Source organism: uncultured Tessaracoccus sp. (assembly GCF_947255005.1).
Taxonomy (GTDB): Bacteria; Actinomycetota; Actinomycetes; order Propionibacteriales; family Propionibacteriaceae; genus Arachnia.
Window position 1 is genome coordinate 1 of record NZ_CAMYFI010000013.1, and the last position, 56448, is coordinate 56448.

The window sequence follows — 56448 nt, forward strand, 5'->3', positions numbered from 1 at the left end:
TACGACACCACCCCGAGCAGTGCCAGATGCCCGGGGTGGTGGTGCGGTTGTGGGTCGGTCAGTAGACAGCAGCCATGGCAGACAGCATGGTGTACGGGGTCACCTCGGCGCGCATGGTCCAGTGCAGGAGGATGCGATGCTCAGCGGTGTAGGGTTCGATGTTCGCGTCCACGTCCACGACATCGCACCACCAACTAGCCGCTAACGCCGCCAGCTCATGTAGTGCGCTCTCCTCGACCTGCTCCCGTACTTGGTAGTGGCGGCAGGAGATGAGGCCGACGTAATCCGCAACATTGGCGGCAGCCTCGCGTGCCGGAGACCACACCAGCAGCTCGACCTCATCTGGGCCATGGGAGGCGGCGGCGATTACTCCGGTCAGCTCGGTGGCATTGGCGGCGGCCTGACGGATGGCGTACGGGTTGTTGAGTCGCTGGCCTTGGTCGTCCATAGGTATGACGCTTACTCTGTATAACTTGTTCATGACTACTGAGGTGTCGGACGGGGTGCGATTTGTCCGGGCAGACTCAGGCAGTGACAGCGACGCGGTAGTTGCGGTGCTTAAGTGGGGCGTCCTCGGGGCCACGGACATGGGCAGGCACGGTGATGGTGCGGCGCAGCGAGCGACCGGGGCCGTATGCCTGCTGCCGGGTATGCTCACGCACGACATAGCGGCAGGTGATGTGGCGACCGGTGGGTTCGGAGCGTTCGGGGGTGGGCTTGGGTACCGGGCGGCTGAGCGACACAAACCAGCCGCGCCCCTTGACCTTGTTGCCCTTGCCCTTCTTTGCGGACTTCTTGCCCCGACTGCCGGGCATCCGCTTGCGCTCGGCCTCCTCGCGCAAGACCTTGTGCATGGCGGCGATGAACCGAGCCGCGTCAGCCACACCGGGCTCACCGTTAAAGGACACGATGGAGTCGTCCTCCACACGGAAAGCATCGGCCTGCGTGGTGAACGTGCCCTCGCGTCGGTTGATGAGCAGATGAGCCTTCTGTCCCCGCTCAGGGTTGTACCACGACGTTCCCCACGCCTCGTAGCCGTTGATGTGGACAGGGCGCGCGAAGCGGGCGATGCCGCTCTCGGTAACGGTCTTCCGCATCTCCATCTCATTCACGGTGGGCATGAGTTCTTGGATGCGGTCCAGCGTCTCGGACGTGAGCCAGAAGCCATCAAGTCCCGGGTGGGCGTCGAAGCCGTTGCGCTCCACGAAGTTGTTGAAGGTCTGACGGAAGTTGTTGAGGATGTTGACGGACATGATTTTCCCTTTCGGTACTTGACCCAGCCCTGTGCCGGGTCATACCTCTACAGGTTCGGTCTCACCCAGCTGCCGGGATTTTGTTGCTGCACAACAACCTCTGACCAGCAGCCGCAACCTCAAACGCTCCGGTGCTTGTTGCTGGACAACAGCTCATCCAGCAGGTCGAGGGATTCCCGGGCCGCGTCCCGCACTCGCTCGGACCCGTCACCCAGCAGCCAATCGAGGATGTCGCGTTCGGTGCTCTGCTCGGCCACCGTTAACCGCGTCACCTCGTCGTTGGATTGCGCCAGCGTACGTATAGCCTCGGTAGGTAGCTCCGGGGTACGCAGGGCAGCCGCGCGGGTTACTCGGGGCGCACGGTCAGCGGCCATGGCAGCGACCACCACGGGGCTACACCGCTTGACTACTGCGACCCGCTCCTCGACAGTGCCGGATGTGGCGATGTCTTCGGTCGACGCCAGCCCGAGATGCCACAGTTGGTTCAGGGCAGCCGCGCGAGTCCCCGGTAGCCCGGACTGCTCACAGGCGCGGAGGGTATCGGCATTGGCGCGCGGGTTACTGGCAACGCTCAACATCAGCCATGAATCACCCCGACGCTCGGCTTCCTCGTAGATGTCCGCGAGCACGTCCGCGTTATCACTGGTGCGGGCAAGGGCGACGAGTTTGTCGTGGCTCATGTCGTGATACGCAGGCCCCGCAGTGGTCAGCAGCTCAGCCTCAAATCGGACAGCAGGGTCTGGGTCAGCTAGCCCCGTACGCACATCAACATCGCCTCGACGCAAGGCCGCGATTCGCTCGTCCACGTCCGCCCTCATATAGGCATTGGGCGCACTCACACCGGCTGCACGCATTCGAGCGGCACGTCGGCGTTGACTCCGGGCTGCACTACTACAGCAGGTGCAGGTACACGGACGGTTCGGTCCACACATGGCATCTCCTATGCGGCGGCTTGTTGGCGATTGAGTACACGGGTCACGGTGCTGGGCGAGCAGGCCATGCCCTCGTCGGCAAGCAGACGGGCGACCTCGCGGCTGCTATGTCCTGCCTCGGTCAACTCGACAATGCGCGCGTCCCGGTCGGCACTGGTGGCCACACTGCGTAGCTTCGGCGGCTGCTTCGGGGCCGCGTGCTCCTGCTGCTCGGGGCGGACTCTCTTGCGCTCATCATCAGGGCGGACATCTTCGGGCGACTTGGCAACCCGGCGACGCTGTTTGGGCATCGGTGCACTGACGGCCACGCTAATGACTGCCTCGACACCCACGAGCACCGCGAGCGGCAACGATGCAGCAAGCGCGACACTCACCCACAGCGCCGGTGTAGTTGGTGCAGAACCGGCGGCGAGTGCGTGCACGACCTGCGCGGCCACACTCAGCCCCGTAAACCCGAGCAGTGCGCACCACATGAGCCGTGCGGGTTGCTGGCGGCTGCGCATGACTGCGGCGGCGACCGAGTACGCAACCAGTGCGCCATCAACGACTACCGGGGTGAGCCATGCAACGCCTCGAGGGACACCAGCCCAGCGCGCCAACTCGACCAGCTGGGGTGCACCAGCGGCAAACGCAAACAGGGCAAGCAGCGCCAAACCGATGAGTGCGGAGCGGCCAACAACGGGCAGGTCAATGGGTGTACGTGCGGTGCGGTTCATGCTGCGTCCTCCTTGGCGGTGGGTCGGCGTTTGCGGTTCACCCAGTCGCGGCCAGATTCTGCGGCCTCGATTGCTGCACTGGGTACGGAGCCATCGGGTGACCGGGGCATCAATGGTGAGTCGCATAGCTCTACAGCGTCGGTAGTGGTCAGTGCCTGCACGACGGCGGGGGCGACGGCTTCACGGCGACGGCGTACCTTGGCGGGGTCATCGTCGGGGGCAACGGGTGCGTGCTCGACCCACATACTCACCAGCCACGACAACCAACGAGCCTGTGCGTTGTTGTGTCGTTTGTCCACGCGGCGCAGTAGGGTGCGCTCCACTTCTGCGGCGTGCTCGGGGTACTGATGCATCAGCCGTAGCATCGCCTCGAACCATCCGGGCAACGCAGCCGCTGCATCGGGGGCAGGAGGTACTGCTGCACGGATTGCGCGCACCTGTTCCAGTGACTCGGTGCGACGACGCGCGGCCTCGGCTTGCTCGTGGGCCAGTTCGCGGCGTGCCTCTGCTGCTCCTGACTCAGTGGCTACCCGGTCGAGCCACTCCGCCAGCTGCGCAACATCGGGGTGCGGGTAACCCCATTCGGTCAGCAGTGCGCGTGCGGCTTTGCGTGCGTTGGTGCTCAGGATTGTGGGGTGCGGCACCAGTGCCTGCTCGATTGCAGCGAGCCACGCCGTCGCCCCGAGTGCGTCCCATGCCGGGTGTGATGCGCTGCGTACGAGGTCACCCGCCAAGTTGCTGCGGCCCTCGACCAGTGCGTCCACGGTGTCCCACAGGTCAGGTGTCCATTCGAGGCGCGCATAAATACGGGACAGTTTCCATACTGGTGCGTTGCCACGGCCCCGCGACTGGCGCACCAACCACCGCCGCTCGACTGCTTGACGCGACGCAGGTTGTGCAGCAAAGGCCGACCCCATCAGTGCGGACAGCTTCGGTATGCCCATCTGCAACGACCGCCATGTGCCGCCTTCGTGGTCGAGCATCAAGGTGCCGATGATTGCCACGAGTCGCCGGGCAGCAGGTGTGCCTCGGTTGCCGCGTGCTACCGGGCTGATGACGTGGGCGACAGTGCGGCGAGCAGTGGCCAGACGGGTACGTGCGCCTGCCGAATCAGGGCGGACACTTGGGGCCGAATCACCACCCCCGGGCGCGGCGGCGGGACCGAGAGAGACCGAAGCCTCACATCGACGCCAGATGCTAGGCCACGCAGCACTGAGGGCAGCCCGGTGCTCGGGTAGCTCACGACTCAGGATTCGGTAGGCATGTGTCCGGTCGATGCCTTGTGCGATAGCGGCGGTGGCTACGCTCATGGCACACGCAAACCACGGGCGGTCGTCTACCAAGTCTCGTAGTTGTTGCATAGGTCGCTCTCCATACACTGACGAAGGCGTAGTCCTTCGTCATGGTGTAGAGGGGACGAACCGCAGCAAATGGCGGCGAGCATGGGGGCAGGTCACCGCAGTGGGGGTGCGGTACGCCAGGGCGCTATGTCGTACGTACGCGAGCACACAGGACACCAGACACGAACCACACAGCCGTACGTAGGCCATGATTCGGGGCGCGTCCGGGGCGACCGACGCCTGCGCTCGCTGTTGCTCGCTCGGCCTCGGCATTCGTTGCGTCCGAGGTGGCGCGGCGTGTCTCGATTCGGGGGTCTGTGTGTTCCCTATGAGGCCCCGCAAAGCTAGCAGGGGGTGCTAAGGATGTGTGCTAAGAGTGTGCTACACTATCTATAGCACAGGAGGGCAGATACATGCAGCAGTCAACATCGACCGGACGCCATCGAGTCTGGGGCAAGCGTCAGGCAACCATCCAAAACGCAGTGCTGGAGGTTCAGCGCCAACGCCTGCTTTCCATGAACGCCGACGAACTGTTCGATGAGGTCGCGTACACCGAGGTGGTGACCGAGGAAGAGCAGGCCGCATGGATGCAGCGCTGGGAGTCCATGAGCGACCCCGAACGCGAGCGCTGGCACCATGATTTCGTCCGTGCACGCGCCGAGCAGTGGGAGCGTCAAGAAGAAGACCTGGGGCTGATTAGCAAGGAGCTGCGCAAGGAGCTGCGCAAGGACGACGATGCCCGCGTCGAAAAATGGCGCAAGCTCCTGAAATCCGTACCCAAAGAAGAACGCGAGAGCTACCGCCCCAGTGTGCCGTTTGTGCTCGCACCCGATGACCTGCCCCCGTCTGGCGAGAAGTACGAGCGAGTACTCGTTGCCTTCGACCCCGAGACCCAGCGCGTGGCCGACGAGTACTGGCGCCAGTACCGGGAGAACACCGACCCGGAGCAGCTCGCCGCAGAGGACGCCTACTTCGACCGCTGGATGCAGTTGAGCGATGAGGAACGCGCGTCTGAGCTTGCCGTACAGTGGCAAGAGTGGAACGAGCACACCAAGCACGAACTCGCCGCCAACCCGAACTATTTTGAGGACCAGCGCAAACTGCCCGTCGTAGAGGACGTGCCCGAGGAGGTCAGGAAGCGCTGGGAAGAACAGGCCCGGCTCACCCTGACGCTTGAGGCAATCGATGACCTCATCGACTTCGAGTTTGCGCTGGAGGAGGTGAACTACACCCGAGCACAGGGACGACGCACGCGCCTGCAAATCGAGGAGGCACTGGTGCAGAAGCTCCTCGGTATTGAGTTCGGTACCGGACTCGGCAAAGAACGCGCCAACCGTCGCATTGAGGATGAAGCGCTGGCCCGTATCCACTGGCGCGGCCTCGACACGGACGCACGCGACCTTGCCGACGAACAACACACGCAGCGGTTTGCGCAAATCATGGCACTGGAGGCCGAGCGCGGGGACACTTTGTACGAGGCCATCGTGAACATGTGCCGAAGCAAGAACAAGGACAAGCGCAACAGAGAACTGGAAGCGGAAGCGGACGAGTCCTATGTCATGATTTCCCTGTCCGAGGAAATCTGGAAGAAGGGCACCAAGGCGCTCGACGAAGGCGTGGCCCACTGGATGAAAGCCGCCAAGCATGCACTCTATAACAAGTCGCTGCTCCCCGAAAAAGACCGCGTCGGGTTCGGCGGCATTACTACGGATGAGCGCGAGAAGGCACACAAGCCCGATGCCGAGAACGTGGTGCTACGGACTGCGCTTACCGAGTCCGCAAGCGTTGAGGAATGGGACACCGATGGCATAACCGCCGAGGAGGTCGCGCTCGGGGAGAATGGCGCGCAAAAATATCGAGAGGCATACGCGCACATTGAGGATTGGGTAGCCGAGGTTCATGGCGAGTACGAGGCCATGGTGTGGAGCAGGCGCGTACTGGAAGGCAAATCCGTGATGGACGTCGTGCGCGAGCTGGAGGCCACGGAAGGCGCACCAAAGTGGAAGAAGGATAAGGTCGGCAAGGTCGTCGCCACCGTAACCGCGCAAGTCAAGGAGAACATCGAAGAGATTCTCAAACCCCTGGGCTTCACCAAGGAAACCCTGTTCGCCTAATCAGTACCTCGGCTATCTCGGACAACGCGCCCGGATACAAGACGCGGCTAGTGTCGATGTATTCGTCCATGAGTGCGTCCCAGCGTGCCAACCCGGACACAATCAGTGCACGCTGGGCCGCCTCGACATCGAACGCATCGGCTGCGCAAGCTCGCGCCAAATCGTCGCCCGCCGCTTTGTGTTCTTGGCCAACCAGTGCCGCACGCAGCGCCCAGATGCACCAGTAACTCGTCAGGTCGGGGTCGTGCACAAACGCCGCCGCAACCTCACCAACTCGGGGCTGCTCGTGTGCGTACAACATCTGCTCGTAGGTGCTAATCATCACTCGTCCTCCATGGGTACAGCGCGTAGTTCGAGTTCCAGCTCCAGTAGCCCCGTGACCTCCTCGGGTTCGCACTCTTCGGTGTCGGTCGCCACCCGCGCGATGGTCGGCAGAATCGAGGGGTCAGCAAGTCGTCCACGTTCGCGCGCAATCCAGCACACAATCCGAAGCGCCGCGTGCCATTGACCGATGACTGACCGCTCGCGTTCGGGGTCTTGGGTGGCCGCAGCAATCCGCAGCGCACAAAAACAGTCGAGCAGTGTTGCGTTGGTTGCGAGTGTGGCAAGTACGGTCGTAACCCCATCGACGGCGGGCGGCAAGCTACTGAGCATCGGCGTGGTGTCCGGGTCAAGGTCGTCGTTGATTTCCGCGCCCCAGTCGCTGCGTTCGAGGCCGAGGCGTTGTGTGCCAGCCCAGACACCCCAGCCGCCGTCGCCGTCGTCGGGTGGGTTGCCGTGTACATAGCCCGGGAAACTCACGCTCACACCCGGGCGCTCGACATGTGCAGCAAGCCCGACACCGTGCAACATAATGCCCGCCAGTCGTGCCCAGCGTGCGGGTTCACGGCGCATCAGGTCTTGCATGATGCAGGCCGCGCGATGAACGGCAAGCGGAGACATCAACGGGTCGTTTAGTCCGTGCATGAGTGTGTGTACTGCATCCTCGGCGGTGCGCGGAGAAGCCACGCAAACAGTGGTCATCGGTGTGGTCGTCATGCCTCTACAGTGTCGGTCGAAACCCGTGTGATGCCGCAACAAATCCCGGTTCTGAATCACACGGGATAGCCCAAGGATGGCGGCGGCCCCGTTCGCCCGCCCAAACCCAGTACGAGTGCCCAGCGGAAAACGCGGAAGATGGACGGCAGCGTAGATGTTTGGCGCAGCGGCGGGCATTGACGCGGCGGCCTCGGTTGTTGCTGATGCTCGGACACTGACGCGGCCCCGGTGATTGCTCGGGCGTACGGATAATGGCGCGGCGGGCAGCGGTGGTGGTGACATACGGACGACTACGCGACGGGCGGTTGTTGTTGACCGTGTACAGACAGTGACGTGGCGGTTGTCGTTGTGTGTGCACGCTATGGGGAGCGGGGATGCGGCAGCGGCCCCGCGACCTTTATTTATGCGTGCGCGCGGGTCTCGCTATCGCTCGTGTTTGCTATCGCCGCACACCCGGGGCAAGCTTGACACCGGGGAACGGACACCGAATACGCACAGTATTGAGGTCCGGTATGTACACAACTCTTAAGCGCGCGGTCGTGGCCATCGTTGCCGCCATCGTCGCCCTCGCCATCAGTTTGCCGCTCGCACTCGCCAACGTTCTGGGTGGAGATACGGGCGCGCCCCAGTTCGCAGGTGTGAGCCACGACACCGCAGGCCATGACCTTGGCAGTTTTGTGGTTGACGGTAAGCGCGTCTACTGCATTGACTCATCGGGGCGCGGGGGTGTGCCGTTCATCGCTTTGCCCGAACATCTGACGGCCCCAAACGCACGGGTAGCACGCACCGACGCCGAACACATCGCCGCGTATCTGTTAGCTCGGTATGGCAACTCGACCGACGCCGCCACTGCCGCATCCGTGCACAAAATCGTGTCTGTCGATGCTGGCCTCAACTCGCGCGCGGACGAGGTGGCGTGGGCATGGGGCCGCGCCGTCGCTGCACACCCGGAGTTGGCGAAGCGACACGATGCACTCGTGGCCGAAGCGAAGGCGAACATCAAACCAACCCTCACTGTAGACATCAGCAGCGACGGGCACGCCAGCACTACGTTGCGTTCGGCAGCAGGCACGAACCTGAAGCATCCGGTCGTGCTCACCTTGACCGGCCCGGCGCGGTTCGCAAACGGCACCAAGACCGTGACTGTCACCGGCAGCAGTCGTGCCTCGGTCACCTTTACTGGCCCGGGTTCGGTAGGCATCAAGGCGCGCGTCACTGGCCTACCGAGCGACCGAATCATGGTGTACCCATCTCCGCGCGAGGGTGTGCAGCGGACAGTCGCAGCAGGTGCAGCCATGAACCTGAGCGCCTCCGACCCCGGCATCGAGCGCCCATGGACTCCGAGGATTACCACGAAGGCCAACATTTCGGGCAAGGCGGGGGCGACCGTCTCCGATACCGTGCGCATCACTGGCGGCAAACCGGGGGCAACCATCGCCGTACGCTCGCGGCTATACGGGCCACTGGATGCACAACCCAAGCGCAGCAACAACGCCCCAGCGAACACTCCACTGTTGGCCGACGAGCAGCTACGGGTCAAGCTCGATAATTCCGGGGCCGCGACCGTGCGCACCAAGGCTGTGGCTGCCGAGCGTGCGGGCTGGTACACCTACGACCTCGACTTCGCAGGCGACGGCAAACACACGGCGTTCGATGCTGGCTATGGCGTGCCTGCCGAGACTGGCCGCATCACACTCTGGACTCCCGAGGCAGCCACACAAGTATCGGACCAGCTCGTCACCGGACCCGATGCACTGACCGACACTGTGGCTGTCTCGGGCGGTAAACCCGGCGCACGATTCACGGGCACGGCGACCCTGTACGGCCCGTTCGACACTGACCCCAGCGAAGACTCCGACCTCGACCTAACCAAGGCGGCGTCGGTGGGCAGTGTGCGGTTTGGGGGCACCTATGACAAGACCGGCAAGGCAACCGTCACTACGCCCCCGGTCAACGTGCGCGAGGCTGGGTTCTACGTGTGGGCGGAGACTATCAACGGCGTGTCCGGGGTCAGTGCGGAGTGGGTACAGCCGCGCGCCATGCCCAGCGAAACCAGTGTCTTGACGCGGCCCAGCATCAGCACGCAGGTGTCCGACCAGCACGCACTGCCGGGGCACACCATCACCGACACTGTGCACCTCGACGGCCTGGTTGCCTCGGTCGGTGGTAAGCCCGTGACCCACACCATGACTGGGCGACTGTATGGGCCGGTTGCGCCAGTCGAGGGGGCGTGTGAAGCCGTCGATTGGTCGGATGCTCCAGCGGTCGAGTTCGCGCCGGTCGAGGTTGAGCCCGGCACTGGGACCATCGAAGGCTACGGCGAGCACACCATCACCGAGCCGGGTTGCTACACCTACGCCGAAACCTTGACTAGCGAGGTAGAAGGCGACGATACCCCCGTCGTGGTTGAGCACGAACCGGGGCAGCCCTCGCAAACCGCCATCGTCACTGAGCCCACGGTGTCTACGACCATTAGCGCCCCCGTTGTGCAGCCGGGCGAACCCGTGACCGACACCGTGACCGTGGCCAACTCCGGAGATACGCCATGGACTATCGAGGCGGAGTTGTGGCAGTACACCGGTGCCGAGTCGTGCGAAGCGCTGACGCACACCGACTGGACGACGGCCATTGACGCGGGCGCAGCATCGGCCATCGAGCGCCAGACCTTGCGCGGTACCGGGGACGCAACGGTCACCACGGCCCCCGTCACCCCGACTGCCCCCGGATGCATCACGTGGCACACCAGCGCGGCATTCGAGGGCAGCAGTAGCGCAGTGGTGAGCGAGTACGGCGAGCCGTCCGAATCCGGTGTCGTCATGCAGCCGGAAATCGTCACCGAGGCCCAGCGCAGCAATGCGTTCGCCGGGGCAGTCGTACATGACAACATCAGGGTAACCGGCACCTACGGGCACCCGGGCACCATCAAGGGCAAGCTGTTGGGGCCGGTTGCGCCAGTCGATGGGGCGTGCGAGGCCGTCGACTGGGCCGATGCACCCGTGGCTGGAGACATCGAGCCTGTGCGTATCACTGGCGACGGCGGCTATGTGAGCAGCAAGATAACCACCACCGCGCCCGGCTGCTATACGTTCACGGAGCAGCTGGTCATGGATAACGGTGTCGTGGTTGACCATGAGCCCGGCATCCCAAGCCAGACCGTGTTGCAGGAGCCACCCGCAGCCGCCGCCGTAGCAGCCGAGACTCCGCCTACGGGTTCGGTGGCCGCGCAGTTGCCGGTCGGGGGCATCAATGCAGGCGAGCCCCTGACATCTGCCCCTCGCTCGTGGCTCATGACGGCGGGCTTGGGTGTCCTGCTGCTCGGGGCGGGGGTAGGCATCGTCGGCCTCATGCGACGGCGTAGCTAGCCACTAAGGCGAGGGCCGGGGCTGCGGTGAAAAGGAGAGTCTGCCCCGACCCTCACCCCTACAGTGTCGGTGCGCCGCCGGGTTTGGTCATCCGTCCCCTCTACTGGGCATGACCACGACATTGAGCCCATTTTTGTACGACGCCGTTAACGAGCACAGACTTACTGCCCCGACCGGCTGGGTGCGCAGCGACATCGAGCGCATCATCCGCAACGCCCTGATACGAGCAGACAACCGGCGCCTAGTCCAGCAACTCAAAGACCACCGCCTCGTGCTATGCGAGATTGGCGAGGGAATCCGGGCGTATTGCGTGGGCGACTACACCGGCGCGTTCAGCGTTCGCCTTGAAACCCAGCCCCTCATGCCGCGAGTCAAGGACAGAATGCGCCGTGCAGTCAGGGCAGACATCCAGACATACAAGGACGCCCGGTTCGCCGCTGACCCCGCGCCTCGCTCGCCCCTGAGTAACACCGTCCTCATCAACGACCGCTCGACCCATGTTGACCACTGCCCGCGAAAGTTCCGGTCGATTCTGTTTGATTTCGAGCAGGAGTACGAAATCCGCGACTGGCGAGCCATGGACGACCCCAACGCCCCGCTCCTGACGATTGAGTGGCCGAAGTATCACCGGTTCCGGGTCGATTGGGACGAAGCCAACCCCGCCGAAACCTCCGGCCTACGACTGCTGACTGCACGGGAAAGCATCCTCGCCGCATAGGTCTGCAATCCATCCCCTCTACTGGGCATGGAGCAGACATTACTAATCGCCACCGCCCAACGTGCCGCCCGTAAAGCCGCACAGGGCCGAGAGTTTATTGACCACAGGGACATCGAGCAGGAAGCCATCGCCGCAGTACTGGCCGCCCCCGACGCCACCCTCGCTGCCGCGTATCAGGTGGCATACCGGGCCGCAGCAAACGCCATCGCCTGCCTGTATGACCACCACGCCCTATCGGCACCGCGCGAGATACGTATTGGGTTTGCCACGATGCAGCAAGCCGTCCGCGAATCTGGGGCCGCAGGGATGAGCGAATCCGAAGCCATCGCCGCCCATGCCACCGAGCGCAACGATTGGCGCGGATTGACTGCCGAGACATACGCGCGGCTGGCGGGCCAGACCGTGGACGCCTTCGACACTACTGACCCCGCCACCGCCGAGTCCGAGGCCGAACGCGCCGTTGAGGTTATGGCCGCTCAGCAGACACTCCGGGCTGCATACAAGGAACTGGGCGAGGTCGAGCGGGAGGTGCTGCTGTTCTGCCTCGATGCCATGCGCCACAGCGACAAACTCCCTAGCTTGCGCACCATCGCGGCCCAGCTCGGCATCAGCAAACACGCCGCAGACAAAGCCATCAAAACAATCCGCAGAATCCTCGGACAGTTGGCCTAGCGTCCGACACCTCACGGGGCATGAACGAAAACGACATCGAATTGCTCTGGGCCACACTGCCAGCCGAGCACGAGACCATGGCCGAGTTCTACCTCGACGCCTTCGAGCTAGCCGAGGCATTGGCTGCATCCGACCCCAACACCGAGTCTGAGCGCGTCCGGGAAATCCGCGCCGCCTACAACGCCCGGTGTGCGGAATGGGTGCAGCGTCCCGGCTCCCCGCTTGGTCTGCTCTGGCCCATCACCGAAGCCATGGACAACTGCGCCGTGGTCAATCCGGTAATGCACGAGCGATACAGCAGCGCCCTGACCAACGCATCACTACTGACCGACGACCTGCTCGCCCTGATGATTGAGGCAGACAAGGTGACGGGTGCCGAGGATATCCGAGCCGCAGCCGAACATGCCCTCGGTTTGCGCTGGGTCTAAACCGTCCACTCGACGCGCCACCGACCATCGGGGAGGCGGATGATGTCGTGCGGGCGGTCGGCCTTGCGCCACAACCGCTGCACCGAGGCCAGCATATGTGCCCTGTCGCCGGTGCCCTCCATGAACACCCCCGTCAGCACCACCCGCTCGTCTGCTCGGTGGGGTGGCACGACATACCCAATGCCCGTCATGGTGCCCTTGGACTCGATAATGGCGCTCAGGATTTCACCGATGCGCGGGGCCGACCTCACCGCCACCCGCGACAGATTCTGGGCCGGAATCAGGTTGCTCACCACCTGCGCAGACTTCGCATCGAGCCCCTCGAACCCCATAGCCCCGTCGCGCTCGGTGGTTATCCATGGCTCGAGCGCCGCGATGAGTGCAGGCTGGGTAGTGAACCCACGACGCACATTCGCCCCGAGTCTCGACCGCTCCCTGGTGTCAAGGGCGCCCGACGCTTTGGCCGCTTCCCACTGCTCAGACATCCACCGCCTGAGCGTGATTCTCCGCTGTTGTGTAGCAACAGACTGCCGGCGCATCTCGCCTGCTCGCCACCTCAAGGCCGACACCGTAAGCCCGGTCGCCGCAGACATCGAAGCCCACGAATGCCCGGCCTCGCGTAGCTGCTTGACTAGGGCATTTGTCCACTGGCGGGCGTATTCCTCTTCTTCGAGGGCGCGGCGTAATGAGTCCGGGGTGAGTGCCATGTCCCGAGGCTACAGCGCTGTTGCTGCCCAACAGAACAGGCACGCCGAACCGCCACCAACACTGTAGAGGCATGACCGAGCACAGGGCTGGGTCAACGAACATAAGGAGACAGTCATGTCGAACCACGAATGCACCAAGCGCATCCCCATCCGTCCCGAGAACAAGGCCCGTATCAATGCGGCCCTTTGCCTGAACTCGAAGCGCTTCATGTACGTAATGAACTACGACAACATCATGGACGCCATCACCAAGGCTGAGGAGGTCTTGCTGCTGGCCTACCGACGCAAGGAGCTGCGGGGCACGCGCATCATCCTCGCCCCTACGAACTACAGCAGGGGGAAAGGTATCCACGCGACGCTGGAGCACACGACCACGGGCTGGACTCTCACCCGCACGCTCTACTGCTGGATGGACGACAAGTGGACTTCATGGGTGTATCTCCCCGATGGCGACGCACGACTCGCACCGTGGCTCTATAGCAAGGGCTCGCATCTCCTCGGAGCCATGTCCTGATGGGTGCCGCGAACTTCAGCATTCCATCCCCTCTACACAGTAAGGAGGACGAGACAATGGACACCATGAACCCCAGCTACACAGTGCTAGACGCAGCCCGCGACCGTATCCGTCGAATCTTCGAGGACTTCGACAACATCATCGTGGCATTCAGCGGCGGCAAAGACTCGGGCGTGATGCTCAACCTCGTGTACGAGCACATCCGTAACCACGCCCCCGAGCGCCGCGTCACTGTGTTTCACATGGACTACGAGGGCCAGTACACGGCCACCACCGAGTACGTCGACCGTATCTATGCCGAGCTGCCCGAGTTTGCCGACCCGTTGCGCATCTGCCTGCCGTTTGCCGCGAGTACGTCCGTGAGCATGACGCAGACCTACTGGCAGCCATGGAACCCCGACGAACAGGACATCTGGGTGCGCCCGATGCCCGACCATGCCGGGGTCAACAACGCAGACAATGTGCCCGAGGATTTCCCCGAGTACGAGGCGGTCGAGGACTACAAGCTACAGGCGCGCATCGGTCGCTGGCTCCACCAGAAGAGCGGGGCGAAGCGGACGGCGGTACTCGTTGGTATCCGCGAAGAGGAATCCCTGCACCGGTACGCCGCCATCAACCGCGAGGACAAGGACGCGATGCATGACGGCCTGCGCTGGACAAGCAAAATCTTCGCGGATGTGTACAACGCCTACCCCATCCACGACTGGCTCGTCTCTGATGTCTGGACTGCCAACGCGCGGTTCGGCTGGGACTATAACAAGCTCTACGACTTATTCCACATGGCCGGATTGAAGCCCAGCCAAATGCGCGTCGCCTCGCCGTTCCTGAGTGCGGGCCTCGAAAACCTCAAGCTGTACCGCGTAGTCGAGCCCGAGATGTGGGCAAAACTTGTCGGCAGGGTCAACGGCGCAAACTTCGGGGCCATCTACGGCGGCACCTCAGCAATGGGGGCTAAGTCGGTCAAGCTGCCCCCGGGTCATACGTGGCACAGCTATGCCGAGTTCCTGCTCTCGACGCTCCCCAAGGCCACCCGCGACGGTTACCTCAAGAAGATGGCGACCAGCATTAAGTACTGGACGGAGAAGGGCGGCGCAGTCAAGGCCGAAACCGCCGAAGAACTGCGCAAACTCGGCCTCGACATCCAGTTCAGCGAGCCCACCCGCAGCTACAACACCCCGCATGAGGTAGCGCTGTTTGCGGAGTACCCCGACGACCTCGACGTCTCGGACTTCGCCGCCGTGCCCACATGGAAGCGGCTAGTGGTAACGATTCTCAAGAACGACCACGCCTGTAAATACATGGGGTTCGGGCCGACCAAAGACCAGTACGAACGCCGCGCTGCCGCCCTCGAAAAGTACAAAAATCTTCTCTGACAAGGACAACATCATGAGCAACAACAACGCCAGCCCCGTGTACAACGTCCGGGCTGTACCAATCGAGAAAATCCGAGCCAACGCCTACAACCCAAACAGTGTCGCCCCGCCCGAGATGAAGCTGCTAGAGCTGAGCATCTGGGAGGACGGGTACACCATGCCCATCGTCTGCTACTACATCGAAGACGAGGACATCTACGAAATCGTGGACGGGTACCACCGCTTTACCGTGATGCAGACCAGCAAGCGGGTGCGTGACCGCGAGAAGGGCCTGCTGCCGGTGGTGGTTATCGACAAGCCGCTCGAGCACCGCATGGCCTCGACCATCCGCCACAACCGCGCCCGAGGTTCGCACTCCGTCGAGCTGATGAGCAACATTGTGGCCGAGCTGGTCGCGGCGGGCATGAGTGACCGGTGGATTCTTCAGCACATCGGCATGGACGCCGACGAACTCCTGCGCCTCAAGCAGATTACGGGTATCGCGGCTTTGTTCGCAGACTCCGAGTTTTCGAGTGCGGAACAGGAGGACTGAGCCATGAGGGGAACCAAAAAGCAGGTCGACTGGGCGTGGGACATCCGCGCGGGCCTCATTAGCAAGGCAAACGACTACATCAAGGCGGGCGACACCTCCGCGCCATGGGTTGACATCCGGCGTGCCATCAAAAAGTGCGACAGCGCCCGGGTATTTATCGACCGTCGCTACCTTCCGCTTGCGGAGTGGGCGCAGTTCACCACGACGGCCAGCGACACCGTGCACCGTGTCCCCCTGAACGAGTACAAGGAAATGGGCACGGGGCCGTACGCCGGGTGTGAGCTGCAACTGGACGAGGCGCATGTGGTGGAGCGTACGGACACCTACGTCGACTACCGAGGTGAGCGGCTGCAACTGCGTGAGCACAACCTCGACCCGTGGACATGGGTATCCACCGAGGAGGCTCTGCGCGACGAGCCCCGGCGACTGCTGCCGCCCCCGACACCCTCGGAGGACTGGGCAGTGTTTTACGTACCACGCGCGGAGGTGGAGGTGGGGGCAGGCCACAAAGCTGACCGCATCACCCTGACGAACTCCGAGAAGGGCGAGGGGCTGTGGTTCTATGTGAACGAAAAGCTCGTCACCCGTACCCGCATTCGAGGCATGTACCGGGTTGCCCTTTGCAGCTGGGAGTCGTACCGGTTGTATGGTGGCGCGACCCGCAAACTATGGTCTGGCCTCACCGTCTACAAAGACCGCACCAACCGACTAGACGCGCCCGGGCCGTCGCAGGTGGTCACATGGCAGACGCTCACTGTGCACCAATCCCGGCAGGTCAAGCTACGCAATCGCCGGGCCATCATTGTGGACATCCCCGAGAACCACCCGACGTATCCGGGGTGGGCGTTCTTCCACCCGACGAAGCTGTGCGACGGCCACAAGCTACGCACCCATGACCGGTGGGAGTGGCGACTGCTGCCCCCGCGTGACAGTGACGCCGAACCGGTCACCCTCAGCACCGAGGACATGCGCGAGCTGCTGGCGGACTGGGCACCCGAGGCCATTTCTACGACCACCACTACGGGCAATGTCCGCACCACCGAGCCTGTACACCTGCCCGAACTTCAGCGGGTGGAGGTGCTCGATGACCTCGCAGACGACCTCACCATCGCCGCTTGAGCTGACCGAAGTACAGGGGGCCGCGCTTACTCGGTTCGCCCGTATGAAAGTCGGGGCCGCGTTCATGGAGCAGGGCATGGGTAAATCCCGCGTCGCTGTGGAGTTGGCCAACCTCCGCCAGCACCGCATCGACGCCCTGCTCTGGGTCTGCCCGTTCTCGGTTAAGGGCACCATCGAGGCCGAGGCCAAACGCTGGGGGCTGAGGGTGCCGCTGCGTGTCGAGGGGTACGAGACCATCAGCCAATCAGACGGTACCTACCTTGAGCTGCTGGATTGGGTGCAGGCCCGCCGCGTCATGGTGGTGGCGGACGAATCTAGCTTCATCAAGAACTGGAACAGCAAACGCACCGAGCGCATGGGCAACATCCGCAAACACTGCCCGTACGCGCTCGCCCTCAACGGCACGCCCCTGAGCCGCGATTTGTGGGACATCAAAACGCAGATGGACTGGCTCGACCCGCGCATTATCGGCATGAACAGCCGCCAGTATCGGAGCCGGTATTTCGTGCGGCATGAGTCAGGCAGGCCCGGCACCGACACCTTCCGCGTCTGGTACGAGGACTACGACGACAACATCGGACACTTGCGCTCCTTGATTGCCCCGTACGTGGTCGAGGGACGGCTCGGGTTCGACCTCGGCATCTCGGAGCTGCACTACGACCTGAGCATGGGCGATGAGGCACACACAAGCTACACCGGCACACGGGACAAGTTTTTCGAGCAGCACTACGACCTCGAGCACGCCCCCGAACTGGACATCTACCGCCTGCTCGGGGATTTGGGCCGTGTTGTTGCCCTCGACCCCAAGCGACACCGACAGATTGCCTCGAACGTATCGGGGCGGTGTCTCGTGTTCTGTCAGTATTTGGCTGAGCTGGAGGGCATACGCGGCCACCTGTCCGGCGAGTGCTTGGTGATGACCGGAGATACACCCGAGGCCGACCGGGACGCCATACTCGAACGCTTCCGCACCAGCGACCTACCGCTGCTCATGACCTATGGCGTTGGGTCGTTCGGCCTCAATCTTCAGGCAGCATGTGTGGCTCATCTGGCATCCGAGGGGTTCGATTACGGGCGCACTGAACAGGCCCGTTCGCGTATCCGACGGCTCGGGCAGACGCAGCCGATTACGTATGTGCACTACAGCAGCGGTACCGGCATCGAGGACTTGGTGAAGGCGAACCTGAGCCGCAAGGACGCGCTGGCCGGGCTCGTACGTAAACATTTCACGCTCTGACCTCGGACAGTTTGGGCCTCGTCCGACACCTCACGGGGCATGTTGGACATCTACACCCCCGAACGGCTCGCAGACCTGCTGGGCATCAGTACCAAAACTCTGGCGAACTGGCGAGCAAGCAATCGCGGCCCCCGATACTGCCGACTAGGTGGGCGCGGCTCCGGCGTTGTCTACCGTGCACGCGAGGTGGACGAGTGGCTCGACGCACAGCTCGTGGACACTACGTACTGGGCAGACACTCGGTAGTCTGAGCACATGGCGAGGCAGCGGACAACCCCAACCAAGCATCGGGGTGTCCATAGTTACGCCAACGCTGACGGCAAGACGCGCTACCTTGTCCGGGCCAAAGACATCAATGGCCGCCCGGTGGATAGGGAAGGTTTCGAGCGATTGGCCGATGCTCTCGGGTATCAGGCTCAGGTACGCGAGGCCCGGGCAAGCGGTCGTGGCGTCATCACCCCAGCCAAGGCAAAGGCTACGCGGCTCGACCAGCTCTGGCCGCATTACTGGACACTGCGCCAGTCGACCGTACGCAAAGGCACCGCAACCCAGAACGAGAGACACTGGCGGCTATACATCGAGCCCAAGTTCGGACATCTGCCCCTGAGCCGCCTTACCCCGCGCACCATTCAGCAATGGGTAGCAGACCTGAGCGAGAAGGTCGGCCCGAAAATGGTAATCGCGGCAACCGGCACCCTCCGCGCCCTTCTTGACCTCGGCGTGCGCGACCAACTCATCCCGGCCAACCCGTGCGTCTCGGTCAAGCTCCCCAAGGCCCCCAAACGCAAAGAAGCCCGGCGGTACCTGAGCATTGACGAGGTTGAGGCGGTGGCGCAGTATCTCGATGGCCAGCAGCGGGCGGCGTTCTTGACGATGGTGTTTGTGGGTTTGCGTTGGGGAGAGATGGCGAGTCTGCGGGTACGCGACCTTGACCTTGACCGGGGACGCCTACATGTCAACACATCCGTCTCGTATTTACCTAACGACGCGGGCGGCTGGGAATGGGAGGAGGGCGGCACCAAGACCGGGCAGACCAGAACCTCGGCGTTTCCTGCATCACTGGCACCACTGCTGCGCGAACAGGCGGAAGGCAAACGACCAGACGACCTGCTGTTTCCGAGTGAGAGCGGCGACCACTGGAGGCAACCGGCCAAACGTTCAGGCAACCACCGCACGGCTTGGCTGGAGCGCGCCCTGACTGCTGCTGGGGTCGAGTACCTGAGCCCCAACGAACTGCGGCATACCTGCGCGTCCTTGCTCGTGCAGTCGGGGGCGAACGTCAAAGTTGCCGCCGCCCAGCTCGGACATTCCCCCACGATGCTGTTACAGGTGTACGCCGACCTATACGACTCCGACCTTGACGACATCGCCCGCAAAATGGACGCGGCCTTCCCCCACTTTTCCCCCACTTCAGGTGAGGAAACAGGGGGAATTGAGGGGAATACAGGGGAACAGAACCCCTAGTCAGGCCGCATTTGCCCTAGTCAGCGAGGGCGGATTAGAGCTTCAACTCCTCTCTCGCGCACGGAACTAAACCCCGTCTGACTAGGCAAGATGCCCAACCAGGCGGGGTTTCTTATTGCACTGGTCCCTCCGCTACGACAGCAAACGTCGCACTGGGGGCATCCGGCTGGGTGCTCTCAGCTCCCAGGCATAGCGCGACTGAGCGCACACCAGATGCTAAAAAACGGTCCTGGTAGCCCAAAAATCGCATCTGGAGTGCGCTCAGTCGAGCAACGTCATCCGTCGCAGCCGAATCCTTGCTGTTCGATGCCCGTGCCGCGGCAGTACGCGTGCCCGGTGAAGAAACCGCCGGTGTTGAGCGTCAACTCACTCACGGTGACGAGCTGGACGCCGTCCTCGGTGAGCCGGTGAATGATCTCCTCGGCGGCGGCCACCGTCGAATCGTGAATGTCGTGCATCAAGACGATCGGCTCGGTGAAGGTCTTGCCATCCCTGACCGCGATACCAATCGTGCTCGCCGTGTCGCGGGTTTTCCAATCCTCTGTGTCAACGCTCCACTGCACGATCGCCATGCCATGCGAGGTGATGATTTCGTCGACCATTGTGTTGTGGCTGCCATACGGCGGGCGGAACAGCAGCGGCTCGAACCCGGTGGCCTTCTTCAGCAGCTCGGAGTTACCGGCGACCTCCTCTTCGACGCGTTCGCGCGACTTGGACGCCAGGTTCGGGTGGGTCACGCTGTGGCTGCCAATCTCATGGCCAGCCACAGCCACGTCGAGCGTTGTGCCCGGGTACTGCTCGATGCTGTTGCCCATCTGGAAGAACGTGGCAGCTGCCTTGGCGGCCTGGAACGCCGCCAGCAGCTCGGGGGTCTTGGGCCCGGGGCCGTCGTCGTAGGTCAACGCCACGCAGCGCTCGACGACGCCGTCGAACCCGATGGCCGTGGTGGGGCGCACCGCGCCGCCGGGTGTCGGGGTGGGGAGTGCCTCGCCGGGCTCTGATCCATCCGACGGGCGGTTGGGGGAGCTCGTCACGGCAGGGTGATTCTCCCCGGGCTTGAAGTGCGTGATGGAGATGGAGGCCTCGCCCGAGAATTCCGACGGGGTGAGGCTCGCCGAGCGGGCGATGCGCCCAAAGTCGGACAGCCACGCAGTGGCGTCCACGGTCACTTTCGCGACGGTGTCCGCCACCGCACCGGCGCGGAACGCAACCACCATCGCGCCATCGCCATTGAACGCCATCGCGGGCCCATTGCCGTACGGCGCTGATTTCTCGATGAGCGCGGCATCCGCCTTCGCCGCGTCGAGTCCGGCGGCGGCTGCCGCCTCGTGCACGGCCTTGGCAAACTCGCCCCATTTCGACGCCGAAATCAGCTCTGGCGAGGCGAACGACTGCTTCTTGCGGGCGTCGTACCAGATCATGCAGGGCGCGGCGCTCTGTTCGGAACCGAACGATGCCTGCAACACCATTCCGACGGCATCCCGCGATGCCGCGAGAAGTGCGCCTTTGATCTCCACCTTCTCCTGCGACTCCCACGACGCCTGGCGCAAAATACGGTTGCGCACCACCTCGACGGCCTGCGTCAGGTTGCGTGCCGACGGGAACCGCGGCGTCACCACGTCTTTGCCCTCCGCATCCTTACTCAGCGTCACCTCGACGATGCCCGGCAACAAGGCCGGCGGCACCGTCGTCCAGTCTGTGCTCGCAGCCGTTGGCGAAGGCGACGGGGAACCGCCGGCGGCAGTGGACCCGGGGCTGGGAGCCTTGCCGTCACCGCCCGCGTCTCCGGAACAGGCGGCGAAGCCCAGTACTGTCGCGGCGGACAAGCCTTGGAGTGCGCCGCGGCGGCTTACGGCGAAACGATGGGTGGACGGCAGATGGTTCCTCACGAGCTTGAACGTAACCTCACCTCGTGCCAATACCAAAATTCGGAGGCTTTTCTGAGAGAATTCTCACCCAAATTTTCGACTACGCTCAGCATGGCGGGAAGGTGCGACGAGGTGGTGGCAGCCGCTAGTGACGATTTCGCGGCACAATGGCATCATGACGGTTCCCTCTGGCATCATCACCTGTCTCCCCGACGCCGACTTCGACGACGTGGCGAGCGTCGTCGAAGTGCTCATCCAGGAGCATCTGAACACTTTCGCCGTTCCCTTGAGGCGCCTGGGCGAGCTGCGCTCCATCTTCGGTGCGCGGGCGAACTTCGGCGTGTGGGGCGTCGACGGGGTAGAGGCGCTCAACCAGGCCATCGAGGCCGGCGCACAGTACGTGTTCACCGATGGCGCCGACGAGGACATGGCCGCCGCTGCCCGCGAGCACGCCGTCACGTGGTTCGCCAGCGCACTGACCCCGCTCGAGGTGCACGCGGTGCTGGAACTCGGCGCCACCGGGGCGTTGCTGTGGCCGGCGGAGATCGTCGGGCATGCCATGGCGAAACACCTGGGGCGTTTGGGGCTCGTATCGCGGGTTATTCCGATGGGCGGAGTGGGCGCGTTTGCTGCGGGAGAGTGGCTGGTGCAGGGGGCGCCGGCGGCATGCGTCGACGAGATACTCCTGGGTGATTCCCTTGGTGATGGGGATCTCGGCTTGCTGCGTGACAGGTGCGAGTCGTTCCGGAAGGCCGCATTGCGTGGGGTGAGCGAAGGCTGAGGGTCGCCGCGTCAGGGCGCGGCGCGACGGGGTACCGCCGGTGCGGGCGGGTCTTCGTCGTCGGAGAGCAATCCGTCTTCGCTGAGCAGCGTTGACTCGGTGCGCGCAGTGTCAGCTGCGCGGTCGCGACGTACGCGGGCAGCCACCACGGCAGCGACCACCGCGGTCACACCTCCGACGGCGATCAGTCCGCCTGCAAACCACGCCACCATGCGGCCCACGCCGCCGTCATCGGCGACGGTCGATGGGTCTTCCGTGTTGTTGTTGTCGGGCGCGGCAGGTGTCGCGGATGCTGTGCTGTCGGGCGTCGGAGTTGTCGTTGGGGATGGTGTTTCGTCGGGCGACGGCGATGTCGTGGCGATCTCTTGGCGTTGCACCTTGAGCACGACCGGCGTTTCTGCGGCAGGCACTCCGCCCCCACCCTCGAATTTGAGCGTGAGCTGATGGTCGCCCTCGGCCTCCACCGGAACCTCGTAATGCGTAGTGAAGGTGCCGTTGGCTGCGGTGACGGCGTAGCCCTCCTCCACCTCACCGGCGGGGGAGAACAGCAGGATGCCGGCATCGGCAACCGGGTCGCCCGACGGGCTCACGAGTTCGCCGTTGATCGTCACGAACGAACCGTTCGAGGGTTCAGGAAGGTCTACCTTCGCTATGAGCTGGGTGGTTGGGGGAGAGGAGGGAGCCGTCGACGGGGGTCCCTGCGCATCGCTATCGGCCGACGAAGCGGCGGGGGGCTGGCCGGTTTGCGCAGCGCTCGTGCCGGGTGAGGACAGCGAAAGCGTGGCGGACGCCGTCGCGGCAGGGTTGTTGCCGTGGCCCGAAAAACTCACGGCGATGGTTTGGTTGCCGCTCAGCCCGGGCGGGGCAGGGAACCTCAGATCGAAGATTCCCTGCGTGTTTGGGCGGGCCGTGCCCATGGTTTGGCCGCCCAGCGATACAGAGACCGAGCCTTTGTCGATGGCGTAGCCCTCGGCGTCGATGAGCGTGCCGTAGACGTGGATCGTCTGACCGTCGAAACGGACCCTGGAATCGATCTTCGTCCCGGCTGCATGCGCGGGCGTGCTGAGCAGGCTCAGGCACGCCACGGCGAGCGCGACGAGCCAGGCGGCTGCACGGTTACGAGATCGAAGAATCGGACCGTCTCCTCACGTGTGGATGGCCGTCGGCCAAGAGAGAACCTCACTAACGATAGCGGGGGCTGCCGTAGTTGCAATGCTTGAGATTATCCTGAATAATAGCTGAGAGATTCTTAAGTTTAGGAGTGAGGTTGGAGGAACAGCGCCCCTCGATCGAGCACATCGACGCGCTTGAAAGCCAGCGCGGGCCCCAACGTGGGTCGCGCGTGGCGAAGGCGTCGTGGGCTGTTGCGGCTGTGGTCGTCACGGGGATCCTCGTCGGATCGTTCGCGTTTGAGCCTGCCGTGCAGGGCGCCGCAGATACCACCGACCCCACCGCAATTCCCATCTCTCGCGCGGAGCGCACCTCCGGCGCCGACCGAGGCGCCCAGCGCCGCCCCCTTGCCGCACGCGCGACACCAACCCCCACGCCGAGCGCGCCCCCGTCGAGCAGCGCACCCCGCGACGTTGCCTCGTCGCCCAGCGTGTCGCCGGCAGCCAGCTCGCGCGAGGCAGCGTCTCCGACAGCTTCAGCCACCGCCGCCGCACCGAAGAAGGCGACACCGTCGTCGAGTGGGAAGCCGTCGGCCACCCGCTCGACCCCGGCGGTTCCCAGCCTTGGTGAGGTCGTCGGCTCGCGGTGGACGACCGCGACGGTGAACGTGCGCAGTGGCCCCGGCGTCGACTTCGCAACGCTGGTCACCCTCGCCTCCGGCACACGGGTGCAGGTGACGAAGGTCGTTGTCGACGGTCGGTGGCAGCAGGTGCTCGTCGACGGAAAACCAGGGTTCATCGCGAACAAGTTCCTCGCCGAGAAGGCTGTGGCGCCCACGCAATCCGCCTCGCCCAAGCGCGAGAGAAGCGTTGCTCAGGAGCCGTGCAAAGCCACGGTGAGGGGCGAGCAGGGCCTCACGGCACGCGCTGCCGGTGTGCTCAGGGCCGTGTGCAACGAGTTCCCCAACGTGACGAGCTTCGGCGGGTGGCGCAACGATTCGGGCTCCTATCACAGCCAGGGCCGAGCTATCGACGCGATGATCTCGGGCGAAGCAGGCTGGGAAGTGGCCAACTGGGCACGAAAGAATGCGTCCAAGCTCGGCATTACCGAAGTCATTTACGCACAGAAAATCTGGACCGTCCAGCGCGCATCTGATGGCTGGCGCTCCATGTCCGACCGTGGCAACGACACCGCCAACCACTACGACCACGTGCACATCACTGTCCGCTGAATCTGACTGGTGCGATAGTCGGCGCCGCCGGCCCGATCAGTTCGCTAAGGCAATAGGCTGGGTGGCATGAACAAGCCCATTGATGCCACCACCACGCCCGCCTGGGCCAAGCTCACCGAACTCAAGCAGCAGTTCGCGCCAGACCTGCGCGGCTGGTTCGCAACCGACCCCAATCGTGCGGCCAAGTACACCTTCGACGTGGCCGACCTCCACGTCGATTTGTCGAAGAACTTCCTCACCAACGAGGTGCTCACCGCGCTCGTCGAACTCGCGGAGCAGGTCGACGTCCCCGGGCGCCGCGACGCCATGTTCGACGGCGAACGCATCAACGTGACCGAGAACCGCTCCGTGCTGCACACCGCGTTGCGGCTGCCTGCCGGCGTGCAGCTTGAGGTGGACGGGCAGGACGTCGTCGCGGACGTGCACGACGTCCTGCGTCGCATGGGGGAGTTTTCCGACGAGGTCCGCTCCGGCGCGTGGGTGGGGATCACCGGCAAGCGCATCGAGACCGTTGTGAATATCGGCATCGGCGGCTCCGACCTCGGGCCGGTGATGGTCTACGAGGCCCTGCTACCGTACAAGCAAGATGGGCTGGCATGCCGGTTCGTCTCCAACATTGACCCGTCCGACGTGTACGAGAAGACGGCCGATCTCGACCCCGAGACCACGCTGTTCATCGTCGCGTCCAAGACGTTCACGACGCTGGAGACCCTCACCAATGCACGCCTGGCGAAAGCCTGGCTGCTCGACGCGCTCTCCAAGCAGGGCGCCATTGACGGCAGCGACGAGCAGCGTCGCGAGGCTATTGCGAAGCACTTCGTAGCGGTGTCGACGGCGCTCGACAAGGTGGCTGACTTCGGCATCGACCCGGCCAACGCATTCGGCTTCTGGGACTGGGTGGGAGGTCGCTACTCCGTCGACTCCGCAGTCGGGCTGTCGGTCATGATCGCCATCGGGCGCGACGAGTTCCAGAACTTCCTAGGCGGCTTCCACGCCGTCGACGAGCACTTCCAAACCGCGGAACCAGCCCGCAACGTGCCGCTGCTCATGGGCTTGCTGAACATTTGGTACGTCAACTTCTTCGATGCCCACTCGCACGCGGTGCTGCCGTACGCGCAGTACCTCCACCGCTTCGCCGCCTATCTGCAGCAGCTCACGATGGAGTCGAACGGCAAGTCGGTGCGGTGGGACGGCACGCCGGTGACCTCGTCGACGGGTGAAATCTTCTGGGGCGAGCCCGGCACGAACGGCCAGCACGCCTTCTACCAGCTCATCCACCAGGGCACCCGCCTCATTCCGGCCGACTTCATCGCCGTCGCCAACCCTGCCCGCCCGCTGCGTGACGGCGACACCGATGTGCACGGGCTGTTCCTCGCGAATTTCTTTGCGCAAACGGCGGCGCTCGCCTTCGGTAAGACGGAGGACGAGGTACGCGCCGAGGGCACGGCGGAAGAGATCGTGCCCGCGCGCGTGTTCGCCGGCAACCGGCCCACGACGTCCATCCTCGCGCCGGCGCTGACTCCGTCGGTGGTGGGCCAGCTCATTGCGCTCTACGAGCACATCACGTTCGTGCAGGGCGTGGTGTGGGGCATCGACTCGTTCGACCAGTGGGGTGTGGAGCTCGGCAAGAAGCTGGCGCTCGAGATTGCTCCCGCGGTGAACGGCGACGAGGCGGCGCTGGCCAAGCAGGATGGCTCCACGCAGGCGCTGGTCTCGTGGTACCTCGCGAAGCGTGCTTGACAAGGTACGCAAGGGCATCGGCTGGGCCCTGATCGTCGGGGTCCTGCCGGTGCTGGGCGCCCAGCTGCACACTATCGGCGCATCGTGGGGGAGGGTGTACGACGCGGCAGGTGCGCCGTCGAAACGCGACGTGCTCGTGCTGGGTGCGAAAGCTGCTCGAGGCGGCCCGTCCGCGTTTCTCGCGGCGCGGCTCGACCTCGCCGTTGAGTTGTTCCGACGGGACATGGCGCGCCGCATCATCGTGAGCGGTGACGGCAGGGCAGAGGCCAACAATGAGCCACGCGTGATGCGCGAGTATTTGGAGCGGCGAGGGGTGCCGTCGGGGATCATCGTCGAGGACCCGAAAGGCCTCGATACCTACGATTCCTGCTTTCGTGCCCGCGATATCTACGGTGCGGATGCGGTTGCCGTAGTCACGCAGGATTTCCATGTGCGACGAGCGGTGACGGTCTGCCGTGCGCTCGACGTGGATGCGTGGGGTGTGGCGGATCAGTCTGTGGCCGGGCGCTGGCCGCTGGTGTGGGGCAGGGCCGTGCTGCGTGAGAGTCTCGCCAACGTCAAGATGGAGCTCGATCTTCTCTCCGGCCGTCCTCCTGCCGCTGGGGGCTGAGAAGTCGGGCTTTGGTGGTTGAGCCGCAGCCGAAGGCGGCGTGTCGAAACCTGGCCGGGCTCCGGTGGTTGAGCCGGCCCGGAGGGCCGAGTCGAAACCACTACTTCTGCAATAGGTGTCTCTGGGCCAGCCGTGCTACAATCAAGTTGAAATATCAACAACAGAAAGCGTCTACACATCATGGCTCTCAAACTCATCGTCACCAGCACTCGTGATTCTCGCGTAGGAGACGCGATTGCGCAGCGCATTGCTCCCGTCATCGCAGAAGGTGCAGGCCGGGAAGTGGACGTGCTCGACCTCGTCGACGTGAATCTCCCGCTCTCGAATGAGCCCCAGATGCCGAGCCTGGGGAACTACCAGCATGCGACAACGAAGGCGTGGGCGGAGATGGTCGCCAGCGCGGACGGCTTCGTGTTCCTGACCCCTGAATACAACGGCTTCTTCACTGCAGCTGCGAAGAACGCCGTCGACACGGTGTATGCCGAATGGGGCGGCAAGCCGGCAGGCATCGTCGGATACGGGTTTGGGGGAGCCAACAGAGCGGTGCCGTTGCTGGCGCAGCTGCTGACCAACGTCAATCTCGAGGTCGTTGAATCCTCCGTGCAGATGCCGTTCGGTGACGCACTAGGCGAGGACGGCCTCGACATCGATGCGCTCGTCGCCCCACACCTCGATGCGCTGCGTGTTCTGGGAGCCCAGCTCGCGTAACAACGCCGCCGGTCGCGGGCCTTCCGCAGATGGTTGAGTAGCAGGCGAAGCCTGCGTATCGAAACCGGTCCGGGATGATTTCGATACGTCGCTGACGCGGCTACTCAATCATCGAGGGTGCGCGTGGGCGCTACTCAATCATCCGGGTGAGGTGCCCCGATGGTTGAGCCAGCCCGAGGGGCCGTGTCGAAACCATCACCAGACGGAGACGCCGCGCCCCCGTACCGAAGCCTGGCCCAAGTAGAGTGTCTGCGTGCCGAAACGTACGACGCTCGCAGACATCGCTCGCGCAGCCGAGGTCTCAGTGGCGACCGTCAGCATGGTGCTGAATCGTCGCGAGGGGTCGAGGGTGTCTGAAGCGACGGCGGAGCGCGTGCGTCGTGCCGCTCGTGAACTGGGTTATGTGCCCGATGTTGCGGCCCGCACGCTACGTACAGGCCGCAGTAAGGTGCTGGGGTTCATCTCCGACGAGGTGACGGTCACGCGCTTCGCGTCAGGCATGGTGCGCGGCATCCTTGAAGGTGCCGACAAGCACGGTCACGGCGTCATGATCATGGAGATCGATCACCGCGCCGAGCGGCTTGAGCAGGCGGTGCGCACGTTGCGGGCCAGGCGCGTCGACGCGCTCCTCATCGGGTTCATGGCGTCACGTGAGATTGAGGTGCCGCTGGGTGACTGGGCGGTGCCGCTCGTCGCGGTGAATGGAAGCGTGCCAGGCGCGACGAGTGTGCTCCCAGATGAACCCGCTGCTGGGCGGGCGTCCGTCGAGTATCTGCTGCGGCACGGGCATCGTCGGATCGCCATGGTAGGCCATCATCCAGCGCCGCAGCCGACGTCGCTGTCAGTCAATATTTGGCCGCGTATGCAGGGGATCGACCAGGCGATGGCGGACGCCGGGCTCGATTTTGTTGCCCGCCACGACGGCACCGATTGGGAGCCGCCGCTCGGCTATGAGGGCACGTTCAATGTGCTCAATGCGGAGCCGACGGCGATCCTGGCCGCCAACGACCGCATAGCGTTCGGTGTTTATCAAGCGCTGCAGGAACGAGGGCTTCGGGTTCCCGACGACGTCTCGGTGATGTCGTTTGATGACGAGGAACTTGCTGGGATGCTGCGCCCGGGGTTGACGACGCTTCGACTGCCGTACAGCGAAATGGGGTCCATGGCCGTGGATATAGCGCTCGGTCACGCCCCGCATCTTGTGGGGCAACAGCAGTGCTTGCTCCCTCTCGGGCTCGTGGAGCGCGACTCCGTGCAAACAATCTGACCCCCCTGTCGCAACAAAAGCGGAGCGTGTTATCTTCGTGCTTAATCGTTTAACCCAACGAGTCAGCAATAGCGCCGACGCGCAATGATGCAAGGGATGATGCAATGTCAACGTTCAAAGAGACGCTGAAGAAACCGGCATACGCCTTCGGGTCAGTCACGCTCTTTCTTTTCTTCGCCTCCTGGGGAATATGGTGGTCGTTCTTTCAGATTTGGCTGACGAGCGATAGCGTCGGTTTGCAGTTGTCTGGCGAACGCGTCGGCACGGTGTACTCGATTAATGGCGCCGTCACGATGGTGTTGATGATCGTGTACGGCACCATCCAAGACAAACTTGATCTCAAGCGCACACTGACGATCGCAGTGGCGTCGGTGATGGCCCTGATCGGTCCGTTTGCGACGTGGGTGTACCTGCCGCTGCTTCAGTCCAATTTCCTCCTTGGCGCTGCTCTCGGAGGAATCGTGCTCTCGGCGGGCTTCATCGGAGCATTCGGCTTGTTTGACGCATTCGTCGAACGCATCAGTCGCCGACATGGGTTCGAGTTCGGACAAGCTCGCATGTGGGGGTCAGCGGGCTATGCCGTTGTTGCTCTCATAGCGGGATTCATGTTCACGGTGAACCCGGCCATCAACTTCTGGATTAGTTCGATGTTCGGTTTGGTGCTGCTGCTCGTGCATCTCTTCTGGTATCCAGATCGTAACGACGAGGGATCCGCTGTCGAAGAAGTGGCCGTCACGCCGTCGGTACGAGAGATGTTTGGCCTCCTCAAAGACCGAAACGTGTGGGCAGTGATCGTTGTCGTGTTCTTGTCGTGGACCTTCTACACCGTGTTCGATCAGCAGATGTTCCCTGACTTCTACGTCTCGCTGTTCTCCACCGAGCAGATCGGACAGCAGACGTACGGCGTTCTCAACTCGGTGCAAGTATTTCTTGAGGCAGCCATGATGGGTGTAGTTCCGCTGGTGCTGCGTAAAGTCGGCGCTCGTAACACTCTGCTGCTCGGCATCTGCGTGATGTTCGTGCGGATCCTCGCCTGCGGACTCTTCCACGATCCAATCCTCATCTCCAGCGCCAAGATGATGCATGCGCTCGAGGTGCCGTTGTTCGTGCTCGCGATGTTTAAGTATCTCAATCTGCACTTCAACCCGGCTTTGTCAGCGACGCTCTACCTCGTTTGCTTCAACCTCGCCTCGCAGCTGGGCAACGTCACCTTGTCCAACCCGCTAGGTCAGCTCCGTGACTCGATCGGTTACCAGAACACCTTCCACGTCATCGCCGGTGTAGTCGCCGTCGCAGCGATCTGGGCGTTCTTCGTATTGAAACCCGACAGCAAAGCCGTCCAACCCGTCGGCGACTCCGAACTCAAGAAAGCGTGATGAGCACATGACCAACGAACTCGCAGCAGCTGCTGCAGCCAACCGCATACTCGAACAGTCCCTCAACAAGCGCTGGTACCCGACGTTCCACATCGCGGCGCGCGCAGGATGGATTAACGACCCCAACGGGCTCTGCCACTTCAACGGGCGTTACCACGTCTACTTTCAGCACTATCCGGCGAGCACGCAGTGGGGGCCGATGCACTGGGGGCACGTCTCCAGCGCGGATCTCGTGCACTGGCGCCACGAGCCGATCGCGCTCGCGCCCAGCGCCGAAGAAGATTCGGGGGGCGTCTGGTCGGGATCGGCCGTGGTCGTCGACGACGTGCAATACGTGTTCTACACCGGAAACCAGTGGGAGGGTGACGGCGACGGGGACGCGAAGATTCAGCGCCAGATGCTCGCGACGTCCACTGATGGCATTCACTTCGAGAAGCAGGGTGTGGTGATCGAGGCGCCCGGCTATTCCGATTTTCGGGATCCCAAGGTGTGGCGCATGGGCGAGCGTTGGCACATGATCGTCGCAGCCAGCTCGAAGGAGGGTCGCGGCCAGGTGTGGCATTACATGTCGGATGACCTGCGTCAGTGGGAATTCGACCGTGTGATTTTTGAAGATCCAGACCCCGACGTGTTCATGGTCGAATGTCCAGACCTCTTCGAGCTCGACGGGCGCTGGGTGCTGATCTATGGGCCCATGACCACGCGTCGACCCTCCGGCTACGCTTGCCGCAACGGCCACAACGCTGGATATGTCGTCGGGCGCTGGGAGCCAGGCGCGGAGTTCGTGATCGAGGAGCCCTACCGGCCCCTCGACTGGGGGCACCATTACTACGCGCCACAGACCATGGCCACGCCCGACGGGCGGAGGGTTGCGTTCGGCTGGATGGGCGGATTCACGCTTCCGCTCGCGAGCCAGGCTTCCGACGGGTGGAGCGGGCAGATGGCCTTGCCGCGAGAGCTGCGGCTCGATGGGGATGGTCGGCTGATCGCAACCCCCATCCAGGAGTTGGAGCAGCTTCGTCGAGATTCACGCGACTGGGGGGAGGCCACGCTCCAGGCGAACGAAGATCTGATGCTCGCGTCCGACGCGGCAGCCGTCGAAGTGGAACTGGAGGTCGACCTCGAGGCGAGCTCAGCCGAGCAGATTGGGCTGTTGGTGCACGCGACGCGCGACGGGCGAGGCACGTGGGTTGGCTACGACGACCAATCTCGCCGAATCGTGCTCGACAGGCGGACCGTCGTGGATCGTGGCGTGCGCTCGGCGCCGTACGAAGGGGGCGGTGTATTGAGGTTGCGCGTGTTTGTAGACCGGGGCTCGGTTGAAGTATTCATCGGCGACGGTGCGGAGAGCCTGTCGTCTCTGAGCTTCCCCAGCGACGGGCCCCGTGCAGTCGTGCTCTCTTGCACCATGGGCGACGCCACAGTGAACCGTATCCGAGTGCATCAGCTCGACAGCGGCTGGGAGTGATCGCGGCCTTCAGCTAACCCAATATCCACACGCGTTGCTCGAAACAGCCCAAAATGGCCGATTTCAGCAAACGCGTGTGGATATTGGGTTAGTTTGCCGTTTGGCTCCGATGGTTGAGCCGGCCCGAAGGGCCGTGTCGAAACCATCACCAGACGGAGACGCCGCGTCCCATGCCGTAGTAGTTCCAGCCGGCGTCGCTCCATTGCTTCGGGTTGAGCACGTTGCGTCCGTCGACGATATTGGGGGAGCCCACCTTCTGCAGCAGCTCGGCGGGGTCGAGGCTGAGGAATTCCTTCCACGGGGTGAGCAGCATCACCACGTCGGCGCCGCGCACGGCGTCGTCGACGGTGTCCGGCACGGTGAGATCGGGCCGGCGTCGGCGCAGCTCGGGCCCCGCCGCAGGATCGTAGATCTGCAGTTCCGCACCGCGCGCCCACAGCCGGGTGGCGATGTCGAGGGCAGGGGAGTCTCGGAGGTCGTCGGTTTCGGGCTTGAACGTGATGCCCAGCACCGCCACCTTTTTCCCGACGAGGCGGCTACCCACCGCATTCTCTGCCAGTTCGACGGCAGCGTCGCGACGCCGCAGATTGATGCCGTCGACCTCCCTCAGGAATCCGAGCGCATCGCCCACGCCGAGCTCGCCAGCGCGCGCCATGAACGCGCGGATGTCCTTCGGTAAGCAGCCTCCGCCGAAGCCGATGCCTGCTTGCAGGAACTTCGAACCGATGCGGTCGTCGTAGCCGATCGCCTCCGCCAAGCGCGTGACGTCGCCGCCGGTGGCCTCGCAGAGCTCGGCCATGGCGTTGATGAATGAGATCTTCGTCGCGAGGAACGAGTTGGCCGCTACCTTCACGAGCTCCGCGGTGGGATAGTTTGCGACGATCAACGGCGTGCCGGCGGCCAGCGGCTTGGCGTAGCACTCGTCGAGCATCGTCTTGGCCTGCTCGCCCACGGCTCGATCTTCGGGGAGACCATAGACGATCCGGTCGGGGGTGAGCGTGTCCTCCACCGCGTGGCCCTCCCGCAGGAACTCTGGGTTCCACGCCAGGATGAGGCGTTTACCGCTCGTCGCCAGGCGCTCGGACACCCGCTGCGCCGTGCCCACCGGCACCGTCGACTTACCCGCGACGAGCACAGGCTCATCGCCGTTGGGTTCAGCGTGGCTGACGATAGTTTCGACGGCGGCGTCCACGTACGTCATATCGGCCGCGATGTGTCCCTGCCGTTGCGGGGTACCCACGCCGATAAAGTGAATCTGCGCGTCGGCGATCTGCGTCGGATCCGTGGTAAATCGCAGGTTCTTCCCGACGTGACGCTCCAGCAGTTCGGGTAGCCCTTCCTCGTGGAAGGGGGCAATGCCCTGCGACAGCTTGGCGATCTTCGCTTCGTCCACGTCGAGCCCCACCACGTCGTGGCCCAACTCCGCCATGCAAGCCGCATGCACCGCGCCAAGATACCCGCAGCCGATCACAGAAATACGCATATCCCGCACTCTACCGGCGTGGGTGGCATTGGGCGTGGCGCCTCGTCGGTGCCAGAATAGCCGGCATGGAATCCTTGCCTGCACAGCTCGATGCTCGCTTGCGCGCCCTCACCGGCGTCGACCCGGAAATGCGCCCCGCCACCAAACCCCAGTTTGGGCACTTCCAGTCGAATGTGGCTTTGCGCCTGGCGAAGCAAGAGGGCAAACCGCCACGCGAAGTCGCGGCTAGCCTCGTCGATCAGCTTGACGTTGCTGATCTGTGTGAGCCCTTGGAGATTGCCGGGCCGGGATTCATCAACTTCCGGCTGCGCCCTGAGGTGCTGGCGGCGGCAGCGACGGAGATCCTCGAGGACCCGAAGCACGGGCTGAGCGTCACGGATCACCCGCAGCGCATCGTCATCGACTACTCGGCGCCGAACGTCGCCAAGCAGATGCACGTCGGACACCTGCGCACGACGATCATCGGCGACTGCTTCAATCGCGTATTCCGCGCACTCGGCCACGTCGTCATCGCGCAGAACCACATCGGCGACTGGGGCACACAGTTCGGCATGCTCATCGAGCAAGTGCTGTTCGAGGGTATCGACGCAAGCCAGCTCACGTTGCCGGAAGCCGACGCGCTCTACAAGCGTGCTGCCGCGCACTTCAGGGATGATGAAGAGTTCGCGACGAAGGCCCGCGCCCGGGTGGCGATGTTCCAGGGCGGCGATGAGGAGTCGCTGTCGATTTGGCGCCAGCTCGTGGACATCTCCAAGCCCGCCTTCAACGAGGCCTATCGCCGTCTAGGCGTGCTCCTCACCGACGACGACCTCGCAGGCGAGTCCACCTACAACGACGACCTTCCCGTGCTCGTGAAGGAACTCGAGGAATCGGGAGAAGCTGTCATCGACGACGGCGCACTCTGCGTGTTCGTCGAGGGCATCGACGCGCCCATGATCGTGCGGAAATCCGACGGCGGATATGGCTACGCCACCACCGATCTGGCCGCCATTCGCCGCCGGGTGCGTGAGCTTCATGCCGACCGCATCATCTACGTCACCGACGCCCGCCAGGCCGGGCACTTTCATCAGCTGTTCGCCGTCGCGCGCAAGGTGGGGTTCCTCCCCGAGGGGGTCATCGCCGAGCACGTCGGTTACGGCATGGTGCTGGGCGAGGATGGCAAGCCGTTTAAGACCCGCGACGGGTCTGCCGCGACGCTGTCGTCGCTGCTCGACGCCGCCGAAGAGCAGGCAGCCCCGAATATTGCGTTGGCGGCTATCAAGTACGCCGACCTCTCCAACGGGCTGCAGAAGGACTACGTGTTTTCCGCCGAGCGCATGGTGCAAACCAACGGCGACACCGGCCCCTACCTCCAGTATGCGCACGCGCGCATCTGTCAGATCCTGCGCAAGGCCGAGGCTGAGGGCATCGGGCATGGCGCCGTCACGCTGCTCACCGAGCCTGCCGAGCAGCAGCTCGCGCTGCTGCTCACGCGCTTCGGGGAGGTCGTGGACGAGGTGGCCGCCGAGCTCACACCCCACAAGCTGTGCGGCTACCTGTACGAGCTCGCGGGGGCGTTCTCGACGTTCTACGAGCAGTGTCCGGTGATGAAGAGCGACGACGACGTGCGCGCGTCGCGTCTCGCGCTGTGCGACACCACTAGGCGGGTGCTCGCCTCGGGCCTGGACCTCCTCGGCATCGACGCACCCGACCGGATGTGACTGGCTGCGCGGGGAGTGACTGGCCATCGAGTGCCGCACTCCCGGCCATCGAGTAGGGCCGAAGGCCCGTATCGAGATGCCTCGCGGGGTGTCGATACGCCCGCTTCGCGGGCTACTCAACCACCGGGACGCGGCGGCTAGTGGTCCTCGGGATGGATCTGGGCGTCGGCGGCGGCCATCGCGGCGCCGATGATGCCGGCCTGGTTACGCAACACCGCGGGAACCGCGGGCGTCTTGATATTGAGGTTCGGGCCGAACTTGTCCCAATCCTTCGAGACGCCACCCCCGATGACGAACAGGTCGGGGGAGAACAGCATCTCGACGTGCGAGTAGTAGCGGTGCAGGCGCTTCGTCCACTCCTTGTAGGAGAGCCCCTCCTTATCCTTAATCGACGACGCAGCGCGCTTTTCTGCCTCGTGCCCGTCGATTTCGAGGTGGCCGAGCTCCGAGTTCGGCACGAGCACACCGCGGTGAATGATCGCCGACCCGATGCCCGTCCCGAGCGTGGTCACAATCACCACCCCCTGGTGATTCTTCGCCGCACCGTAACGCACCTCTGCGAGGCCAGCGGCATCCGCGTCGTTCACCAGCGTGATGTCCCGTCCCAGCCGCTCGGTAAAGAACTCGTTGGCATGTAGCCCCGCCCACTTTTGGTGCAAATTCGCGATGAACGGAATCACACCGTGTACCACCGGTGCAGGGAAGGTGATGCCCACGGGCACATCGCCGATGGTGGGGGTGAAGTGGTCGATGATTTCACCGATCACATCGCCAACATTCTTCGGCGTCGACTTCTCGGGCGTGGGGATGCGCAGACGGCTTTGTGTCAGCTCACCCGTGGTGAGGTCCACGGGGGCTCCCTTGATGCCCGAACCGCCAACGTCGATGCCCAAGAATATGCTGCTCATGGCAGCACCTTATCGGGTGCCTGCTCGACGTTCGATCGCCGGGCTGCCCTTGAACGCTGTAGCTCGTCGTGGAACAACTGGCGGGTGTGCGCCGGCTCGAGATGGGAGATGCTCACGTCGGGGGCGCCGTCGATCACCTGCACCTGCACGCTAGCCACTCTCACCAGTCGCTGCAGTGGCCCTTGCGAGATACCCAGCCCCTGCACTCGGGCGTGCGGAACGATCTCGACGTCGTCGCTGAGCAGCGCTCGACGCTGCGCGATGGCGGAATCTTCGACGGCGAACCAACGCCGCCCGAACCACGTCAGCCAGCGTCCGCGCGGCGACTGCTCCCACCACGTGAAGGCCGTGGGGTCCACGTCGGGCCAGATCAGTGCGATCACGTGTCGGGCCTCGTCGAATTTCCCGAACGGCATAACCATGTCGATACCGTCGTTGTTTTGCTCTTCGGAGGCGGCAACCTGGTTGCCGAGCACCGAAATCTTGACGCTCACCAACCCCGCCCAGCGCATGAACAGCGACTGGTGGAGGGAGACGGTCTGCACGCGGGCTGGCCGCAGCGTGGTTTGCACACGGGTGAGCGCGCCTTGCTGAATGCGCAGCCCCTTGCGCGTGCGAACGATCGTGAAGTCCCAGTACTTCAGCAGCGCCTGTGGAATCTGCCACATCACAGCGAGCACCGTCAGCCACAGCCATCCGAGGCCGGCCAGCAGACCGAACGGGCCGAGCGTGATGACCAACAAAATCAGCACCGTCAGCGTGACCCCGAACCCGTACGACAGAAACGCACCCAGCACGATATTGCCGGTCTGCGCCTTATACACCACTTCTTCGACGGCGCCGCCGGGCTGGGCGGGACCCGCGTCGCAGGTAGCGGTGGGTTGGTCATCGTGCTCCATGCGGGCCAGGAGGGTGTCGCGCATGGCTTCCGCTCGGTCGAGTTTGAGGTATCGCAGCGCCTGGCCGCCCTCGCCGCCGACGTCGATCTTCACCTCGGCGAGGCCGAGCAGCCGCGCGATGATGGGCCTAGTGATGTCCACCGACTGCACCTTGGTGAAGTCGATGCGGGTCGTCGACGTCGAAATGAAGCGCTTCTCGATGCGGAACTCGTCGTCGACGACGAATGTGGTGGTGCGCCACTGGACGACGCCAATGAGCAGCGCGAGCACTGCGACGAGGGCGATGCCGCCGAGGACGATCCACAGGATCAGCATGGGCGTCTCATCCAGCTTGATCTCTTCCTGGATGATCATGTTGATGATGAAGCCGACGACGGCGACGGCCACCAGCCACGCGTTGACGAGCCCGGTGAGGGGCGACGGGCGCTCCACCTTGCGGCGCGCCGGAGCCTGAGGTGCGCCGACGGTGGGGGAGGGCGCGTCGGAGAACGGCTGCGACATCAGATGCCCGCCCGCAGGTGTTGGCCGCGGTTGATGAAGCGGTCGCGGATGGCCTCGGCCGCCTCGCGGTCGAGGCCCGGGATGGTGATGCTGCCCGACGACGAAGCCGTCACCATTTGCACGCTGGCTAGGCCGAACATCCGCTCAATTGGCCCCGCGCTCACCTCGACGAGCTGCATGCGTCCGTAGGGCACGCACGTGAGTTCGCGATGCCACAGGCCCTGCGTGACGTACACGTCCTCGTCGCGCTCGGCGTAGCCCCAGCGCTTCCACACCCGCGGTGCCCGGACGAAACGCCAGGTGACGAGCGCGAGCACACCCACCAACGCCACCCAGAAGATCCACGGCATCCGGGCAGCAGATGCAGCGAAGTAGGCGCCGACGAGCATCGCGCCGCCCAGGATCGTCCAGATGATGGCGATGCTGATGAGTTTCACCGTCAGATACTTACGCGAGATCGGTTGCCACTGCTCGGCAGGAGGGGCGAAGAGGGTATCCATCGAAGGCATACGATGAATCCTAGTGAGCCCACGCTAGCCGCGCGATGCGGCCTCCAATACCTCGAGAATATGGACGAACGGTTTCCCGCTCACCCGGCTCATCGCCACCTCGCACGTGAGCGTCGTGGAGGCGTAGGCGTCGAAGGTGCGTGCGTTGATCTCCTCGACGGCGAGCCGAGTCGCAGCAGTGGGAAGTTCGGGGCGCAACAGACCGCGCTCACCGTGGGCCCCGCAGCAGTTCCACGTCGATGGGATGACGACCTCGTCGGCGACGGCGTGCGCAATGGTAACTAGCGCGTCGATGTTGTCGAGGTGGTGATTGGCGCACGACGGGTAGAGCAGCAGTGAGCCGAGTGGCTCCTTGATGGTGAGCTGCGGGAGGATCGTCGTCGCGACGAAGTCGACCACGTCGACGATCTCCGGCAACGGTTCCGAGTACGGCTGCAGCATGGTCTGCAGGGCGTGTGTGCAGGCGGAGGAATCGACGATGATGAGCTGGTTCGCGTGGGGTGAGAGGGCTCGTCGCACCTGCCCGGTCATGGTCTGCTCGCCGAGCCGCATGCCGCGGCTGCTCCACGGGATGCCGCAGCACAACCGCGACGCATTGAGTAGCGTGACGGCGACTCCGGCGCGCGTGCGCAATGCGCTGAACGCGTCGAACACGCCCTCGCCGGGCGCTCCGAGGAGGGTTTGTTGGCACCCGGGGAAATAGGCGGCGACGGCGTCCTCCGCGGTCTGCTCGCGACGGGGGCGCCTGCGCACCTTCGAACCGCCGGTGAGATCGTCGGAGTACGCCCAGACGCTGTCGCCGCCGTAACGTTTACGGCCCAACGCAATGAGCGATCGAGCGATGGGCTGGACGCGTTTGGCCGTAGACATCGCCGTCGAGACGAACGATGTGGCGCGGCCCCAGTTGCGTGCGGCGCGGTCCCAGTTGCGCTCGCTGGCTTCCGTTGTTCTGGCGCTGCGTTGGCGTCGCACGAGTTCGCCGGTGTCAATGCCGAGCGGGCAGGTCACCTGGCACATGCCGGCGGCGGAACAGGTGTCGATGGCGGCGTATTGGTAGTTCTCTGCAACCGCTTCGAGCAGCTCGGTGTCGTGCTGTCGGGCGGCGATTTCGCGCTGCAACACAATGCGCTGCCGGGGCGTGAGCGTGAGCTCGGCTGACGGGCACGTCGGCTCACACAGGCCGCATTCGATGCAGCGGTCGACGGCGTCCGAGATGGTCGGCATGAGTTTCAGGTTGGACAGGTGCGCGTCGGGAGTGTCGTTGAACATCACCCCACGGTTCATGATGTTGAGCGGGTCGAAGAGGTGTTTGATCTCGCGCATGCATTCGTAGAGTTCGACGCCCACCTGCCGCTCGAGGAAGGCAGCCATGGCGCGCCCAGTGCCGTACTGTGCTTTGACAATGCCGTTCTTGGCCAGCACGAGTTTGACGTAGGCTTCCATGAAACGTTTGTACTTCCGTAGCCGTTCGGTGGCCGAGAAACGTTCAGTGAACACGAAATGCAGTGTGCAGTCGGTGAGGTGCCCGGTGATGGCCGGCTGCTGGATGCCGAACCGGGCGAACAGCCGTCGCAGCTCACGGATGGTGTCGACGATGTGCTCACGCGGCACGCTGCAGTCCTCCATCACCAGTGTCGTCGCTGGCGGGCGGCGTCGCGCGAGGGCGACGTGCACGTCGTGGTACAGGTGCGACAAGGGTTGGGCGGGGGCCTCGTCGGTGACGTCGTACACCTCGGGAAGTTCCGCGACGACGTCCCTCACGCTCGCCAGCCGTTGCTCGAGCGCGTCGGGGGTTTCGTCGCGCATCTCCAGCCAGAGGGCTGCATGCTCGTCGAGTTCGAGGTTGGAGATGTTGGTGAGTGCGTCGGGCAGGGACTGGGCCACGCGGAGGGCTTCCACGTCGAACAGTTCGATGGCGTCGAATCCCAGTTCGACAAGGCGTGATGCGGCATCGACGGCCTCAGCGAGCGTGGGGAAGAGGGCAAGGTTCGCGCGGTACGCGGGCAGCACCGGGACGGTGCGCATGGTGGCCTCGGCGATGAAACCGAGGGTTCCTTCACTGCCCACCATGAGTTGTCGGATGATGGCGGACGGTTTGGAGAAGTCGGTGAGCGCGCGGAGCTGATAGCCCATCGCGTTGCGCATCGACCACAGGCGGGCGATGGTGGCGAGCGACTCCGGGTCCTCGCGCAGGCGTCGTCGGAGGATAGCGAGGCCGCCGGCGACCGTCGGTTCTTCCCAGCTGAGGGCGAGGTCAGCGTCGGGTGCCGAGGTGTCGACGACGCGCCCGTTCGGGAGCACTACCACCATCGAATCCACGGTGTGAAACGCGTCTTGTGTCAGCCCGAACATCCGCCCTGTCGCGTTGTTGGCGAGGACACCCCCCAGCGTGGCAGATTGCCCGCTGACCGGATCCGGGCCGAGCCGACGCCCGTGGGGGCGTAGCTGAGCGTTGATAGCCGCGACGGTAGCGCCTGCGCCCGCGCGCACCCGTTCGCCGTCGTCCAGCACCTCGATGTGCCGGAACCGGCGGCGTACGTCGACGAGGATGTCGTCGCTGATGGCCTGCCCGCTCAGGCTCGTGCCGCCGCCGCGCAGCGTGAGCCGACGGCGCTGCTCCCGCGCTTCCGCGAACAGTGCACGGATGTCGTCGAGACCGGATGCGACCACAACTTCCGCAGGGAACTCGAGGAATCGGGACGCATCATGGGAAAGCGCGAGCCGCGTCAACGGATCGGCGCTTCGCAGCATCCCTTCGGTCACAGGCCAAATCCTAGCCCGGGTGGGCGCTGCCTGCAGGGCATGTCTATGGTCGTTGGTAACGCTGCTATGATGATGCGTCGAAGCAATTGCGGACGTAGTTCAACGGTAGAGCGTCAGCTTCCCAAGCTGAATGTTGCGGGTTCGAATCCCGTCGTCCGCTCCAATGAGCAGCAGAATTGGGCAATGGTGTCGACCTCGCGGAATCCGGGTTCAGCGTTTGGTATTCACGCGGACGCTGCTCAAGGAGGGCAGGTGGAGGCCGGTAAGGCTGAGGTTGAGACAACATCGATCAGGCCGCTCGACGACTACCGACGCAACAGGTCGAGCGCCGATGCGCAACAAGTCGAGAAGGCCGTCGCGGCGGACAACCCGGAGGACCAGTGACGGACTACTACGTCTATCTCGACGAGACAGGCTCAGCAGACTACAACAAGAAATCGGGCGAGTATTTCAGCATTGGTAGCGTTGCCTACAAAGGGGAGCATCGCGACCCCCTCTGGAGGGGGTTCCAGCTCCGCACTGATTTGGAGGCTCGTGGGGTTCACTTACCCACGGGGTTCCACGCCGCCGATGACTCGAGAGCGACCAGAAACGAAGTATTCGAGGCCATCAAGCAGTTTCCTCCGATGCGCTTTGATGCCACCCACCTCCTGAAGGAGAACGCCTACGACAGCGTTCGGAAGGAGGGTAAGACGCGCCTCTATCATCTGGCACTGTACCTTCATCTGAAGCACGTCATCCAGCTGCTTGGCGGTGTTGGTGACCGCGTCTTCGTGATCGCCGGTACCATCCATCTCACGAGGGGAACAACGCAGGCAGCCAAGGGGGCACTGGAGGACGTATGTCGGCAAAGTTCCACGCTCAACCGGCCTGTCATCCCGTGCCTATGGGAGGCGAGAACTTCGTGGGGGATACAGGTTGCCGACTACTGCCTTTGGGCGCTCCAGCGAGAAAGCGCAGGCAAGCCATGTCAGTGGTTCCCCAGCGTCGTCAAACCCCTGCAGGCGAGCGATTTCTACCCATGGGGGAGAAAGTAGGAAGACCAGCTATCCCGGTAGGAAAGGCCCCCCTGGGGCTCTTATCACTGGTCTTCTGGATCCAGTATCGCACAGAGAATCTCTACAATCCAGAGTGCGGAGCGCTGCGATCTGCACCCATGGACTGGACTAACGAGAGCACGCCGAGGTGAAGCGGCAAGATAGATCAAGTTCGTGGTTGGTCTACCCGCCACCAACTTGATCTATCTTTCGGTTTGCCGTGGGGGGGGGTGACGAGAAGAGTTAATCGTCCGTGAGACGCTCGGTGGGGGTGGCTGCCTCAGCGCGGATGTCCGTCGGGAAGAACGGCACGACGACGAGCGCTCTCCCGGTGACTGTGGCCGACGTGGTATCGCCGCGACGATGCACCGTCGCCGACACGTCAGTGAGCGACCCGTTGGCGGTGGCATCGTGAGCGGCCTGTTTGCCGGCGGCTTCTGTGGCGCCGTAGGCGGCAGCGGCGCGCGCCGCATCTTGAGCCGCCGCGTGCGCTGTGGTCTGCGCCCACGACATCATCGCCCACTGCACCGCGAGCAAGAAAATGCCGATGACAAGGGGCAGCAGCAGGGACACCTGCACCGACCCGCTCAGCCCTCGTTCATCTCGCATGGCACATTCTTAGCTGATCGCCGGGTCAACTCGCGCCAGAATCGGCGCACTGTGGAAAACTCGTTGGGTTTGGGTGGTGCGTCTCGATCGGCCCTTCGGGCCTACTCGACGGTCGATGAAACCAGCCCGGTGGTTGAGTAGCAGGCGCAGCCTGCGTATCGAAACGCCGAGGGCCGCCCCACGCACGGTGGGACGGCCCTCGAGCGACAAAGGCGCGATCAGCCGGGGATCACGTCGCCAGACGGCCATTCGGACTTGATGAACTCCTTCACCTTGTCAGAGTGGAGCAGCTCGTCGAGCTTCTTCACCCCCTCGTTGTTGTTGTCCTTGCGCCAGACCAGCACGTTGGCGTAAGGGTTGTTCTCCACCTTCTCCGACAGGACGGCCTTCGACGCGTCGAGGCCGGCGGTGAGCACGAAGTTGGCGTTCACGATGGCGAGGTCGATGCCGGGATCGTCCACCATCTGCACCACAACCTCAGGCTGCAGTTCCTCGAATTTCAGCCCCTTCGGGTTCTGTTCGGGCTTCAGGTCGAGCACCGACGATTCCAGGGTGATGTCCTTCAACAGGCCGCCTTCCTGCAGCAGCAGGAGCGCACGCGCCTGGTTGGACACGTCGTTCGTAATGGCGACCTTCGTGCCTTCGGGCACCTCATCGATGGACTTCACCTCGCGGGCGAACACGCGCATGGGCTCGATGTGCACGCCCTCGCCGTGCTCAAACTCGTAGCCCTTGTTCGCCATCTCTGCCTCAAGGTACGGCAGGTGCTGGAAGTAGTTGGCGTCGAGTTCGCCGCTGTCCAGAGTCTGGTTCGGCAGAACGTAGTCGTCGAACTCCTTGATGGTGATGGAGAGGCCTGCGTCCTCGGCGAGGTTGTCGCGCACGTACTCGAGGATCTTCGCGTGGGGCACCGGGCTAGCACCCACGACCACCTCGGTGGCGCCACCCTTCGCGTCGGCACCGCCGTCGCTCGAAGCGGGCTTGGTGCTTCCGTCGGACGAGGCATCGGTACCGCCGCAGGCGGTGAGAGACATGGCGGCTGCCAACGAGGCAGCAACTACAGTAAGAAGCTTTCGCATAGGAATGACTCCTTTGCTCGGGGCCAACAACAAGTTGACCAGTTCTTCAATGCCGGCTTACGCCGGCGCCCCACGGGGTGTGGGGACAACCTAGGGAATTTCAGCGGTGGTCAACCAGCCGCGCCAGCAGTTCGCCAATGAGCTGAATGACCTGCACCACCACAATCAAGATGACGATGGTGATCACCATCACCTCGGGGATAAAGCGTTGGTAGCCGTAGTTGTAGGCGAGGCGTCCCAGCCCGCCACCGCCGACGAGCCCCGCCATCGCGGAGTACCCGACGATGGTGACGAGCGTCGTCGTCATCGCAGCAATCAACGACGGCAGCGCCTCCCTCAACCACACCTTCCAGATGATCTGAATCTTCGACGAACCCATCGCCCGGGCAGCATCCGTCTTGCCCGACGGCACGTCGCGCAGCGCGCTCTCCACCAGCCGCGCGAAGAACGGGATCGCGGCAATTGTGAGCGACACGCTCGCCGCAATCGGCCCGACCGCCGTGCCGACGAGCATCGTCGTGAATCCGATGAGCGACACCATCAAGATGGCGTATGGGAACGACCGCACCACGTTCACGACGACGCCGAGCGCGCCGCCGGCGACGCGCCCCCAGCGGCCAAGCGTGTTGAAGTTGAACAGCGCCACACCTAGAGGCAAACCGACCAGGATCGTGAAGAACCCAGAGATTCCGAGCATCAACAACGACTCCCAAAAGCCCACCTGAATGGCATCCCACATCTGGGGAGTCACAGTAGAGAAGTCCATCAGACCAGCACCTCCTGCAGCTCGGATGTGAGGCACGCGTCGGCGCCCTGCTCGAGGAACAACTGCACCACCCGACGAGGGTCAGTGCCGTCGGGAACCGCGATGCGCAGGTGCGAAAACGTGGTTCCTGCGAGGTGCTCGACGCTACCCGCGATGATCGCCAATTCCGCTCCGACGAGGTTCGACGTATGCGCGATCACCGGGCCAGCCGCCCGCGAGCCGCGGCAGAGCACGTCGACGAGCGTTCCGGGCACATCGTCGTGGTGGGGGATGCCGAGCAGCATCTGGCTGAGCTTGCCGTCGAGGGAGGAGACCACGTCGGTGAGCGGCCCACTTTCGATGATGCGCCCGTGGTCGAGCAGCGACACCGAGTTGCAGATGCGCTTGACCACATTCATCTCGTGCGTGATCACGATCACCGATCGCTCCGGACTGCGCAGGCTCAGGATGAGTTCGAGGATTTCGTCGGTGGTGCGCGGATCGAGCGCCGACGTCGGCTCGTCGAACAGCATCACGTCGGGGTGGGTGGCGAGCGCGCGAGCAATGCCCACCCGCTGCTGCATGCCGCCTGAGAGTTGCGACGGGTACAGCCGCGCGGCATCCGCGAGCCCGACCTGCTCCAACAGCTCCATCGCGCGAGCGTGGCGCTGTGCGCGCGGTACACCGGCGATCTCCTGCGGGTAGGCGACGTTGTTGAGCACCGTGCGCGAATCAAACAGGTTGGCTTGCTGGAACACCAGCCCAATCCGACGGCGTGCCCGGCGCAGATTCCGGTCTGTCGCTCGGGTCAGCTCCTGCCCGTTGATCTGGATGCTCCCCGCGCTCGGGCGCTCCAACATGGCGAGGCATCTCACCAACGTCGACTTGCCAGCGCCCGAGTGCCCAATGACGCCGTGCACTTCGCCGTTATCCACGGTGAGCGACACGCCGTCGAGCGCCAGCACGGTGCGGGATGCACTCACATACTGTTTCGTGAGATCGGTGACGGTGATCAACTGCTGCCTTTCGTTCCCCGCTCATTCAACCAGCCGGGCAGGGGCAGCCCCAACTTTCGTCCAGCGCCAACAAGCGGGGTTCACCCACAGCTGAACGAGCTCTGGGATTCCGACGGGTCACGCCCAGCGCGCGATGGCCTCAGCCACCTCGTCGAAACGCTCGCGATCGAGGACCGCCCCGATTCGGCGCACAGCGTTGGGATCAATGCGTAGAAAACGGTTGACGCGCACCTCGGACGGGCGGCGCTTGCGGTCCCAATCACCGCTGCCAATGTCCACCCAGTACCGCCCGGCGCGCGCCTCCTGCGCCGCGTCGACGTCGTGATCCTTGCTCGTCACCTGCAAGCCGATCAGCCAGTCGCCGTCGCGTCCGATCAGCAGCACGGGGCGATCCTTGCCCTGACTGTGGTCTTCCTCATAGGGCACCCACGTCCACACGACTTCGCCCGGGTCGGGCACACCGTCGACGTGCGGGTCGTACACCGGATCAAGGTGGCCGGTGAAATCGCCGGGATAGGGGTCGCCTGGTGAGGGCGTTTCGGGGTGGCTGCTCTTCTTCGATGGTTTGGGTTCTTGCAAGTCACCGGGGGAGGGGCGGACCGTCGTCGGGGCCGCCTTGGAATGCCTCTGCACCACCCGGCGGCCTTGCTTCGTCGTCGCATGGATGCTGTCCAGCACGAGACGCTTGAGCAGTCTCCTCCAGTTCACGCTTGTCCCCTACTTTCTGCGTCGTCTCACTCGAGGCTAGCGGAAGCGCGGCAGGCGCCCGTAATAGATGGTGCCCGGGCGGGCGTAGCGTGCCGGCTCGTGCGAGCGCACTCGTCGCCACTGCTCGAAATAGCCGCTCACCGGAGGCAAGAACAGCGACGTGCCTCCCACCAGCACCAGTCCCAAGGCAATCAGCCCATACAAGTTGATCAACAGCGCGACGAGCCCCGCCAGCCCCGCTGCGACGAGCGCCCCGACGCGCGCCCAACGTCGCCCATTCCAAGCCTGGAACCCGACGACCCCCGCGGCACCACCGGCCAGTCCGGCGAGCCCGGCGTAGATGAACTCGAGGAACAGCGAGAACCACTTGCCCGGCTCCGGCTCCACCCAGCCGGTGAGGTGCGCGGAAGCGAGGTACGACTCGGGGTGCGCGGCGCGCCACCAGTGCCAGCCGTAGCTCCACGCCACCGCGGCCACCGCGAGATACAGCACGATGGAAGCGACGACGAGCACCGCCGGACGGCGCGGCTCACCCGTGCGAGGGCTGAGGGGAACGTCGTCGCGAAGCTCCTCGATGGGTGGGAGCGTCGCGATCTCTTTCGGCTTGGCTTGCGTCATCCGAGCTTGCCCAGCACCAGTTCGGTGAACACCCGCACGCCATCGTCGAGCACGCCGTCGTCGAACTGCGCGAAGGCCGAGTGGTTGAACGGCGCGGTGGCGGGGTCGAGGTCTTTCGGGCATGCGCTCAGCCCGAAGAAGCAGCCAGGTGCCGCCTCGAGCACCTGCGAGAAGTCCTCGGAACTCGTGAGCGACTGCTCCCAGCGGACGTGACGCTCGGGGCTGAGCACCTGCGCGATGGTGTCCGCCACGTACTGCGTCTCGGTTTCGTCGTTGACGGTCACCGGGTATGGCGGGTGCGACGGGTGCACGTCGGTTCGTAGCCCGTGGGCGTCGCCGATACCGCGGGCGAGGCGCTCGAACCGTTCGATCACCTTGTTCCTGGCCTCGGGGGAGAAGGCGCGGATGGAGGCCTCGAGCCGTGCAGATTCCGGGATGACATTCGCCGACTGACCGGCGGCGATGGTGCCGATGGTGAGCACCACCGGGTCGAACACGTCGAACTGGCGAGTGACCATCGCGTGGGAGGCAGTGATGAGCTCCGCCAGCGCAGGCACCGGGTCGTTCGCCTTGTGGGGAGCGGAACCGTGCCCGCCCTGCCCGGTGTAGCGCACCTCGATGAAGTCGTGCGAAGCCATGGTGGTGCCGGGTTTCGTGGTGAACGTGCCGTAGGGCTCGAGGCCAGCCCAGACGTGGATGGCGTAGGCGGCGTCGATCTTCCGCCCCGCAGCCTCCAGCGCGCCCTCGCGGATCATGTAGCTGGCACCGTTGCGAACCTCCTCACCCGGCTGGAACATGAACAGCACATCGCCGGCGAGCTCGTCGCGACGGGCGCACAACTCACGGGCAGCGCCGATGAGCATCGTCATGTGGAGGTCGTGCCCGCAGGCGTGCATGGCCCCATTCGTCGACGCGTAGTCGAGCCCGGTGGCTTCCTCGACGGGCAGCGCGTCCATGTCGGCGCGCAGCAGCACGACGGGGCGGTCGCCGTCGGAGGGTTTCGTGCCGCGCAGCACGGCCACGACGCTGCTCAGCGATTCGCCCAGCGTGATCTCCAACGGCAGACCTTCGAGCGCTTCCAACACGAGCGCCTGCGTCTTCGGCAGATCCAGCCCAACCTCCGGAATCTGGTGGAATCTGCGTCGCAGTTCGACGAGTTCAGTCACGGGTGCCTCCTTCAACAACGTTTCTTCAGCCTACTCGGCCCCTCGTGCGCCCGGCCTGCGGTTCACTCGGGGAACGCGAAGGCCGCGACGGCGTCAAGCCGGGGGAAATCGACGGCGACGTCCGCCTGCGCCGCAGTCACGGGTTTCGCACAAAACGCGACGCCCAACCCGGCGGTGGCGAGCATCGAGAGGTCGTTGGCTCCATCGCCTGCGGCCACCGTTCGCTCCAGCGGCACGTCGTGAGTGGCGGCGAACCCGCGCAGGTCGAGTGACTTTTGCTGCCGGTCGACGATGCGCCCCTCAACCTTGCCCGTCAGATGCTCGACGCCATCGCGGCGGGCGGTCTGCAGCTGGTTGGCGGCGAAGAAGTCGAGGCCGAAATCGTCAGCAAGTCGGCTGACGAGCTGCGTGAAACCGCCCGACGTGACGCCGACGCGAGCCCCGCGGGCATGCGCGATATCGACGAGTTCCATCGCGCCCGACGTCGGGCGCAGCAAGGGGTAGACCTCGTCGAACACCGTTGCCGGAAGCCCTTTCAAGGTGGCGACGCGCTGGCGCAGCGACTGCTCGAAGTCGAGCTCTCCGCGCATCGCCTGCTCGGTGATGGTGGCCACCTCGTCGCCTTTGCCTGCGTGCTCGGCGAGCAGGTCGACGGCCTCCGTCAACGTGAACGTGGAGTCGACGTCACACATCACGATGCCTGCGTCGTGTGAGACGAGCGCCCCGTCGATGACGCCCACAGCCACGCCGCCTGCGACGGCGCGCAACTCGGCGCGCAGCGCCTCCGGGTCGTCGGAATCCGCGAACGCGTGCACGACATGGCCGAACGCGGCCTCATCAGTGACGACCCGCGTGGGCGCGCACCGGGAAACCAGATCGTCGGAGATGGGGGAGCCCGATGCGAACGTCACGCGAATCTGCATGCCTCGAGCCTATGCGCTAGCGCCTAGGCGCCACCAGTTTCACCTGGACGGTGTGCTCCGTGCCGGCGCGCAGGTAGGTGACGTTCACGCTCTGTCCCACCTGTTGCGCGCGGACGAGCCCCACCAGCTGCGCCGTCGACGACACCTGCCGCCCGCCGATCGCGGTCACCACGTCGCCGGGGCGTAACCCCGCCTCGGCCGCGGGGGAACCGTCGATCACCTCCGCCACCTCAGCACCCATCTGCCCGGTGGTCTGCACGTCGCGCGCGGTGATGCCGATCTGCGGGTACTGCGCCTTGCCGTTGCTGATGAGCTGTTCGACGACGTGCTTGGCCTGGTAGGCGCCGATGGCGAAGCCGATACCGATGTTGCCCGACTTCGTTCCGCCCTCCCGCTCGCCCGAGAGCGACGCGATGGAGCTCGTGATGCCGACGAGCTGCCCCGAGGAGTTCACGAGCGCGCCGCCGGAGTTGCCGGGGTTGATGGCCGCGTTCGTCTGAATCGCGGCGGTGACCACCGCGTCGGAGCCACGGCTCATCGTCGATGGCTGCGAGCCCACCGCTTGGGTGGTGACGGGCCGATCCAACGCAGAGACGATGCCCGTGGTGACGGTGTTCGACAGCCCGAGCGGGTTACCGATAGCCATCACCGGGTCGCCCACCTTGAGCTTCTGCGAATCGCCCCACGCCATCGGCTGCAGGTTCGACGGTGGGTTCACGAGGCGGATCACCGCGAGGTCCGTCGACGGATCGGTGCCGACGAGCTCCGCGTCGTAGGTCTGGTCGCCGAGTGTCACGCGAATCTGCTGCGCGCCGTTCACCACGTGGTTATTCGTGACGATGTTGCCGGCCTTGTCCACCACCACGCCGGAGCCCTGGCCACCGCCGCGCTCGGAGGCCACCTGAATGGCCACCACCGATTTCGACGCGTTGTCTGCCACTGCGGTCCAGTTCGGGTTGCTCGGATCAGCCTGCTGCACCGTCGCGCCGGAACTCGCCCCCTGGGCGGACCCGCCGTCGGTAGCGCTCCCCGACGACGCCACCGCGGCCGGCTGCAGGCCCAGCATGTACTGCGTGGTCAGCGCCGCGGAACCCGCACCGACACCGCCCGCGAGGAGGGTGAGCCCCAGTACACCTGCCACGAGCTTCCCGCCGCCGCGTTTGCGCGGAGCCTCGACGGGGCCACTCGCCGCCGTCGAGGCAAAGGCTGGCTGCTGAGGTTGGGGTTGCTGAAATGGTTGAGCCGGGTAGCTGGGGCTCGCAGGCTGGCCCGGGTAGCCCTGGCTGGGAGACTGGAACCCCGTCGGGTGTTGCGGACGCGGCTGCGGCGCGCTCTCGCCGCCAGGCACAGGCTGATGTGCGTCCCTACTCCAAGGGTTGGGGTTGCTGCTCATGGTTGCTCCTCGTTCGATGATCTGTATGCCAGCTTCATCGGGCAACCTGTGCGTTTCCTGTGTGGGCGCACCGGGTTGCCTGTGAGTGGGTTCCGACCTCATAGCCACTGTAGAAGCAGCAGAAAATCAGGGCCGGTGCGAGTGAAAGGGGTACTCAGCGCGCCTCGCAGCACGCGACGGTGTAGTGCGGGTTCTGCGCCACGACGCGTGTGCGGCCCAGCCGCACATTGAGCTCCTTGCGCCACGGCAAATGCGAGTTGTACACGCACCACAGCTGGCCGCCCGGGCGCAGCAAGCGGCGGGCGTCGTCGAACAGCGCCAGCGTCGCGTCGGAATCCTTCGCCGTGCCGCGGTGGAAGGGCGGATTGGTGACGATGGCGTCGAAGCTCGCTTCCGGGAGATCGGCGGTGCCGTCTGCCCAGAACGCCTCGACGTCGACGTCGTTCTCGCTGGCCGCGATCTGTGTGGCCGCGACGGCCGACCAGCTCACATCGACGCCCGTCACCCGCTTGTCACGCTGCGCGAGCCAGCACGCGATGGACCCATTGCCGCAGCCAAAATCCAGCACATCGGTGCCGTCGACGTCGAGCACCTCGAGCAGGAGCTTCGTGCCGGGGTCCACCTTCGTGCCACCGAACGTCGCCCCGTGCGAGGCTACGGTGAGCCCGAGCGCGTCGTGGTGTTTGAGTTTCGGCCAGTCGGACTCAGCGTCCGCCTCCGGCCCCCAGGCGCGCAGCACGCGCGACTTCTGGCGGCCGAGGCTCGCGTTCACGGCGGTGAAATATTTCGCGAGCACCGAGTTCATCGACTTGTTCATATGCTTGTCGCGCCCACCCGCGAGGAACAGCATGTCGTCGCGCCCGAGCACGGAGGCCGCGATCTCGTCGAGGGCCGCGAGCGCCTTCGGCAGGCGCCCGACGGCGAGCGCCGCGCCGCCGAGCTCGTCGGGGTGGTCGACGAGCAACTCCTCGGGCACCTGCTGCGCGTCGCGGACGTCGTCGCAGAACACGCGCATGCTGCCGGTGCGCGTCGCCAGCTGCTCCACGAGCGCCGGCGCGTCGAACACCGCGACGGTGCTCAGCTCGGCCGGGAGCTCGTCGAGAAGGAGGCGGTCGACGGGGTCGAGGGCGGTCATGCGGGCTCCAGGTTCAGCAGGGGACGGAGGTCGTCGAGTGTATCGAGCCGGTGGCAGCGGTGCACCGGGCCGCTCGGTTCTTCGCGGAGGAGGGCCGACGCCATGCCCGCCGCGCTCGCGGCCTCGGCGTCGATGGGGCGATCGCCGACGAAGATGCAGTCGTCGACATCGAGCCCGTGGCGCTCCAGTAGGAGCTGCACCATCGTTGGGTCGGGCTTGCGCGGGAACCCGTCGGGAGCGCAGACCATGTCGTCCACGGTGAGCTCGAGTGCCGCGAGGAGCGCCTCGGCGGAGGTGCGGTCGCGGTGCGTGATGATGAGGTTGAGCCCACCGGGGGCGCGCACGTCGGCCATGAGCTCACGTGCGCCTGCCACCACGGGCGGAGGATTGCTCTCCCAGCGGCGCTTCAAATCAGCGTTGGCCTGCTCAAACACCGCCGCCGGTAGGCCCGTGCGGTCCGCCAGCGCGTCGATCGCGTGCCGCGTGGAAGTGTGAGTGAGCGAGGCCACATCGTCGACGGGGACGGCGGCGCCACGACCCTGCGCGGCGTTGGCGAGGGCCTGGTTCAGCTCGGGATAGGTGTCGACGAGCGTGCCGCCCATGTCCCAGAAGATGTGGCGGTGGCGGGAAGGCATGCGGCGAGTCTAGTAGCGACGCTCCAGGCGCACCTGCGGCAGGCACGCCGTCGCCTCCGAAATGAGGCGCGCGCCCAGTTTGGCCGTGCGCCCATCGACGTCGTACTTGGGGTTCAACTCGACGACGTCCATGAGACGCAGCTTTCCCGAACGCGCGACGGTTCGGGCCGCCCCGACGATGGCGCGCGTCGGCACGCCCAGCGACGCGGGCGCGGAGACGCCCGGCGCGACGGCCGCCGGCAGCACGTCTAGGTCGATCGTGAGGTAGACCGCGTCGAGGCCTGCAATGAAGTTTTCAGCGAATTCGATGACCCGTTGCGTCGAGCAATCCACGTCGAACAGGTAATCGACGTCGAGCTCATCGGCGCGCTGGAAGAGGATGCCGGTGTTCGCGGGCTCAGCGATGCCGATCACGCCGTAGCGAAACGCCTCACCCGCGTCACTTTGGGCCAGGGCCATCTGCTGAAACGGCGTGCCCGAGGTGGGGCGCTCGGCGCTGCGCAGGTCGAAGTGCGCGTCGAGGTTCAGCACGCCCCACCGCTGCCCGGCCACCACGCCCGACGCCGTGAGCCCCAGGTACGACGCCCAGGCCGTCTCGTGCCCGCCGCCCAGCACCACGGTGAGGACGTTGCCGTCGGCGGCCAGCGCGTCGCCGATGCGGTCGCCCACCGCCGCTTGCCCCGCCTCAAGCTCCTCGCCTTCGACGGTCACGTCGCCCAGGTCGTGCAGCCCGACAGAGCCGTCCGCGAGCCGATGGTGCAGCGCCATCGGCGCGAGCGCGCGGCGCAATTCCGCAGGGGCAGCTGCCGCACCCTGGCGCCCCTGGTTGCGGCGAACCCCCTCGTCGGAGGCGAAACCGAGCAGCGAGATGTGACTGCTGGCGGGGGCGTCGGTGCTGATGCGTTGGTGCCACCGAGCGTGCTCGGGCCCGTCGCCGTCGGTTCTGCCTGTCCAGATCATGCGCCCATTGTCTCGCGCGCGGCGCCTGGAACCAAGGTCGGTTCGCGTAGGCTTCCAGCCATCAAGGAGGTGCGCATGGGCAAGGTGCCGGCGGCGGAATCGACGCTCGCCGTGCTCACGTTCCTGGCGGGGCAGTCGCGCCCGGTGGCGGCCAGTCGAATTGCGACGAGGCTCGGTATCCCGCGTTCCACCACCTACGACTTGCTCGGCGTGCTCGTCGCAGCCGGGTTCGTGATCCGCTACGACGCCGAACGCGCCTACGGGCTCGGGCCGGCAGCCTACGAGCTCAGCTTCGCCTACCAACGCCAGGCGCCGCTCGCGATCGTCGGCGGCAAGGTGGCGCGCAAGGTCGTCGACCGGCTGGGAGAAACTTGCCACATCGCGGTGCTGCAAGGTCGCGACGTGCTCTACGTTGTGGAGCAGCGCGCTGCGGGGCGCCCGTCGCTGGTGACCGACGTCGGGGTGCGCCTGCCCGCGCATCTCACCGCGTCAGGGCGGGCCTTGTTGGGGGCGCTGCCGCCCGCGCAGCTGCGTGCGCTGTACGCGGGCGTGTCGAGGTTGGAGCGCATGGGCGCGGAGGGGTCGCTCGAGTACTCGCCGTCGCGGGTGATGGCCGAGGCGACAGAGACCGCTCGCCGCGGGTACGCCGTCGAAGATGGGGAAGTCACGACGGGGTTGCGCTCGCACGCGGTGCCCGTCGTGAACCGGGCGGGCTGGCCGATTGCCGCCGTCGCCACCACGTTCGAGCAGTCGCCAGCAGGGGGCGTCGAGGTGCTGCGCGATGCGGCGGAGGAGCTGCGGCGCGCGCTCGCCTGATGTCCGGTATCTCGGACAGTATTCGGCCCGTTGGGGCGCCTGTGGGCCGATGACGCTGGCGCGGCACCGTCGGCTGGGCTGAGATGGGGTCAATAGGTAAGGAGGCACCGATGAGAACCGTTCGCGCGCCGCGAGGCACCGAGATCACCGCGAAGTCGTGGTCCACAGAAGCGCCCATGCGCATGCTCATGAACAACCTTGACCCCGAGGTGGCCGAGCGCCCCGAAGACCTCGTCGTCTACGGCGGCACCGGGCGCGCCGCACGGAGCTGGGAGGCGTTCGACGCCATCGTCGCCACGCTGAAGGAGCTGGAGGAAGACGAGACGCTGCTCGTGCAGTCGGGCAAGCCGGTGGGCGTCGTGCGTACCAACAAGTGGGCGCCGCGCGTGCTCATCGCGAACTCCAATCTCGTCGGCGACTGGGCCACCTGGGAGCATTTCCGCAAGCTCGAGGCCGGGGGCCTCATGATGTACGGCCAGATGACCGCCGGTTCCTGGATCTACATCGCCACGCAGGGCATCCTCCAGGGCACCTTCGAGACCTTCGCGGCCGTCGCGAAGAAGCGCTTCGACGGGTCGCTTGCCGGCACCATCACTCTCACCGCCGGCTGCGGCGGCATGGGTGGTGCCCAGCCACTGGCCGTGACGCTGAACGGTGGCGTGGTGATCATCGTCGAAGTGGACCGCTCAAGGCTCGAGCGACGCCAAGCCAAGCGCTACCTGGATGAGATTGCCGACAGCCTCGACGACGCCGTCGCGCGCGCCAGCCAGGCGGCGCAGGAGAAGCGGGCGCTGTCGGTGGGCGTGGTCGGTAACGCGGCGACGGTGTTCCCCGAGCTGCTGCGACGCCAGCAGGCAGGCGAGCTGCGGATCGACGTCGTGACCGACCAGACGTCGGCGCACGACCCACTCAGCTACCTGCCCGAGGGCATCACCGTCGAAAAGTGGCACGACGAGGCGAAGCGCGACCCGGCGGGGTTCACCGCGAAGGCCCGCGCGTCGATGGCCGCGCACGTGCAGGCCATGGTGGAGTTCCAGGACGCGGGCGCCGAGGTATTCGACTACGGCAACTCGATCCGCGACGAGGCCCGCAAGCACGGCTACGAGCGGGCGTTCGAGTTCCCGGGGTTCGTGCCGGCCTACATCCGTCCGCTGTTCTGCGAGGGGCTCGGCCCCTTCCGCTGGGCGGCACTCTCGGGCGATCCAGAGGACATCCGCGTCACCGACCAGGCGCTGAAAGAGCTCTTCCCCGAGAACGAGCACCTGCACCGCTGGCTCGATGCGGCCGAGGAGTTCGTCGAGTTCGAGGGCCTGCCAGCGCGCATTTGCTGGCTTGGCTACGGCGAACGCCACAAGGCCGGCCTGCTGTTTAACCGCCTCGTCGCGGAGGGAAAAGTGTCCGCGCCCATCGTGATTGGCCGCGACCACCTCGATTCCGGCTCGGTCGCGTCCCCCTACCGCGAGACCGAGGGCATGCTCGATGGCACGGACGCCGTCGCCGACTGGCCGCTGCTGAACGCCATGACCGCGGTGGCGTCGGGCGCCACGTGGGTGTCCATCCACCACGGCGGCGGGGTGGGCATCGGGCGGTCGATCCACGCGGGCCAGGTGGGTCTCGCTGACGGCACCGAGCTCGCCGCTGCGAAACTCGAGGCGCTGCTCACCAACGATCCGGCGCTCGGGGTGTTCCGCCACGTCGACGCGGGCTACCGTCGCGCGGCCGACGTGGCCGTCGAGCGCGGCGTCCGCATCCCACTCGAACCGACGATTCGCGACTAAGTAACCCAATATTCACACGCGTTTGCGAATACCGGCCAACAGGGGTCATTTCAGCAAACGCGTGTGAATATTGGGTTAGGAAGGCAATTGCATGAGCACTCTCATGACCGGCATTTCTGAGCTCTGGACGGGTCAGGGCGAACCGATTCACGATGCCGCCCTCGTCATCGACGGTGACACCGTCGCCTGGGCGGGCACCGCCGCCTCTGCACCTGATGCCGACGAGCGGGTCGACGTCGGCGGGCGCGCTGTGCTGCCCGGCTGGGTGGATTCGCACACCCACCTTGTCTTCGACGGCGACCGCTCCGCCGAGTTCGAGGCGCGCATGGCCGGGCGCGGCTACGCGGCGGGAGGTATCGCAGTGACCACCGACGCCACCCGCGCCGCCTCCGATGAGCGCCTCCGCCAGCTCGTCGGACAGCGCGTTCGCGAGGCACAGCGAGGCGGCACCACGTGCCTCGAAACCAAAACTGGCTACGGGCTTACCATCGACGACGAAGCCCGCGCCGCTCGCATCGCGGGGGAGTTCGTCGACGAGGTGACCTTCCTAGGCGCCCACCTCGTCCCCGAGGGCATCAGCCCCGACGACTACGTCGCGTTGGTCACCGGCGAGATGCTGGAAGCCGTGCGCCCGCACGTTAGGTGGATGGACGTGTTTTGCGAGGAGGGCGCGTTCGACGTGGAGCAGTCTCGTCGCGTGCTCGAGGCTGGGCGGGCCGCGGGCCTCGGGCTGCGCGTGCACGGCAACCAGCTGGGGGAATCCGGCGGCGTGCAACTCGCCGTGGAACTCGGCGCGGCGAGCGTCGACCACGTCAACTTCCTCTCCGACGAAGACGTGGAGGCGCTCGCGGCGAGCGACACCGTCGCGACTGCGTTACCCGCGTGCGACCTCTCCACCCGCATGCCCTTCGCCCCAGTGCGACGCTTGCTCGACGCCGGCGCGATCATCGCAATCGCCTCTAACTGCAACCCCGGCACCAGCTACACCTCGAGCATGAACTTCTGCGTTGGCACCGCCGTGCTGCAGCAGCAGCTCACCCTCGACGAGGCCATCCGCGCAGCCACTATCGGCGGTGCGAAGGCGCTGCGCCGATCCGACGTCGGGCAACTCACTCCGGGCTTCCGCGCCGACCTCCACGTCCTCGATGCGCCCGCCGCCATCCACCTCGCCTACCGCCCCGGTATGCCGCTCACACATCAGGTGTGGCGCGCTGGCAAGCAGATCGTTCTCCCCAACTCGTAAGGACTTCCATGACCGTCACTTTGTCCACCAGCCCCGTCTCCCTCGACGACGTCATCGCCGTCGCGCGACACGACGCCCCCGTCGAACTCGCCGACGAAGCCCGCGCGCGCATCGCGAAGGTTCGCGCCGGTGTTGACGAGCTCGCT

General features: G+C 64.9%; 53 protein-coding genes and 1 tRNA gene. 27 read left to right on the forward strand and 27 right to left on the reverse strand.

What is annotated here, in order from left to right:
- Positions 1–58: 58 nt before the first annotated feature.
- From Q0X61_RS04525 to Q0X61_RS04545, 5 genes are all read right to left on the reverse strand, one after another.
- Positions 59–448 (reverse strand): hypothetical protein, encoded by a 390-nt coding sequence (locus Q0X61_RS04525; protein WP_297740797.1) that lies wholly within the window; start codon positions 446–448, stop codon positions 59–61.
- Between the two features lie 76 nt (positions 449–524).
- Complete coding sequence (locus tag Q0X61_RS04530) at positions 525–1253, reverse strand: hypothetical protein (protein WP_297740799.1); 729 nt, start codon at positions 1251–1253, stop codon at positions 525–527.
- Between the two features lie 119 nt (positions 1254–1372).
- Positions 1373–2059, reverse strand: a complete 687-nt coding sequence (locus tag Q0X61_RS04535) for a hypothetical protein (RefSeq protein ID WP_297740801.1) — start codon at positions 2057–2059, stop codon at positions 1373–1375.
- A 134-nt stretch (positions 2060–2193) separates the two neighbouring features.
- On the reverse strand, positions 2194–2901 hold the full coding sequence (locus Q0X61_RS04540) for a DUF2637 domain-containing protein (protein WP_297740803.1): 708 nt from the start codon (positions 2899–2901) through the stop codon (positions 2194–2196).
- On the reverse strand, positions 2898–3905 hold the full coding sequence (locus Q0X61_RS04545) for a hypothetical protein (protein WP_297740805.1): 1008 nt from the start codon (positions 3903–3905) through the stop codon (positions 2898–2900). Before Q0X61_RS04545 ends, Q0X61_RS04540 begins: the two co-directional genes overlap by 4 nt.
- Before the next feature lie 749 nt (positions 3906–4654).
- Here Q0X61_RS04545 and Q0X61_RS04550 point away from each other — a divergent pair.
- Positions 4655–6355, forward strand: coding sequence for a hypothetical protein (locus Q0X61_RS04550; RefSeq protein WP_297740807.1), 1701 nt, complete (start codon positions 4655–4657; stop codon positions 6353–6355).
- Here Q0X61_RS04550 and Q0X61_RS04555 read toward each other — a convergent pair.
- A complete protein-coding gene (locus Q0X61_RS04555; RefSeq protein ID WP_297740809.1) occupies positions 6330–6677 on the reverse strand; it encodes a hypothetical protein in 348 nt (115 codons plus the stop codon). The two genes, Q0X61_RS04550 and Q0X61_RS04555, sit on opposite strands and share 26 nt — an antisense overlap.
- The gene (locus Q0X61_RS04560; protein ID WP_297740810.1) at positions 6677–7393 is read right to left on the reverse strand and encodes a hypothetical protein; all 717 of its coding nucleotides are present in this window, start codon (positions 7391–7393) and stop codon (positions 6677–6679) included. The genes Q0X61_RS04555 and Q0X61_RS04560 overlap by 1 nt, the downstream gene beginning before the upstream one ends.
- A gap of 512 nt (positions 7394–7905) precedes the next feature.
- Between Q0X61_RS04560 and Q0X61_RS04565 the strand changes: the two genes are divergently transcribed.
- From Q0X61_RS04565 to Q0X61_RS04580, 4 genes are all read left to right on the forward strand, one after another.
- Positions 7906–10755: a hypothetical protein gene (locus tag Q0X61_RS04565; RefSeq protein ID WP_297740811.1), complete on the forward strand. Its 2850-nt coding sequence runs from the start codon at positions 7906–7908 to the stop codon at positions 10753–10755.
- A 109-nt stretch (positions 10756–10864) separates the two neighbouring features.
- Entirely contained in the window at positions 10865–11473 is a 609-nt protein-coding gene (locus Q0X61_RS04570) for a hypothetical protein (RefSeq protein ID WP_297740812.1), read from the forward strand.
- 27 nt (positions 11474–11500) lie between these two features.
- A complete protein-coding gene (locus tag Q0X61_RS04575; RefSeq protein WP_297740813.1) occupies positions 11501–12145 on the forward strand; it encodes a hypothetical protein in 645 nt (214 codons plus the stop codon).
- 20 nt (positions 12146–12165) lie between these two features.
- Complete coding sequence (locus tag Q0X61_RS04580) at positions 12166–12573, forward strand: hypothetical protein (protein WP_297740814.1); 408 nt, start codon at positions 12166–12168, stop codon at positions 12571–12573.
- Here Q0X61_RS04580 and Q0X61_RS04585 read toward each other — a convergent pair.
- Complete coding sequence (locus tag Q0X61_RS04585) at positions 12570–13280, reverse strand: hypothetical protein (RefSeq protein ID WP_297740815.1); 711 nt, start codon at positions 13278–13280, stop codon at positions 12570–12572. The two genes, Q0X61_RS04580 and Q0X61_RS04585, sit on opposite strands and share 4 nt — an antisense overlap.
- A gap of 115 nt (positions 13281–13395) precedes the next feature.
- Here Q0X61_RS04585 and Q0X61_RS04590 point away from each other — a divergent pair, with 115 nt between their 5' ends.
- Genes Q0X61_RS04590 through Q0X61_RS04615 form a run of 7 tightly spaced genes read left to right on the forward strand, consistent with a single transcriptional unit; the run spans position 13396 to position 19519 of the window.
- Positions 13396–13794: a hypothetical protein gene (locus Q0X61_RS04590; protein ID WP_297740816.1), complete on the forward strand. Its 399-nt coding sequence runs from the start codon at positions 13396–13398 to the stop codon at positions 13792–13794.
- A 56-nt stretch (positions 13795–13850) separates the two neighbouring features.
- A complete protein-coding gene (locus Q0X61_RS04595; RefSeq protein ID WP_297740817.1) occupies positions 13851–15167 on the forward strand; it encodes a DUF3440 domain-containing protein in 1317 nt (438 codons plus the stop codon).
- A 13-nt stretch (positions 15168–15180) separates the two neighbouring features.
- Positions 15181–15699 (forward strand): ParB/RepB/Spo0J family partition protein, encoded by a 519-nt coding sequence (locus Q0X61_RS04600; RefSeq protein ID WP_297740818.1) that lies wholly within the window; start codon positions 15181–15183, stop codon positions 15697–15699.
- A gap of 3 nt (positions 15700–15702) precedes the next feature.
- Positions 15703–16818, forward strand: a complete 1116-nt coding sequence (locus Q0X61_RS04605) for a hypothetical protein (protein WP_297740819.1) — start codon at positions 15703–15705, stop codon at positions 16816–16818.
- Complete coding sequence (locus tag Q0X61_RS04610) at positions 16784–18055, forward strand: DEAD/DEAH box helicase (protein ID WP_297740820.1); 1272 nt, start codon at positions 16784–16786, stop codon at positions 18053–18055. Before Q0X61_RS04605 ends, Q0X61_RS04610 begins: the two co-directional genes overlap by 35 nt.
- Before the next feature lie 39 nt (positions 18056–18094).
- Complete coding sequence (locus tag Q0X61_RS13360) at positions 18095–18301, forward strand: helix-turn-helix transcriptional regulator (protein WP_367270706.1); 207 nt, start codon at positions 18095–18097, stop codon at positions 18299–18301.
- Positions 18302–18310: 9 nt separating this feature from the next.
- Positions 18311–19519 carry a site-specific integrase gene (locus Q0X61_RS04615; RefSeq protein WP_297740821.1) on the forward strand — a complete coding sequence of 403 codons (1209 nt, stop codon included), beginning with the start codon at positions 18311–18313 and terminating at the stop codon, positions 19517–19519.
- Positions 19520–19794: 275 nt separating this feature from the next.
- Here the strand turns inward: Q0X61_RS04615 and Q0X61_RS04620 are convergent, their stop codons facing one another.
- Complete coding sequence (locus Q0X61_RS04620) at positions 19795–21408, reverse strand: polysaccharide deacetylase family protein (RefSeq protein ID WP_297740823.1); 1614 nt, start codon at positions 21406–21408, stop codon at positions 19795–19797.
- A gap of 154 nt (positions 21409–21562) precedes the next feature.
- Here Q0X61_RS04620 and Q0X61_RS04625 point away from each other — a divergent pair, with 154 nt between their 5' ends.
- Positions 21563–22168, forward strand: a complete 606-nt coding sequence (locus Q0X61_RS04625; RefSeq protein ID WP_297740825.1) for a bifunctional 4-hydroxy-2-oxoglutarate aldolase/2-dehydro-3-deoxy-phosphogluconate aldolase — start codon at positions 21563–21565, stop codon at positions 22166–22168.
- 11 nt (positions 22169–22179) lie between these two features.
- On the opposite strand, the gene Q0X61_RS04630 is transcribed toward Q0X61_RS04625, so the two are convergent.
- Complete coding sequence (locus Q0X61_RS04630) at positions 22180–23253, reverse strand: hypothetical protein (protein WP_297740827.1); 1074 nt, start codon at positions 23251–23253, stop codon at positions 22180–22182.
- Positions 23254–23435: 182 nt separating this feature from the next.
- Here Q0X61_RS04630 and Q0X61_RS04635 point away from each other — a divergent pair, with 182 nt between their 5' ends.
- From Q0X61_RS04635 to Q0X61_RS04665, 7 genes are all read left to right on the forward strand, one after another.
- Positions 23436–24509, forward strand: a complete 1074-nt coding sequence (locus Q0X61_RS04635) for an SH3 domain-containing protein (protein WP_297740829.1) — start codon at positions 23436–23438, stop codon at positions 24507–24509.
- A gap of 66 nt (positions 24510–24575) precedes the next feature.
- Positions 24576–26249: a glucose-6-phosphate isomerase gene (gene pgi, locus Q0X61_RS04640; protein WP_297740831.1), complete on the forward strand. Its 1674-nt coding sequence runs from the start codon at positions 24576–24578 to the stop codon at positions 26247–26249.
- Positions 26242–26859 carry a vancomycin high temperature exclusion protein gene (locus tag Q0X61_RS04645; protein WP_297740833.1) on the forward strand — a complete coding sequence of 206 codons (618 nt, stop codon included), beginning with the start codon at positions 26242–26244 and terminating at the stop codon, positions 26857–26859. The genes pgi and Q0X61_RS04645 overlap by 8 nt, the downstream gene beginning before the upstream one ends.
- A gap of 180 nt (positions 26860–27039) precedes the next feature.
- Complete coding sequence (locus Q0X61_RS04650) at positions 27040–27567, forward strand: NADPH-dependent FMN reductase (protein WP_297740835.1); 528 nt, start codon at positions 27040–27042, stop codon at positions 27565–27567.
- Between the two features lie 253 nt (positions 27568–27820).
- On the forward strand, positions 27821–28834 hold the full coding sequence (locus tag Q0X61_RS04655) for a LacI family DNA-binding transcriptional regulator (protein ID WP_297740837.1): 1014 nt from the start codon (positions 27821–27823) through the stop codon (positions 28832–28834).
- Between the two features lie 104 nt (positions 28835–28938).
- Positions 28939–30210, forward strand: coding sequence for an oligosaccharide MFS transporter (locus Q0X61_RS04660; RefSeq protein WP_297740839.1), 1272 nt, complete (start codon positions 28939–28941; stop codon positions 30208–30210).
- Between the two features lie 7 nt (positions 30211–30217).
- Positions 30218–31678 carry a glycoside hydrolase family 32 protein gene (locus tag Q0X61_RS04665; RefSeq protein WP_297740841.1) on the forward strand — a complete coding sequence of 487 codons (1461 nt, stop codon included), beginning with the start codon at positions 30218–30220 and terminating at the stop codon, positions 31676–31678.
- A gap of 145 nt (positions 31679–31823) precedes the next feature.
- On the opposite strand, the gene Q0X61_RS04670 is transcribed toward Q0X61_RS04665, so the two are convergent.
- A complete protein-coding gene (locus Q0X61_RS04670; RefSeq protein ID WP_297740843.1) occupies positions 31824–33161 on the reverse strand; it encodes a UDP-glucose/GDP-mannose dehydrogenase family protein in 1338 nt (445 codons plus the stop codon).
- Between the two features lie 65 nt (positions 33162–33226).
- On the opposite strand from Q0X61_RS04670, the gene argS reads away from it, so the two are divergent.
- Positions 33227–34861, forward strand: coding sequence for an arginine--tRNA ligase (argS, locus tag Q0X61_RS04675; RefSeq protein WP_297740845.1), 1635 nt, complete (start codon positions 33227–33229; stop codon positions 34859–34861).
- Positions 34862–34998: 137 nt separating this feature from the next.
- Here the strand turns inward: argS and ppgK are convergent, their stop codons facing one another.
- Genes ppgK through Q0X61_RS04695 form a run of 4 tightly spaced genes read right to left on the reverse strand, consistent with a single transcriptional unit; the run spans position 34999 to position 40441 of the window.
- Entirely contained in the window at positions 34999–35769 is a 771-nt protein-coding gene (gene ppgK / locus Q0X61_RS04680; protein ID WP_297740847.1) for a polyphosphate--glucose phosphotransferase, read from the reverse strand.
- Positions 35766–37169 (reverse strand): PH domain-containing protein, encoded by a 1404-nt coding sequence (locus tag Q0X61_RS04685; RefSeq protein WP_297740849.1) that lies wholly within the window; start codon positions 37167–37169, stop codon positions 35766–35768. Before Q0X61_RS04685 ends, ppgK begins: the two co-directional genes overlap by 4 nt.
- Positions 37169–37678 (reverse strand): PH domain-containing protein, encoded by a 510-nt coding sequence (locus Q0X61_RS04690; protein ID WP_297740851.1) that lies wholly within the window; start codon positions 37676–37678, stop codon positions 37169–37171. The genes Q0X61_RS04685 and Q0X61_RS04690 overlap by 1 nt, the downstream gene beginning before the upstream one ends.
- 24 nt (positions 37679–37702) lie before the next feature.
- Positions 37703–40441 (reverse strand): FAD-binding and (Fe-S)-binding domain-containing protein, encoded by a 2739-nt coding sequence (locus Q0X61_RS04695; protein ID WP_297740853.1) that lies wholly within the window; start codon positions 40439–40441, stop codon positions 37703–37705.
- 88 nt (positions 40442–40529) lie between these two features.
- Between Q0X61_RS04695 and Q0X61_RS04700 the strand changes: the two genes are divergently transcribed.
- The 3 genes from Q0X61_RS04700 (at position 40530) to Q0X61_RS04710 (ending at position 41478) form a co-directional block, all read left to right on the forward strand.
- A tRNA-Gly gene (locus Q0X61_RS04700) sits at positions 40530–40604 on the forward strand.
- An 89-nt stretch (positions 40605–40693) separates the two neighbouring features.
- Positions 40694–40825, forward strand: a complete 132-nt coding sequence (locus tag Q0X61_RS04705) for a hypothetical protein (RefSeq protein WP_297740855.1) — start codon at positions 40694–40696, stop codon at positions 40823–40825.
- Positions 40822–41478, forward strand: a complete 657-nt coding sequence (locus Q0X61_RS04710) for a DUF3800 domain-containing protein (RefSeq protein WP_297740857.1) — start codon at positions 40822–40824, stop codon at positions 41476–41478. The genes Q0X61_RS04705 and Q0X61_RS04710 overlap by 4 nt, the downstream gene beginning before the upstream one ends.
- A 243-nt stretch (positions 41479–41721) precedes the next feature.
- Here the strand turns inward: Q0X61_RS04710 and Q0X61_RS04715 are convergent, their stop codons facing one another.
- The 12 genes from Q0X61_RS04715 to hutG form a co-directional block, all read right to left on the reverse strand.
- A complete protein-coding gene (locus tag Q0X61_RS04715) occupies positions 41722–42087 on the reverse strand; it encodes a TadE/TadG family type IV pilus assembly protein (protein ID WP_297740858.1) in 366 nt (121 codons plus the stop codon).
- 218 nt (positions 42088–42305) lie between these two features.
- Complete coding sequence (locus Q0X61_RS04720; RefSeq protein WP_297740860.1) at positions 42306–43166, reverse strand: MetQ/NlpA family ABC transporter substrate-binding protein; 861 nt, start codon at positions 43164–43166, stop codon at positions 42306–42308.
- Between the two features lie 100 nt (positions 43167–43266).
- Positions 43267–43932 (reverse strand): methionine ABC transporter permease, encoded by a 666-nt coding sequence (locus Q0X61_RS04725; protein WP_297740862.1) that lies wholly within the window; start codon positions 43930–43932, stop codon positions 43267–43269.
- The gene (locus Q0X61_RS04730; protein ID WP_297740864.1) at positions 43932–44927 is read right to left on the reverse strand and encodes a methionine ABC transporter ATP-binding protein; all 996 of its coding nucleotides are present in this window, start codon (positions 44925–44927) and stop codon (positions 43932–43934) included. The genes Q0X61_RS04725 and Q0X61_RS04730 overlap by 1 nt, the downstream gene beginning before the upstream one ends.
- Before the next feature lie 117 nt (positions 44928–45044).
- On the reverse strand, positions 45045–45635 hold the full coding sequence (locus Q0X61_RS04735; protein ID WP_297740866.1) for a type II toxin-antitoxin system PemK/MazF family toxin: 591 nt from the start codon (positions 45633–45635) through the stop codon (positions 45045–45047).
- Between the two features lie 36 nt (positions 45636–45671).
- Positions 45672–46253, reverse strand: a complete 582-nt coding sequence (locus tag Q0X61_RS04740; protein ID WP_297740868.1) for a hypothetical protein — start codon at positions 46251–46253, stop codon at positions 45672–45674.
- Entirely contained in the window at positions 46250–47419 is a 1170-nt protein-coding gene (locus tag Q0X61_RS04745) for a M20 family metallopeptidase (RefSeq protein ID WP_297740870.1), read from the reverse strand. The genes Q0X61_RS04740 and Q0X61_RS04745 overlap by 4 nt, the downstream gene beginning before the upstream one ends.
- A 62-nt stretch (positions 47420–47481) precedes the next feature.
- A complete protein-coding gene (gene serB / locus Q0X61_RS04750; protein ID WP_297740872.1) occupies positions 47482–48342 on the reverse strand; it encodes a phosphoserine phosphatase SerB in 861 nt (286 codons plus the stop codon).
- Positions 48343–48358: 16 nt separating this feature from the next.
- Positions 48359–49735 (reverse strand): S1C family serine protease, encoded by a 1377-nt coding sequence (locus Q0X61_RS04755; RefSeq protein WP_297740874.1) that lies wholly within the window; start codon positions 49733–49735, stop codon positions 48359–48361.
- Positions 49736–49889: 154 nt separating this feature from the next.
- Positions 49890–50870: a class I SAM-dependent methyltransferase gene (locus Q0X61_RS04760; RefSeq protein WP_297740876.1), complete on the reverse strand. Its 981-nt coding sequence runs from the start codon at positions 50868–50870 to the stop codon at positions 49890–49892.
- Positions 50867–51505: an HAD-IA family hydrolase gene (locus Q0X61_RS04765; protein WP_297740878.1), complete on the reverse strand. Its 639-nt coding sequence runs from the start codon at positions 51503–51505 to the stop codon at positions 50867–50869. Before Q0X61_RS04765 ends, Q0X61_RS04760 begins: the two co-directional genes overlap by 4 nt.
- A gap of 9 nt (positions 51506–51514) precedes the next feature.
- On the reverse strand, positions 51515–52465 hold the full coding sequence (gene hutG, locus Q0X61_RS04770; protein ID WP_297740880.1) for a formimidoylglutamase: 951 nt from the start codon (positions 52463–52465) through the stop codon (positions 51515–51517).
- Between the two features lie 75 nt (positions 52466–52540).
- On the opposite strand from hutG, the gene Q0X61_RS04775 reads away from it, so the two are divergent.
- The 3 genes from Q0X61_RS04775 (at position 52541) to hutI (ending at position 56302) form a co-directional block, all read left to right on the forward strand.
- Positions 52541–53281, forward strand: a complete 741-nt coding sequence (locus Q0X61_RS04775) for an IclR family transcriptional regulator (RefSeq protein WP_297740882.1) — start codon at positions 52541–52543, stop codon at positions 53279–53281.
- Positions 53282–53391: 110 nt separating this feature from the next.
- Entirely contained in the window at positions 53392–55059 is a 1668-nt protein-coding gene (locus tag Q0X61_RS04780; protein WP_297740884.1) for a urocanate hydratase, read from the forward strand.
- Positions 55060–55150: 91 nt separating this feature from the next.
- A complete protein-coding gene (gene hutI / locus Q0X61_RS04785) occupies positions 55151–56302 on the forward strand; it encodes an imidazolonepropionase (RefSeq protein WP_297740886.1) in 1152 nt (383 codons plus the stop codon).
- Positions 56303–56448: the final 146 nt, after the last annotated feature.

Coding starts and splice junctions, on each gene's coding strand:
- Q0X61_RS04525 (WP_297740797.1), bottom strand. CDS start 448: ATGGACGACCAAGGCCAGCGACTCAACAACCCGTACGCCATCCGTCAG.
- Q0X61_RS04530 (WP_297740799.1), bottom strand. CDS start 1,253: ATGTCCGTCAACATCCTCAACAACTTCCGTCAGACCTTCAACAACTTC.
- Q0X61_RS04540 (WP_297740803.1), bottom strand. CDS start 2,901: ATGAACCGCACCGCACGTACACCCATTGACCTGCCCGTTGTTGGCCGC.
- Q0X61_RS04550 (WP_297740807.1), top strand. CDS start 4,655: ATGCAGCAGTCAACATCGACCGGACGCCATCGAGTCTGGGGCAAGCGT.
- Q0X61_RS04555 (WP_297740809.1), bottom strand. CDS start 6,677: ATGATTAGCACCTACGAGCAGATGTTGTACGCACACGAGCAGCCCCGA.
- Q0X61_RS04560 (WP_297740810.1), bottom strand. CDS start 7,393: ATGACGACCACACCGATGACCACTGTTTGCGTGGCTTCTCCGCGCACC.
- Q0X61_RS04565 (WP_297740811.1), top strand. CDS start 7,906: ATGTACACAACTCTTAAGCGCGCGGTCGTGGCCATCGTTGCCGCCATC.
- Q0X61_RS04570 (WP_297740812.1), top strand. CDS start 10,865: ATGACCACGACATTGAGCCCATTTTTGTACGACGCCGTTAACGAGCAC.
- Q0X61_RS04575 (WP_297740813.1), top strand. CDS start 11,501: ATGGAGCAGACATTACTAATCGCCACCGCCCAACGTGCCGCCCGTAAA.
- Q0X61_RS04580 (WP_297740814.1), top strand. CDS start 12,166: ATGAACGAAAACGACATCGAATTGCTCTGGGCCACACTGCCAGCCGAG.
- Q0X61_RS04585 (WP_297740815.1), bottom strand. CDS start 13,280: ATGGCACTCACCCCGGACTCATTACGCCGCGCCCTCGAAGAAGAGGAA.
- Q0X61_RS04590 (WP_297740816.1), top strand. CDS start 13,396: ATGTCGAACCACGAATGCACCAAGCGCATCCCCATCCGTCCCGAGAAC.
- Q0X61_RS04595 (WP_297740817.1), top strand. CDS start 13,851: ATGGACACCATGAACCCCAGCTACACAGTGCTAGACGCAGCCCGCGAC.
- Q0X61_RS04600 (WP_297740818.1), top strand. CDS start 15,181: ATGAGCAACAACAACGCCAGCCCCGTGTACAACGTCCGGGCTGTACCA.
- Q0X61_RS04605 (WP_297740819.1), top strand. CDS start 15,703: ATGAGGGGAACCAAAAAGCAGGTCGACTGGGCGTGGGACATCCGCGCG.
- Q0X61_RS04610 (WP_297740820.1), top strand. CDS start 16,784: ATGACCTCGCAGACGACCTCACCATCGCCGCTTGAGCTGACCGAAGTA.
- Q0X61_RS13360 (WP_367270706.1), top strand. CDS start 18,095: ATGTTGGACATCTACACCCCCGAACGGCTCGCAGACCTGCTGGGCATC.
- Q0X61_RS04615 (WP_297740821.1), top strand. CDS start 18,311: ATGGCGAGGCAGCGGACAACCCCAACCAAGCATCGGGGTGTCCATAGT.
- Q0X61_RS04625 (WP_297740825.1), top strand. CDS start 21,563: ATGACGGTTCCCTCTGGCATCATCACCTGTCTCCCCGACGCCGACTTC.
- pgi (WP_297740831.1), top strand. CDS start 24,576: ATGAACAAGCCCATTGATGCCACCACCACGCCCGCCTGGGCCAAGCTC.
- Q0X61_RS04650 (WP_297740835.1), top strand. CDS start 27,040: ATGGCTCTCAAACTCATCGTCACCAGCACTCGTGATTCTCGCGTAGGA.
- Q0X61_RS04660 (WP_297740839.1), top strand. CDS start 28,939: ATGTCAACGTTCAAAGAGACGCTGAAGAAACCGGCATACGCCTTCGGG.
- Q0X61_RS04665 (WP_297740841.1), top strand. CDS start 30,218: ATGACCAACGAACTCGCAGCAGCTGCTGCAGCCAACCGCATACTCGAA.
- Q0X61_RS04670 (WP_297740843.1), bottom strand. CDS start 33,161: ATGCGTATTTCTGTGATCGGCTGCGGGTATCTTGGCGCGGTGCATGCG.
- argS (WP_297740845.1), top strand. CDS start 33,227: ATGGAATCCTTGCCTGCACAGCTCGATGCTCGCTTGCGCGCCCTCACC.
- ppgK (WP_297740847.1), bottom strand. CDS start 35,769: ATGAGCAGCATATTCTTGGGCATCGACGTTGGCGGTTCGGGCATCAAG.
- Q0X61_RS04685 (WP_297740849.1), bottom strand. CDS start 37,169: ATGTCGCAGCCGTTCTCCGACGCGCCCTCCCCCACCGTCGGCGCACCT.
- Q0X61_RS04690 (WP_297740851.1), bottom strand. CDS start 37,678: ATGCCTTCGATGGATACCCTCTTCGCCCCTCCTGCCGAGCAGTGGCAA.
- Q0X61_RS04715 (WP_297740858.1), bottom strand. CDS start 42,087: ATGCGAGATGAACGAGGGCTGAGCGGGTCGGTGCAGGTGTCCCTGCTG.
- Q0X61_RS04720 (WP_297740860.1), bottom strand. CDS start 43,166: ATGCGAAAGCTTCTTACTGTAGTTGCTGCCTCGTTGGCAGCCGCCATG.
- Q0X61_RS04725 (WP_297740862.1), bottom strand. CDS start 43,932: ATGGACTTCTCTACTGTGACTCCCCAGATGTGGGATGCCATTCAGGTG.
- Q0X61_RS04740 (WP_297740868.1), bottom strand. CDS start 46,253: ATGACGCAAGCCAAGCCGAAAGAGATCGCGACGCTCCCACCCATCGAG.
- serB (WP_297740872.1), bottom strand. CDS start 48,342: ATGCAGATTCGCGTGACGTTCGCATCGGGCTCCCCCATCTCCGACGAT.
- Q0X61_RS04755 (WP_297740874.1), bottom strand. CDS start 49,735: ATGAGCAGCAACCCCAACCCTTGGAGTAGGGACGCACATCAGCCTGTG.
- Q0X61_RS04760 (WP_297740876.1), bottom strand. CDS start 50,870: ATGACCGCCCTCGACCCCGTCGACCGCCTCCTTCTCGACGAGCTCCCG.
- Q0X61_RS04765 (WP_297740878.1), bottom strand. CDS start 51,505: ATGCCTTCCCGCCACCGCCACATCTTCTGGGACATGGGCGGCACGCTC.
- hutG (WP_297740880.1), bottom strand. CDS start 52,465: ATGATCTGGACAGGCAGAACCGACGGCGACGGGCCCGAGCACGCTCGG.
- Q0X61_RS04775 (WP_297740882.1), top strand. CDS start 52,541: ATGGGCAAGGTGCCGGCGGCGGAATCGACGCTCGCCGTGCTCACGTTC.
- Q0X61_RS04780 (WP_297740884.1), top strand. CDS start 53,392: ATGAGAACCGTTCGCGCGCCGCGAGGCACCGAGATCACCGCGAAGTCG.
- hutI (WP_297740886.1), top strand. CDS start 55,151: ATGAGCACTCTCATGACCGGCATTTCTGAGCTCTGGACGGGTCAGGGC.